The sequence below is a fragment of the Streptomyces triticirhizae genome, from assembly GCF_003696235.1.
In the GTDB taxonomy this organism is placed as follows: Bacteria; Actinomycetota; Actinomycetes; order Streptomycetales; family Streptomycetaceae; genus Streptomyces; species Streptomyces triticirhizae.
Genome location: NZ_RFFJ01000021.1, coordinates 1 through 47363, shown reverse-complemented (window position 1 = coordinate 47363; position 47363 = coordinate 1). Strand labels below are relative to the sequence as shown.

At 73.9% G+C, this 47363-nt stretch carries 41 protein-coding genes and 1 pseudogene; 9 read left to right on the top strand and 33 right to left on the bottom strand.

The window, feature by feature from the left end; all coding sequences use genetic code 11:
- The 12 genes and pseudogenes from EBN88_RS06685 to EBN88_RS06630 all read right to left on the bottom strand — a co-directional run.
- A pseudogene (locus EBN88_RS06685) lies at window positions 1-540 on the bottom strand (hypothetical protein); the annotation flags it as partial.
- A 3-nt stretch (window positions 541-543) separates the two neighbouring features.
- A complete protein-coding gene (locus EBN88_RS06680) occupies window positions 544-924 on the bottom strand; it encodes a hypothetical protein (protein ID WP_122182877.1) in 381 nt (126 codons plus the stop codon).
- A 250-nt stretch (window positions 925-1174) separates the two neighbouring features.
- Complete coding sequence (locus EBN88_RS06675; RefSeq protein WP_122182876.1) at window positions 1175-1489, bottom strand: hypothetical protein; 315 nt, start codon at window positions 1487-1489, stop codon at window positions 1175-1177.
- Window positions 1490-1679: 190 nt separating this feature from the next.
- Complete coding sequence (locus tag EBN88_RS06670) at window positions 1680-2021, bottom strand: WXG100 family type VII secretion target (RefSeq protein ID WP_122182875.1); 342 nt, start codon at window positions 2019-2021, stop codon at window positions 1680-1682.
- Between the two features lie 182 nt (window positions 2022-2203).
- A complete protein-coding gene (locus EBN88_RS06665; protein ID WP_122182874.1) occupies window positions 2204-4969 on the bottom strand; it encodes an AfsR/SARP family transcriptional regulator in 2766 nt (921 codons plus the stop codon).
- Window positions 4970-5092: 123 nt separating this feature from the next.
- Window positions 5093-6415, bottom strand: coding sequence for a TIGR02679 family protein (locus tag EBN88_RS06660; RefSeq protein WP_233580501.1), 1323 nt, complete (start codon window positions 6413-6415; stop codon window positions 5093-5095).
- A gap of 32 nt (window positions 6416-6447) precedes the next feature.
- Window positions 6448-10593, bottom strand: coding sequence for a TIGR02680 family protein (locus EBN88_RS06655; protein ID WP_122182872.1), 4146 nt, complete (start codon window positions 10591-10593; stop codon window positions 6448-6450).
- The gene (locus EBN88_RS06650; protein WP_122182871.1) at window positions 10590-11906 is read right to left on the bottom strand and encodes a TIGR02678 family protein; all 1317 of its coding nucleotides are present in this window, start codon (window positions 11904-11906) and stop codon (window positions 10590-10592) included. The genes EBN88_RS06655 and EBN88_RS06650 overlap by 4 nt, the downstream gene beginning before the upstream one ends.
- Entirely contained in the window at window positions 11903-13435 is a 1533-nt protein-coding gene (locus EBN88_RS06645) for a TIGR02677 family protein (RefSeq protein ID WP_199742282.1), read from the bottom strand. Before EBN88_RS06645 ends, EBN88_RS06650 begins: the two co-directional genes overlap by 4 nt.
- Before the next feature lie 157 nt (window positions 13436-13592).
- Window positions 13593-14036: a PIN domain-containing protein gene (locus EBN88_RS06640; RefSeq protein ID WP_122182869.1), complete on the bottom strand. Its 444-nt coding sequence runs from the start codon at window positions 14034-14036 to the stop codon at window positions 13593-13595.
- Window positions 14033-14287 carry a ribbon-helix-helix domain-containing protein gene (locus tag EBN88_RS06635; RefSeq protein WP_122182868.1) on the bottom strand — a complete coding sequence of 85 codons (255 nt, stop codon included), beginning with the start codon at window positions 14285-14287 and terminating at the stop codon, window positions 14033-14035. Before EBN88_RS06635 ends, EBN88_RS06640 begins: the two co-directional genes overlap by 4 nt.
- Window positions 14288-14350: 63 nt before the next feature.
- The gene (locus EBN88_RS06630) at window positions 14351-15724 is read right to left on the bottom strand and encodes a class I SAM-dependent RNA methyltransferase (RefSeq protein ID WP_122182867.1); all 1374 of its coding nucleotides are present in this window, start codon (window positions 15722-15724) and stop codon (window positions 14351-14353) included.
- Window positions 15725-15920: 196 nt separating this feature from the next.
- Between EBN88_RS06630 and EBN88_RS06625 the strand changes: the two genes are divergently transcribed.
- Together EBN88_RS06625 and EBN88_RS06620 are read left to right on the top strand one after the other, a co-directional pair.
- On the top strand, window positions 15921-16583 hold the full coding sequence (locus tag EBN88_RS06625) for a potassium channel family protein (protein WP_122182866.1): 663 nt from the start codon (window positions 15921-15923) through the stop codon (window positions 16581-16583).
- 46 nt (window positions 16584-16629) lie between these two features.
- Window positions 16630-17304 (top strand): potassium channel family protein, encoded by a 675-nt coding sequence (locus tag EBN88_RS06620; protein ID WP_122182865.1) that lies wholly within the window; start codon window positions 16630-16632, stop codon window positions 17302-17304.
- Window positions 17305-17354: 50 nt separating this feature from the next.
- On the opposite strand, the gene EBN88_RS06615 is transcribed toward EBN88_RS06620, so the two are convergent.
- The 7 genes from EBN88_RS06615 to dut form a co-directional block, all read right to left on the bottom strand.
- Window positions 17355-18170 carry a DUF3159 domain-containing protein gene (locus EBN88_RS06615; RefSeq protein ID WP_233580500.1) on the bottom strand — a complete coding sequence of 272 codons (816 nt, stop codon included), beginning with the start codon at window positions 18168-18170 and terminating at the stop codon, window positions 17355-17357.
- Between the two features lie 4 nt (window positions 18171-18174).
- Window positions 18175-18576: an OB-fold nucleic acid binding domain-containing protein gene (locus tag EBN88_RS06610; RefSeq protein WP_122182864.1), complete on the bottom strand. Its 402-nt coding sequence runs from the start codon at window positions 18574-18576 to the stop codon at window positions 18175-18177.
- Window positions 18577-18605: 29 nt separating this feature from the next.
- Window positions 18606-19286 carry a response regulator gene (locus EBN88_RS06605; RefSeq protein WP_122182863.1) on the bottom strand — a complete coding sequence of 227 codons (681 nt, stop codon included), beginning with the start codon at window positions 19284-19286 and terminating at the stop codon, window positions 18606-18608.
- On the bottom strand, window positions 19264-21837 hold the full coding sequence (locus EBN88_RS06600; RefSeq protein ID WP_122182862.1) for an ATP-binding protein: 2574 nt from the start codon (window positions 21835-21837) through the stop codon (window positions 19264-19266). Before EBN88_RS06600 ends, EBN88_RS06605 begins: the two co-directional genes overlap by 23 nt.
- A 57-nt stretch (window positions 21838-21894) precedes the next feature.
- Entirely contained in the window at window positions 21895-22179 is a 285-nt protein-coding gene (locus tag EBN88_RS06595; protein ID WP_122182861.1) for a DUF6343 family protein, read from the bottom strand.
- A gap of 117 nt (window positions 22180-22296) precedes the next feature.
- Window positions 22297-23061: a DUF3710 domain-containing protein gene (locus EBN88_RS06590; protein ID WP_122182860.1), complete on the bottom strand. Its 765-nt coding sequence runs from the start codon at window positions 23059-23061 to the stop codon at window positions 22297-22299.
- A gap of 1 nt (window position 23062) precedes the next feature.
- Complete coding sequence (gene dut, locus EBN88_RS06585; RefSeq protein ID WP_122182859.1) at window positions 23063-23572, bottom strand: dUTP diphosphatase; 510 nt, start codon at window positions 23570-23572, stop codon at window positions 23063-23065.
- 210 nt (window positions 23573-23782) lie between these two features.
- On the opposite strand from dut, the gene EBN88_RS06580 reads away from it, so the two are divergent.
- Window positions 23783-24235: a DUF3093 domain-containing protein gene (locus EBN88_RS06580; RefSeq protein WP_122182879.1), complete on the top strand. Its 453-nt coding sequence runs from the start codon at window positions 23783-23785 to the stop codon at window positions 24233-24235.
- A gap of 20 nt (window positions 24236-24255) precedes the next feature.
- On the opposite strand, the gene EBN88_RS06575 is transcribed toward EBN88_RS06580, so the two are convergent.
- From EBN88_RS06575 to EBN88_RS06565, 3 genes are all read right to left on the bottom strand, one after another.
- A complete protein-coding gene (locus EBN88_RS06575; RefSeq protein ID WP_062214304.1) occupies window positions 24256-24555 on the bottom strand; it encodes a DUF4193 domain-containing protein in 300 nt (99 codons plus the stop codon).
- Between the two features lie 319 nt (window positions 24556-24874).
- Complete coding sequence (locus EBN88_RS06570) at window positions 24875-26182, bottom strand: sensor histidine kinase (protein ID WP_122182858.1); 1308 nt, start codon at window positions 26180-26182, stop codon at window positions 24875-24877.
- 6 nt (window positions 26183-26188) lie between these two features.
- Window positions 26189-26842, bottom strand: coding sequence for a response regulator transcription factor (locus EBN88_RS06565; protein ID WP_122182857.1), 654 nt, complete (start codon window positions 26840-26842; stop codon window positions 26189-26191).
- A gap of 321 nt (window positions 26843-27163) precedes the next feature.
- Between EBN88_RS06565 and EBN88_RS31150 the strand changes: the two genes are divergently transcribed.
- A complete protein-coding gene (locus tag EBN88_RS31150; protein ID WP_193317833.1) occupies window positions 27164-27325 on the top strand; it encodes a hypothetical protein in 162 nt (53 codons plus the stop codon).
- A 338-nt stretch (window positions 27326-27663) separates the two neighbouring features.
- Here the strand turns inward: EBN88_RS31150 and EBN88_RS06560 are convergent, their stop codons facing one another.
- Together EBN88_RS06560 and EBN88_RS06555 are read right to left on the bottom strand one after the other, a co-directional pair.
- Window positions 27664-28512 carry an inositol monophosphatase family protein gene (locus EBN88_RS06560; protein ID WP_122182856.1) on the bottom strand — a complete coding sequence of 283 codons (849 nt, stop codon included), beginning with the start codon at window positions 28510-28512 and terminating at the stop codon, window positions 27664-27666.
- Window positions 28513-28556: 44 nt separating this feature from the next.
- A complete protein-coding gene (locus EBN88_RS06555) occupies window positions 28557-29684 on the bottom strand; it encodes a ferrochelatase (protein WP_122182855.1) in 1128 nt (375 codons plus the stop codon).
- A gap of 547 nt (window positions 29685-30231) precedes the next feature.
- Between EBN88_RS06555 and sepH the strand changes: the two genes are divergently transcribed.
- Window positions 30232-31290 carry a septation protein SepH gene (gene sepH / locus EBN88_RS06550; RefSeq protein ID WP_122182854.1) on the top strand — a complete coding sequence of 353 codons (1059 nt, stop codon included), beginning with the start codon at window positions 30232-30234 and terminating at the stop codon, window positions 31288-31290.
- A 31-nt stretch (window positions 31291-31321) separates the two neighbouring features.
- On the opposite strand, the gene EBN88_RS06545 is transcribed toward sepH, so the two are convergent.
- A complete protein-coding gene (locus EBN88_RS06545) occupies window positions 31322-32161 on the bottom strand; it encodes a sulfurtransferase (protein WP_199742279.1) in 840 nt (279 codons plus the stop codon).
- Between the two features lie 142 nt (window positions 32162-32303).
- On the opposite strand from EBN88_RS06545, the gene EBN88_RS06540 reads away from it, so the two are divergent.
- Window positions 32304-33038, top strand: coding sequence for a VOC family protein (locus EBN88_RS06540; RefSeq protein WP_407703381.1), 735 nt, complete (start codon window positions 32304-32306; stop codon window positions 33036-33038).
- A gap of 18 nt (window positions 33039-33056) precedes the next feature.
- Here EBN88_RS06540 and EBN88_RS06535 read toward each other — a convergent pair whose 3' ends face one another.
- The 4 genes from EBN88_RS06535 to EBN88_RS06525 form a co-directional block, all read right to left on the bottom strand.
- The gene (locus EBN88_RS06535) at window positions 33057-33734 is read right to left on the bottom strand and encodes a thymidine kinase (RefSeq protein ID WP_122182851.1); all 678 of its coding nucleotides are present in this window, start codon (window positions 33732-33734) and stop codon (window positions 33057-33059) included.
- Window positions 33735-33749: 15 nt separating this feature from the next.
- Window positions 33750-34979 carry an alkaline phosphatase family protein gene (locus EBN88_RS06530; protein WP_233580502.1) on the bottom strand — a complete coding sequence of 410 codons (1230 nt, stop codon included), beginning with the start codon at window positions 34977-34979 and terminating at the stop codon, window positions 33750-33752.
- Window positions 34979-35566, bottom strand: a complete 588-nt coding sequence (locus tag EBN88_RS31635) for a DUF5998 family protein (protein ID WP_233580499.1) — start codon at window positions 35564-35566, stop codon at window positions 34979-34981. The genes EBN88_RS06530 and EBN88_RS31635 overlap by 1 nt, the downstream gene beginning before the upstream one ends.
- 135 nt (window positions 35567-35701) lie before the next feature.
- Window positions 35702-38392: a bifunctional acetate--CoA ligase family protein/GNAT family N-acetyltransferase gene (locus EBN88_RS06525; protein ID WP_122182850.1), complete on the bottom strand. Its 2691-nt coding sequence runs from the start codon at window positions 38390-38392 to the stop codon at window positions 35702-35704.
- Between the two features lie 91 nt (window positions 38393-38483).
- On the opposite strand from EBN88_RS06525, the gene EBN88_RS06520 reads away from it, so the two are divergent.
- The gene (locus EBN88_RS06520) at window positions 38484-38783 is read left to right on the top strand and encodes an HPr family phosphocarrier protein (protein WP_122182849.1); all 300 of its coding nucleotides are present in this window, start codon (window positions 38484-38486) and stop codon (window positions 38781-38783) included.
- A gap of 181 nt (window positions 38784-38964) precedes the next feature.
- On the opposite strand, the gene EBN88_RS06515 is transcribed toward EBN88_RS06520, so the two are convergent.
- The 3 genes from EBN88_RS06515 to EBN88_RS06505 all read right to left on the bottom strand — a co-directional run bounded on the left by EBN88_RS06515 (window position 38965) and on the right by EBN88_RS06505 (window position 42633).
- Complete coding sequence (locus EBN88_RS06515; RefSeq protein ID WP_122182848.1) at window positions 38965-39651, bottom strand: GntR family transcriptional regulator; 687 nt, start codon at window positions 39649-39651, stop codon at window positions 38965-38967.
- Window positions 39652-39880: 229 nt separating this feature from the next.
- Entirely contained in the window at window positions 39881-41248 is a 1368-nt protein-coding gene (locus EBN88_RS06510; protein ID WP_122182847.1) for a M16 family metallopeptidase, read from the bottom strand.
- A 38-nt stretch (window positions 41249-41286) separates the two neighbouring features.
- Window positions 41287-42633, bottom strand: a complete 1347-nt coding sequence (locus EBN88_RS06505; RefSeq protein WP_199742281.1) for a M16 family metallopeptidase — start codon at window positions 42631-42633, stop codon at window positions 41287-41289.
- 145 nt (window positions 42634-42778) lie between these two features.
- Here EBN88_RS06505 and EBN88_RS06500 point away from each other — a divergent pair, with 145 nt between their 5' ends.
- Window positions 42779-45229 (top strand): DNA gyrase/topoisomerase IV subunit A, encoded by a 2451-nt coding sequence (locus tag EBN88_RS06500; protein WP_122182845.1) that lies wholly within the window; start codon window positions 42779-42781, stop codon window positions 45227-45229.
- 394 nt (window positions 45230-45623) lie between these two features.
- Here EBN88_RS06500 and EBN88_RS06495 read toward each other — a convergent pair whose 3' ends face one another.
- On the bottom strand, window positions 45624-46493 hold the full coding sequence (locus EBN88_RS06495) for a hypothetical protein (RefSeq protein ID WP_199742278.1): 870 nt from the start codon (window positions 46491-46493) through the stop codon (window positions 45624-45626).
- 132 nt (window positions 46494-46625) lie between these two features.
- Here EBN88_RS06495 and EBN88_RS06490 point away from each other — a divergent pair, with 132 nt between their 5' ends.
- The gene (locus EBN88_RS06490; RefSeq protein WP_122182844.1) at window positions 46626-47234 is read left to right on the top strand and encodes a TetR/AcrR family transcriptional regulator; all 609 of its coding nucleotides are present in this window, start codon (window positions 46626-46628) and stop codon (window positions 47232-47234) included.
- Window positions 47235-47363 lie beyond the last annotated feature (129 nt).

Sequence of the window (47363 nt, the reverse complement as noted above, 5' to 3'; positions counted from 1 at the left end):
GCCGCCCGCCAGCTGGGGCGCGCCGCCCCCGCCGCCGGCGCCGCCGCCCGGGGCGGCCGGGGCGTTGCCGCCGGTCACCTGCGCGAAGCTGGCGGCCAGCCGGTCCAACACCCCCTGCGCCTCGGCGACCAGCCGTTGTTTCTCCTCGCTCTGCCGCCCGGCCGCGCCGACGGCGGCCATCCCGACGTCCTGGCCGGCCGGCGCCTGGGACGCCTCGGCGTACTGCTCCTCCAGCAGCAGCGCCTCCTCGGTGGCGCCGGCGGCGGCGTCACCCGCCGTCTGGAGCTGGTTGGCGATGGACATCGCCACCGCGCTGGCGCCCGAGGCCCAACTGGCCGTCTCCGCCATCCGGTCGGACAGCTCGATCAGGCCGACGCCCGGCTCGGCCGCCGCGCTCTCGGCGGCGCCGGCCAGCCGGTCGTTCTCCCCGGTGCCGGCGCCCGCCAGCGCGATCCACGCGCCGGCCGCCGCGTACATCCGGATGTGCCGGGCGCTGTAGATGTCGTCGACTATGCCGTGGAACGCGTCGTCGCTGCTCACGCTTCAGTACACCTCCTGGCGCTGACCGCCGCCGCCCGAGCCGCTGTTCATCAGGCCGTTGAAGTAGTCGACCGCCCCCGAGGCGTCGTTCAGCCGCTGCCCGGCCGACGCGTCCGTCTCGTCGGCGATCGCGGCGGCCTCCCCCGCGCTGGCCTGGATGTCCGCCACGGTCACCCCGGCGGCCTCCACCTCGGTCAGCATCGCGCGGGCCGCGCTCTCCAGCGCGGCCTCCGCCTCCGAGCCGCCCGGCACGGTGCCGAACAGCCCCCTGGCGGCGGCGATGTCGATGAACTTCTCGCGCATCGCCGCGAGTTCGCCGCTGCCCCCGGCGGCGGACTCGGCGTCCCGCATCGCGTCCGGGTTGAGTTCGACGTCGCCTGACATGCTCCGGCCCGCCTTCCTGCTCTTCGGATTCGTGTGCTTCCCCGGGCGGCCGGACCCGCCCGGCCCCCGTGGAACGGAACGGGACCAGGCCGTGTCCGTGACGTCTCGCCGGGCCCGCGACGCCATACGCGGCACCTCGCCGCGTTACCGCATCGCGCGAACACGGCCAGGTATGAGCTGCGATCCGGCGCCTTGCGACGCACCGCGTCCAACGCCGCGGTCTGATCCGACGAGACTTTACGGACCCGACCTAACGCCCGCCGCCGGCGGCCCTGACCATCGCCGCGCCGCCCTCGTTGCCGATCGTCTGCACGTCCCGCATCGCGCGGTTCTGGCCGCTGACGCTCTCGTCGAAGCCGCCGGCCTCGCGGCGGAACTGCTCGTCCCGCTCGCTGAGCACCGAGGCGATGGACGCGTCCACCTGCCCCTGCTCGATCAGGGACGTCAGCTGGGTGTGCACGTCGTCCCAGATCTCCTGGTACCGCTCCTGCTGGCCGGTGGTCGCCGACTGGATGGCCTCAAGGCCCTCGTTGCCGAACCGGATCATGCCCTCGCCGTAGCCCATGGGTGCTGTCCTCTTCCTCGCTGCCTCGTCGCTGCCTGCTGGTGTCACCGCCGCCGAACGGCCGTGCGCCGCACCGCCGTTCGTGGAAACCGCCGCCGTTCACGGAAACCGCGTGGCGCCGTCGCCGACCGGCCGGCCCCCGTGGACGGCCGGTCGGCGGGTCGGTCGGCCGGTTCCGCCCGGCCGTGCGTCAGACGGCCTGGGCGATGCCCGCGTCGGGGGTGATCCCCGGCGTCTGCACGCTGTTGAGCACGCCCTGCGCGTCCGCGTCCGTCTCCCGACCGGTGGTCGCGGTCAGGCCCAGGTCCTGCGAGAGCCCGTCGAGCGCGGCGGCCAGGGCCTGGCCGGCGCGCCCGAGGTCGTCGTAGGTCTCCATGGCGCGGCTGGTGCCCGAGCCGTTGTAGGCGGTGGACACGTTGGCGCTGTGCCCGCCGATGCCCGTGGCGACCTCCTCCATGTCGGTGTAGGCCTGGTTGATGATCGCCATCACCCGGTCGACCTCCTCGGGTGAGAGCTTGATCTCGTCGCCCATGGCGTTCCTCCCCGTCACTGGTGTTCGCCGCTGATGTTCACCGTCGCAATGCGCGACCGCGCGGAACATGCCGCGCCCGGTCGTCGCACCATGGTGGAACACCCGGCGCAAAATTGCACCCGCATCTGTGTATCAGAACTGTAGCAACGGCAAGAACCGCAGGTGTCCATGATGTTGGCCGGTCAGCCGGCGAGATACCGATCCGTTATTCGCACTCGCAAGTGGCTGTTCTCGCGGCTGTTGAGGTCCTCGATCACGGCCTTCGCGTGCATCTCCTCGACGTGTGCACTCGCTTCCTCACCGAGGCCGCGCAACGCCTCGGCACGCCAGGTCCGCTGCTGGGCCACCACGAACGGGTCGAAGGGCTGCTCGGCCGCGTGGGCCATCCCCCGCTCGCTCCAGCGGACCGCCTCCTCGTACTCGGCGACTTCCAGGTGGTACTCCGTCAACACCCCCGCCGCCATGGTCCGGTCCCAGGCCAGCCGGGCCGCCGCGTAGTTCGCCAACAGCAGCTCCCTGGCCCGGTCGTGGTCGCCGAGATACAGGTGGCAGCGGGCCAGGTTGTTGGTCAACGGGATGCGGAAGTCGTCGTAGCCCTCGGCGTCGACCTCGGCCAGCGTCTCCTCCGCCAGGCCGATCGCGTCCGCCAGGTGCCCGGCCGAGCCCAGGCAGGGCACCAGGTTGAGGGTGGAGCCCAGCGCCTCCTCGGTCCGGCCCAGCGAGCGGAGCACCGTGATCGCGTAGCGCAGCAGCGCCGCGCCGCGCAGCCCCTGCCCACGCTGCCCCCACAACTTGCCCAGCTGGCCGAGCGTCACGGCCTCGGCGAACCGGTCCCCGCGCCGCCGCGCCACCGTCAACGCCAGCTCGCACAGCCGCGCCTGCGCGCTCCAGGCCAGCCGGGTGCCGAAGTAGGTCTCCAACGCCCGCGCGCTCTCCAGCGCGAAGTGGGACAGCGGCGCGCCGGCCAACGCCCCACCCCGGTCGAAGTCGGGCACCGAGAGCTGCTCGGCCAGCGCCAGCACGTCGTCCAACACCTCGTCGGCCCAGGGCAGCGCCTCGTCGACCGAGGTGAACGGGCGGCCGGCGGGGAACCGGGCCGCGCCGTCCTGGTAGCGGTTCCGGTAGGTCGTGCTCAGCGCCATCGGCAGGTTCAGCCGGTAGAGCGAGCCGGCGTACCAGTTGGCCAGCGCCGCCAGGCGCGCCCGGTGCCACTCCCCCGGCATCCGCGCCGCCGCCCAGCCGGCCGCCGAACGCAGCAGGTCGTGCAGGGTGTAGACGCCCGGCCGTGGGCAGTCCACGATCCGCGCGTCCGCCAGCCGGTCCAGCGCGGCGCCCGCCTCCCTGGCGGTGACGTCCATCAGCGCCGCCACCGAGCCGGGCGTGTAGGAACGCACCGCCGCCGCGCCCAGCGCCGGGAACAGCGCGGCGGCCAGCCGCTCGTCCTCGCCCCGGCCTGCGGCGAGTTGGTCGATGCTCACCATCAGGCTGGCCCGCAGGTCCAGGTCGTCGCCGGTCAACTCGTCCATCCGGCGCCGCTCGTCGCGCAGCGGGCCGAGGAAGTCGGCCACCCGCCAGCCGGGCCTGGCCGCCATCCGGGTGCCGATGATGCGCAGCGCCAGCGGCAACCGACCGCAGAGTTCGACCAGTTCGGTCCACTCGTCGGCGGTGCCCCGCTCCTCCTCGTGGCCGCCGGCGGCCGCGATCGAGCGGACCAGCGCGACCGCCTCGTCGGAGGCGAGCGTGCCCAGGCACAGGCGCAGCGCGCCGGGCACCCCGGCGAGCAGGGCGCGGCTGGTGACCAGCGCGGCCGAGCCGCCCTCCGTCGGCAGCAGCGGGGTGACCTGGGCGCCGTCCACCGCGTTGTCCAGCAGCAACAGCACGCGGCGCTGGCCCAGTTCGGCGTGGTACGTCGCGGCCGCGCCGGCCTCGTCCGGCATCTCCTTGCCGGGCGTGCCCATCGCGGCCAGCAGCAGCCGGCGCGCCTCGGACACGGTCAACGGCGGGTTGCGCGGGTCGGCGCCGCGCAGGTCCACATAGAGCAGCCCGTCGGGAAACCGGTCGGCCAGCTCACGGGCCGCCCTGACCGCCAGTGTCGACTTGCCGACCCCGCCGGGGCCGTCGATCAGGCAGACGGCCGGCGCGCCCGAGGCGTCGGTCAACCGGCGGCGCAGCCGGCCGAGTTCGACGGCGCGGGCGACGAACGTGCCGATCCCGGCGGGCAGTCCGGTCGGCGCGGGCGGCGGGTCGCCGGCGGTGGCGCGTTCGACGATCCCGGCGAAGGCGGCCGCCTCGCCGCCGGCCTCCCCGTCCCCGTCCCCGGGGAACGGTCCGGCGGCCCCGGGGAACGGTCCGGCGGCCCCGGGCGTGGCCTCCTCGGCCCAGGGCTCGGGTTCGGCCGCCGGGGAGTCGCCCCGCGCCCACTCGGAGGCCGGGGCCTCCTCCTCCAGGCGCAGCTCCACCTCGGCGCGCAGCCGCAGGGCGCGCGACCACAGCAGGCGCAGTCGGCCGCGCTCGACCTCCCGCAACGGGCAGTCGGGCAGGCCCATCAGCGGGTTGCCGGTCCACAGCGGAAGGACCTCGTTCAGCGCGGCCAGCGCCGCCTCCGGACGCGTGGGCGCCAGCGCGTCGGCGCGGCGCAGCGCCCCGGCGAACCGGCCCACGTCCGTGGTCTCCGGCGGCACGTCCAACACATAGCCGCCGGGCAGCGTGCGGACCGTGCCCCGGGGCAACACCGCGCGCAGCCGCGCCACCTGGCGGCGCAGCCGCCCGGCCGCGCCCTCCGGCGGCGTCGGCCCCCACAGCTGCCGCGCCAGCTCGGCCGTGCGCACCAGTTCCCCCGGATACAGCGCGAGCGCCGCCAGGGTGGCGCAGGTCAACGGCGCGGTCAACGGCAGCGCCCGACCGCCGTCGCCGAGCACCCGCACCAGACCGAGCAGGCGGATGTCCACGGGTACCCCCAACGAGCCATGCCGTCGACCAGATCGGCCGACGTCGCCATCCCCCGTCATTCCGTCGCTGTTCGAGGTGTGATCGTCGCACGACGGCTCAGCCGGTGAAAAGGCTCGTCCGACTTATCTCACCACCGACGACCGGCCGCCGGCCGGTGGCCCGCCCCCCGTCGGCCCCTCGCCCGCCTCCGACCCACGCGAGTCGGGGGCGTTCTCGGGAGCGCGGCCACCGCCACGTGCCGTGACGGCGAGATCCTCCAACAGGAGGTCCACCACGAGTTCCTCGACGACGGAGATGCCGTGCTCGGCGATGGCAACCGTCAGTTCGGGGTCCCACGGCGCTTCGGTGAGACGGCCGGGCGGAGGACCGTGCGGGGCGCGAGCGGCCGCCGCGCGGTAGTCGGCGGCCGACATGCGCCAGGGGCGGGCCGGTGTCCGGGCCAGGAGGTGGGCCGCGATGCGAATGCCCTCCCCGTCGAAGTCGCCGTGATAACGGAGGACGGCGGCGCCGTCGGCGAGCAGCCGAAGCAGCAGCAGCACCGCGCTGTTCGGCCAGCCGGACGTACAGACGAGCGGTGGACAGCGGGTGCCGAAGCGCCGGACGGCGAGGGCCAGGACGCTCGGATTCTCCACGATGGACACGACGGGTCTCGCCTCGGCGTCGAGGGCGAACCCACCCGGAGTCCGCAGCTGGGCCAGGGTCAGGCTGGCGGCCTGCCCCGCCTCCGCGCACAACCGGGCCAGGCGAGCGAGCGGGCCGTCGCCGAGCGGGCGCAGCCCCGCGACGAGGACGGTGGTGGACAGTTCGTCGTCCGCGATGCCCACGCGGGCCCACTGGGCGCGCCGGTCCGCCGCCGACCGAGGTGGGTCGGTGTCGTGGAGGGCGGCCAGGGCGCGCAGGACCAGGGAGGAGAGGCGGGTGCCGTCGTCGAGTGCGTGGGAGTCTCCCCGCAGCACGCGCGCGGCGAAGGCGGGCAGGGGCTCGGCGGGGGCGGGGAGGGCGTCGAGAACGCTGAGCGCGTCGGTGAGCAGGGACCGGGTGGCTGTCGGTGAACCGTCGACCAGGCCACCCGCCCGGCACGACGCGGCCCAGGCGGCGAGCGCGGGTTGTGCGCGCACGGTGGGATGGTCGTCGAGCCACGCCCACAGCTCGGCTCGCTCGGCCTCTCGGCGGCGCCTGGTCTCGGCACGGTCGTCCAGGGGCCCGAGGAGCGCGCTGACGGTCTCGCGCACCGTGTGCCCGGAGAGTTCGGTGACCGCCTCCTCCAGGCGGGCCAACGGAACGGAGGGCCGCACGGCCGGGAGACGGTCCATGCCGAGCAGATCGGCCAGGGCCTCGCGCTGGGCTTCATCGAGCGGCCCCAGGCGCACCCGGGTGACGGGGCGGCCCGAGGAGAGACGGTCGTGGACGGCCCGCCACACCGGTGCCAACTCCGGGCGCCGCACGCCTTCCTGACCCCGCCCCGAGCCCGGGGGCGTCACTCTGCCTCCCAGTCGCTGCCGCTCCAGACGAAGCGAGCGCTGGTGACCGCGTCGTCACCGGCGCCGGTCAGCAGCTGGTGCACCGCGATCCCCGGCAGTTCCCGATAGGTGCACCACTCGTGGTCGGAGGTGAGCACGAGGTCCAGATCGAGCGCCGTGAGCAGCGCGAAGATCTGTCCACGGTTGACGGTGTCCACCCCGACGAAGACCTCGTCCAGCAGGATCGGGCGAGGTGCCAGCGGAACCGCCTCGTAGTGGGCGGCGACGGCGGCGAACAGCGGCAGGTGCAGCGCGATGGCCTTCTCCCCGCCGGACAGCGCGCCGTGCAGCTTCTTCGTCAGCGGCTGCCAGCCGGCCCCGTTCGCCCGGTCCAGGCGAACCGTGAACCGGTGCCAGGCCGTGTAGTCGAGCACCTCGCCCAGCTGCTCCTCCCAACTCGCCGCCGTGTTGGCGGCCTTGGCCTCCTCGATACGAGCGCGGAAGAAGGCGTGCAGGGCCTCCCGGTCGGCCTCGGTCGCCCTGCTGGGGTCCTTCAGCAACAGCTCACGGGCCGTGCGCGTTCCGTCGGGCAGATCCGGACGAACGTCCCAGACGAGCCGCACCGCGACCCTGGACGCGGTCCGGACACGCTCCAGATGCCCGTTCATCCGGTCGACCAGCTCATGGGCTCGACGGATACGGGCCGCGAGGTGGCGGCGGATGTCGCCCGTGAGGATCTGGTCGAAAAGACCGCGCTCGGCGGCCGTGATGTCGTCGCGGCCACGGTCACGTTCCTGGGCGAGCGCGCCGAGCAGACCCGACGCGCCGACGCGCGCCCCGTCCAGGGAGGCGGTCAGGAGTTGGATGTCGTCGTCGGGCTCCAGTTCCAGGTCAACGCGGGCGCCCAGGCGTTGGCGGGCCGCGTGGACCGCCTCGGAGAGGCGGGTCGCGGCATCGCTGAGGTGACGCGGGGCATGAGGCAGATCGGCCCACCGCGCGGCGAGGGCGCGAGCCGCCTCCAGGGTGGCCCTGGCACCGCCCTCGTCCCCGGGGCGCTCCGCGAACCCGGCGTCCTCGGCCAGCCCCGTCGCGCACAGATGGCGGAACCGTCGCACCGCCTCGTCCCGGGTGGCGACCGCCGACTCCCGCCGTTCGGCGTCCTGCCTGCTGGTGGCCGTCAACTCCCCGATGCGGTGCTGGAGGCGGAGAAGGAGGCTCTCCGCGTCGGCGGCCTCCTCGCGGCAGCGGCGCAGTTCCTCGCGCGCCTCGCCGACCCGGGCAACGACCTGTCGATAGTCCTCTCCGACCGTCGCGGCCACGGCCTCCAGGCGCGCGCGAAGCCCCGCGGCCGTGCTCTCGGCGTCCGCCGCGTCCCGACCCCGTTCTTCGGCCTCGCCCCGTGCTCGATCCGCGTGCTCCGCCAGTTGGCGGGCCGTGTCGGCGGCGGCGCGCGCGGCCAGGCGGGCATCCACCCAGGCGTCGGTGGCGTCCCGGAACTGGTCGATCGCGCCGGACAGTTGACGCAGCCGGCCCCGGTCCGTGGGCAGCCCGTGCTCCACGGCCCGGTGGGTGAGCGCCCGCAGGGCGGCCTCGACCTCGTCCTCGGCCCGGGCCAGACGCGTGGCCGCGTCCCGCACCGCGTCGTCCCTGGCCGCCACGCGTTCCTCGGCGCGCGCCAACGCGTCGCCTCGGGCCCGAAGCTCCCGGTGGTCGGGACGCGCGGCACGATCGGCGTCCAGACGGGCCCTGCGGGTGGCCAGGTCGCGCGACTGGTCGTCGAGGGCGGCGATGAGGGAGTTCATCTCATCAATGCGGCCCGCCACTTCACCGATCCGGCGCTGCCGAGCCCGTTGGCGGGCCAGGGCACCGATGTGGGCGGGCTCCGGCTTGGCCCATGTGCCGGTGGCGAGCGCCAGGCGCCAGGCGCCGTCGGCGGACACCGCGACCGGGTGGTCGCCGCCGCGCGGCGTGCCATAGGCGATGCCCGCCAGGAGACGTGTCACGGTCTCGGCCGGCACGGGAAGGTCTTCCGCCGGGCGCAGCACGTCCAACAGGCTCGGGCCCGGCGCGGGCCGGGCCAGGGCCGCGTCGACCCGGGTGTCGTGGCCGGGTAGCGCGCCCCCCTCGTCGGGAGAGACCCAGGCGTCCAGCAGCCCCGACGCCTCCAACGCCGCCTCGACGCCGGCCCGCGCGGAAGGGGGGACATCGTCGCGGAAGGCGACCAGCCGCCACAGAGGGGCGCCCGGCAACGTCGTCCGGTCGGTGGTGCGGGTGAACGGAGGCGCGGGTGGCAGATCCGTTTCCTGGCGCAGCCCAAGCAGCTCCGCCTCCGCACGGCGCAACTCGTCTGCTCGTGCCTGCCGTTCGGCCCGCACGGTGGCCTCGGCGGTGGCGATCTCCCGTTCCACCGCGCGGGCGGCGGCCTCCGTCAGAGCCAGCACCTCGGGCTCCGCATCGGCCAGGTCGGCCAGGTGGTCCGGGTCGGCGACCCGCAACTCGGCACAGGACGTGGCCCAGGCGCGCAGCCGTTCCGCCTGCGCGGACAGGGCCTCGTCCCGGGCGCGGACCGCCTCGTCGCGACGGCCCATCGCCTCCGTGAGCCGGCTGCGACAGCCCTCCAGCGCGTCCTCGGCGGCCTCGCGGTCCCGCACGGCCGTTTCGTGGCCGTCCAGCACCTCGCTGACCTCCGCGATCTGCTGCCGTCGTGCCTCCGCCGCGCCACGCGCCAACTGGCGTGCCCGGCCGGCCCGTCGCTCGCCCGTGGCGCCGCCGCCCGCTTCGGCGCCGGTCGGTGACAGCGCCTCCTCCTCGGCCCCGGCCGGGGCGCCCGGCTCCCCCAGGAGCGTCCTGACCTCGTGGTGGACGGACTCCAGACCGGCCGCCCTGGCGGCGGCACGGGCCTCGTCGGTGGCCTGCTGGGCGTTGGCGTCGAGGGTGCGCGCGCGGAGCGCGGCCCGCTCGGCGCTTCGCTGGCCGTCCAGGGCGCGGCTCTCGGCTTCCCGCGCGCTGGCGCGCCGCGCGAGGGCGGCGGTCGTCGCCTCCTCGACGCGGCTCCGCAGGCGGTCCAGTTCCGCGCCGCGTTGGTAGGCGTCGCTCTCCCGCAGGCCCTCGATGGTCTCTTCCAGGGTGTGCGCGCGCTCCGCCAGCTCCCGGCGGCGCTCTGCGGTCGACGTGTTCTCCGCCTCCGCGCGTTCCAGTTCCTCCGCACTGAGGCGGGCGACACGGGTGAGGTTGTCCATTTCGGTGGTCGCGGAGATCAACGCGGCAGCGCCGGCACGCAGCACCCGCCGCGCGTAGTCACGCTGACGGGACGCCACGGAGCCAGCCGCCTTCACCTCGTCGTCGAGACGCGTGAGGTACTCACGCTGGCGATCCAACCTCTCGAAGCCTTCCGCGAGTTCAGCGATCTCGCCCTCCCCCAGCGGCGGCAGTGCACGCGAGAGCAGCGTGGAGAGGAGGGAGGGATCAAGCCGTTCCGAGAGTTTTGGCTGACGTAGCTGAAGCAGGGCGGACAGGAGCGAGTCGTAGCGCTGCTCCCCCATGCCGGCGAAGAGCGTCCGGCGAACCGCCGTGCGGTGTTCGGCGGGCGACGGGTGAACCTCCCCCCGGTCGCCCAGCGCCGCCACGAGCGCCGCGCGGGTCAGGGGCTGCCCGGCCTCGTTGACCAGGAACACGCCCCCGGGCCGGCCGATGCGGGCGACGGTGGTGAAGTAATCCGCGTGCGCGCCGCTGGTGTGCGTGCTCGCCTGGAGGCGCGCCCCGCAGCTGAACCACCGCTCGGCGCCGTCCTCGTCCACGCGACCGAACTCGATCCAGACATAGCCGACGCGGGTCTTGCCGGTGGCGCCCTCGCCCATCAGGTTCCAGTGCATGGTGCGCTCGGAGCCGCCGAACGTGGACAGCCGATGCGGGCGCAGACTCGCGTCGAACAGGAACGGCAGCAGAAGCTCCAACGCCTTCGACTTCCCCGAACCGTTCTGGCCACGCAGCAGCAGCCGCCCCCGGTGAAAGGTTAAGACCTCGTCGTAGTAGCGCCAGACGTTGAGGATGCCCGCGCGGTGCGGACGCCAGCGGCCCCCGTCGACGCCCCCAGGTCCGGCCGGAGTCGACTGTGGCCCGGTCACCCCCTGCCGGCGCGGCAGCGGAAGCTCCGTCACGCTCATGCCGTGTCTCCCCTCTCGTCCGGGCGGCCGGGTTCCCCGCCGCCGCGTTCGCCCTCCGCGGCCCCGCCGGACGTCTCGGCCAGCCGGTAGCGAAAGGCCGCCGGACGCGCGACGACCCGATCACCCGCCTCCCGGAGCAGCCCGGCGTCACGCAGTACGCGCACCGCGTCCCGTACGAGCCGCTCCGGGCCCTCCTCGGACCGGTACGCCTTCGCCCACCCGGGAAAGCGGCGCAGCAACTCCACCCCGAACGCGTCGAGTTGCTCGGGCAGCATCCCGGCGGGCGCCGCGCACAGCGGCTCCAGCAGAAGGAGCGCGGCGACCCGTGCCGTCGAGGAGTCATCGGGGAAGCGCTGGTCGGTGGCCAGCGCCTCCGGGTCGACCAGCAGGAACCCCTCCGCGCGCTCCTCCAGCACGAAGCCCGCCTGCCCGACCGTCCGAAGCAGGAGCTGGCGCCCCGCCAGGGAGGTGACATACGCCAGCTCCTCCTCGGAGAGGTCGTCCCGGTACAGCACCGGTTCGTCGAAGAGTCGACGAAGCACCGAGTGGCGCAGCCGCAGATTCCGCTGGGCGGCCGAGACGGGTGACTCGGGGCCCTCCTCGTCACCGGAGTCACGGGCCGCGTCGGGGACAGGGCCGTAGCGCGGCTCCCAGACGAGTCCGGCGAGGAGTTCACCGAACCGCGCGGGCACCTCCTCCGGGTCAACGGCCAGCCGGGAGGCGCCGACCGGCGCCGTGGGCAGTCGCAGCAGCAGGGTGGTGTCGACCCGATAGAGAACCTTGGCCTCCGCCGACTCGACATAGGCGTCGGTCGCCCCGTCCACGGCCCGCACCACGCCATAGGACTCCAGCAGCTTCAGAACGTCGACGAAGGCCATCCGCTCCCGCCGTTCCACCGGCGCGAAGGACGGCAGCGCCCGATCGGTCGCCGTGGCCCGCACAACACGGTCAGCGAGCAGACCGATGGTCGTCACCGGCATCGACAGCAGCTCGGCCGCGACCACACACAGCAGCACATAGCGCCTCCGGTCGAAGGGCGCCCGGCCGGAGCGGGTCCTGCGGGCCGGCCGCGAACCGTCCGCGCCCGTACGGACCTTGGCGAGGCGGGCGTATCCGCGCCGGGGCTCGACCACCAGGCTCCAGCCGCAGGCGTAGTCGAACCACCGGGCGAGCGTGGGATGACGCCGGCGCACCAGCTCGAACCCGGCGGGGTCGGCCTCGGCGGTGAGCAGGGGGTGCGCCAGCAGCAGCCGAACGCCGCGCGCGATCTCGGCCGCCTCGGCGGCGGCGAGTTGGTTGGTGAGCTTGCTCATCCCAGCGCCCCCCGCCGCCCCGCCCCCGGAGACGGGAAGGCGTCCGCTCCGCCCGCCACGCTGATCCGGACCACATAGTCGGGGCCGGCCAGCGAACCCTCCGCGGTGTGCAGCACGGCGGTGCGGTCGTCCGGCGGGGGAGACAGAAGGACCTCCACCTCGCCGTCGCTCGTCACGCCGCGACGCAGCCCCCCGGAGTCCGGCCGCGCCGACAGGGCCCGGCCCAACAGGTCGAGCAGCAGCTGGAGCACCCCCGGGTCCAGCGCGCCGAAGGACGACAGGCGGACGGCGCCGTCCGTCACCAACTCCCGCCAGGCCCGGGCGAGGGCCGCGCGCTCCGCGCGGGCGCGCTCGGCCCGTTCGGCCCTGACCGCCGCCACATCCCGAACCCGGCCCGTGCGGGTGAACCGCTCCGTTCTGCCCCTGGTCCGCAGCAGCGCCGACACCTCCACCGGTTGCGCCTGCGCCCAGGGCAGCGACGGCGATATCAACTCAGGGTCCGGATGGGCCAGATGTGCGTGCCGCGCCGCGCCGAGTCCGAACGCGGCCGACCACAGCCGGTGGAGATCCTCCTCGCTGGGCGCGGCGGCGAACCAGCGGGCCAGCTCCCGAAAGTCCCGCACGGCGCTTGAGGAACGGCGGCGAGACTCGTTGATCCGCTCCAGCACCCGCATCAGCGAGACGATGGCTCGTCGAGCGATGTCGTGGAGCTGGTCGATCCGGGGCCGTGTCCCGTCCTCCGGTAGGAACCACGCCCGCAGGCCGGCCCAGCGCGCCCGTCGGCTCTCCAGCCAGCCGGGGACGGGGTCGGCGCCGGCTGACGGCGGCAGCTCGGCTCCGCGCAGAGCGCGCTCGCGCAGGTCGGCGACCCCGCGCCGCTCCACCCGGGCCACGGCGTCCGCGACGGTCTCCGCCCGGCGGTCGAGGTTGACCAGGAACTCCCTCAGATAGGCGACGGTGGCGGCCTTGACCTCACGGAACACGTCCAGGTCCGCGCCTTCGGCCCGCAGCAGCCGCTGCAACTCACCGTTGAAGGCCTTGGTGTTCTCCACCAGGGCCTCCAGGTGCCCCTCCAACTCCCGTAAGGTGCTGAAGATCCGGCGATCGGCCGTGGCCGGCTCGTCGCACAGGAGGCACAGCTCGTCGAGACGGTCGGCGATCGCCTCCAGCACCGCCGTCTGTAGGGCCCCCGTGGAAGCCAGGACCTCCAGGGCGTGCCGGACCCCGGCGAGAGCGGCCTCGCCACGTCGAGTCAGCGAGTACTGGAGATTGCGTCGCTCGTACTCCTCGGCCGTCCGATAGTTCTCCGCGTGGTTGTGGACGACGTCCAGCAGCTCCCACGCCACCAACTGCCGCAGCGCCTCGTACAGCTCCTCGTCCTCGACCGCCGCCAACCAGCCAACGACACGCAGTCGTTCGCGCACGGCGTCGAACCCGAGTGCCGTCTCCAGATGCTCGCCGGCCACCCCGAACGCCTCAAGCAACGCGCCATACAGGTCGGTTCGCTCCACCGTGGTGAACCGGAACATCTCCGGCGGAACCCTACGCACCCCCCGGTCGGCCTCCTCCCCAACGGCCTCGACGTCATCTGGCAGACCACGGTAGACGACAGCGCTGACAGTCGCGGGCGAAACCAGGACATCGGAACATGCCAGCCGAGCGGTCGACAGCCACCCACCGTCGACATCACACCGGAAGGTCGTCGGGCAACAGGCGAAACGCCTTGTGACGGCTCAGGGGGCGCACGGTCCTGAAGTCACGCCGGTCGAGGGTGAGCACGGCATCCGTGTCGTAGTCCGTGGCGAGAGCGACATTCACGGCGTCCGCGAGGTCCAGGTCAAGATCGCGGTAGCGAGCCCGCGCGGACCGCGCGACGCCCAGGTGTTCGTCCGTGATCTGGGGCACCGTGACGCGCCCCGCACGCAGCCAGCGTCGGATGTCGTCGACCGCGCTGAGGGCGGCCTCACGGCCGAGTTCGCGGGTGGCGACGTGATCGAGTTCGGAGAGCGACAGGGGGGACATCACCAGGAGCCCGGCGACCATGATCGCTTCGTTGACCGCCCGGTGTTCGGGATGAGCGCTGTCGAGCGCCGCGAGAAGGCCCGAGGCGTCCGCGACAACGATGATCACGCGGCGGGCTCGCCTCCGGCCTCGCGGCGCACGGCGTCGGCGACGCGCACGTCGCTCCTGGTGGGCGTGCGCCCGGTCCCCTCGAAGGTGCGGGAGAAGAGGGGCTCGTCCCAGGTCCGGTTGGCCATGGCCGCCAGATGGATGCCCTCGCGGATGATCTCGGCCTCGCTGACGCCCCGCCGCCGGGCCGCCTCCTTGATGATGGCGAGGTCCTCCAGGTCCGCGTAGACGTTGGTGCGCTTCATGGACATGTACCGAAGCTCGTACATGTACCAGGACCGACACAGCTTCGAGCGGGCCGGGGCCCCTCCCCCTCAGTCCCGCCGCACCCTCAGTCCCGCCGCGCCCGCCGGCTGGAGGATCGCCACGCACTCCAGGTGGTGGGTCACCGGGAACAGGTCGAACGCCCGCATGAAGCGCGGCACATACCCGGCCCCGGCGAAGTGGCGCAGGTCGCGGGCGAGCGCCGCCGGGTCGCAGGCGACATACGCGATCCGGCGCGGCCCCAGCGCCGCGACCTGGCGGACCACCCCGCCGCCGGCGCCCGCCCTGGGCGGGTCCAGGACGACCAGGTCGGCCTCCGTGATGCCGGTCGCCGGCAGCACCCGGGCCACCGGCCCCCGCTCGACCCGCACCCGGGGATACTCAGCGAGGTTGTGCCGCGCGTCGCGCACCGCCCGGCCCGAGGCCTCGATGCCCAGCACCGCGCCCTTCTCGCCCAGCCGTCGCGCCAGCGCGCCGGCGAACAGGCCGACCCCGCAGTAGAGGTCGAGCGCCGTCTCGCCGCGCCGGGGGATCAGCCCGCGCATCACCGCGTCCACCAACAGCTCGGCGGCCTTGGTGTGCCCCTGCCAGAAGCCGCCGCCGCTCACCCGCCAGGTGTGCTCGTCGGCCCGCTCCCGCACGAACGCCCGCCCGTGCACCCGGTGCAGCGGCGGCTCCCCGCCGCGCCCCTTCGTCGGCTCGGCCCGCATCACCGACACCGGCCGGTCCAACTCGACCAACGGCAGCCGCCGTTCGGGCCGGGGCGTGAGCACCACCAGCCGGTCGTGGGAGCCGGTCGCGGCCGCCACGTCGATCGTCGCCATCCCCGGCCACTGGCGGCGCTCCACGCCCAGCTCCGAGACGCCCTCGGCGGCGATCAGACAGCGGTCGACCGGCTCCACCTCGTGGGAACGGTGCCGGCGCAGCCCCGCGCGCCCCTCCTCGTCCACCGCGTACTGCACCCGGGTCCGCCAGGCCGGCACCTCGCCCGGCGCCACCTTGTCGCCGGGCGCCGGCTCGACCGTGCCGTCCCAGCCGGCCTCCTCGGGGGTCAGCCCGGCCAGCTGCGCCAGCTGCTCGGTCAGCACCTCGGCCTTCAACCGCCGCTGGGCGCCCGGCTTCACATGCTGCCAGTCGCAGCCGCCACAGCGCCCGGGCCCCGAGAACGGGCAGGGCGCGGGCACCCGGTCCCGGCTCGCGCTCAGCACCCGCACCGCGTCGGCCCGCAGGTAGCGCGCGTCCTGGCTGCCCTCGGTCACCCGGGCGACGACCCGCTCCCCCGGCAGGGTGTGCCGGACGAAGAGCACCCGCCCCTCGTCGGTCCTGGCCACGCAGTGCCCCCCGTGCGCGACGGGGCCGACCTCGACCTCGTACTCCTGGCCGACCAGGGAGGCCGCCTTGCTGGACGCTGGTTCGGTGGCCATGGTGGTGCGGCTCCAGGGGTCTGGCACAACGGGTGCCGGGATGGCGGGAAACGGGGTTCGCGGCCGGCGAGAGTCGGAAACGCGACAGCGGCCGTCAAGTCTACGGCCGCCCATGGCAGGCTTACGCCCACCGGGCCCGGCCGCTCGCGGCGAGGGATGCCGCCAGCCGGTAGCGTGGCCAGCGCGAAGGAGACCTATGCACATCGTGATCTTGGGCTGTGGCCGGGTCGGGGCGACCCTGGCGCACGAGCTGGAGGAGCGCGGGCACTCGGTCGCCGTCATCGACAAGGACCCGACGGCCTTCCGCCGGCTCGGCTCCCAGTTCGCCGGCCGCCGCGTGACCGGTCTCGGCTTCGACCGGGACACCCTGGTCGAGGCCGGCCTGCCGGAGGCGGGGGCCTTCGCCGCCGTCAGCAGCGGCGACAACTCCAACATCATCGCGGCCCGGGTGGCCCGCGAGGTGTTCGGCGTGCGCCATGTCACGGCCCGCATCTACGACTCGCGCCGGGCCGAGGTCTACGAACGGTTCGGCATCCCGACCGTGGCCAGCGTCCGGTGGACCGCCGACCAGATGGTGCGCCGCCTGCTGCCCTCCGGCGCCGAGCCGCTGTGGCGCGACCCGACCGGCGAGGTGCTGCTGTCGGAGGTGACCCTCGCGCCGTCCTGGATGGGCCACAGGGTCAGCCGCTTCCAGGAGGTGACGGGCGTGCGGGTGGCGTTCCTGACCCGGCTGGGCGAGGCCACCCTGCCGACGGCCGGCATGGTGCTCCAGGAGGGCGACCTGGTGCAGGTGTTGATGTACCGGGACCAGGTCGCCGAGGTGGAGGCGGCCTGCGTGCGCGGGCCCGAGCCCCGGTGAACGCGACGAGGCCCGGGACGCCGGGCACCACGAGGGAGGCGGCCCGATGCGCGTCGTGATCGCGGGAGCGGGAGCGGTGGGCCGCTCGGTCGCGGCCGAGCTGCTGGAGAACGGCCACGAGGTCCTGCTGATCGACAGGGACCCGACCAAGGTCTCCGTCGAGCGGGTCCCGGAGGCGGAGTGGCTGCTGGCCGACGCCTGCGAGATCACCAGCCTCGACGAGGCCGCGCTGGAGCGCTGCCAGGTGGTGATCGCCGCCAGCGGCGACGACAAGGTCAACCTGGTGGTCTCGCTCCTCGCCAAGACGGAGTACGGCGTCCCCCGGGTGGTCGCCCGGGTCAACCACCCCGCCAACGAGTGGCTCTTCAACGACTCCTGGGGCGTCGACGTCGCCGTCTCCACGCCCCGGCTGATGTCCGCCCTGGTGGAGGAGGCCGTCAGCGTCGGGGACCTGGTGCGGCTGATGCGGTTCAGCCAGGGCGAGGCCAACCTGGTGGAGCTGACCCTCCCCGAGGGCGCCGCCCTGGCCGGCACCAGGGTCGGCGAGGTGGCCTGGCCGCAGGACACCGCGCTGGTCACCATCATCCGGGGCAGCCGGGTGATGGTCCCCGACCCGGACGACGCGCTGGCCGCCGGGGACGAGCTGCTCTTTGTCGCCGCCGGCAGCCAGGAGGCCGAGCTGGAACGGCTGTTGACCGTCCGGCCGCAGGAGCAGCCGTAGGAAGCCGCAGGGAGCCCGCAGGGAGCCGTGGGGAGAGGGCCGGCGAGCGCTCAGCCCTCGGTGCCGGCGCTGGGCAGCGGGTCCTGCCCCGAGCGCCGGGCCGCCGGCTCGCGGCGTTCCCCCGCCCCGCCCTCGCCCCCGGGGGCCGGCGCGGCCCCCTCGGCCGCGTCCTTCGCGGCCTCCTTCGCCGCCTCGCGGGCCTCCCACTCGGCGATCACATCGATCGGCGCCGGCGCCTTCACCAGGATGATCCAGGTGAAGTACACCGCGACCAGGAACGGCGGGATGCCCAACGCGACGCGCAACCAGCCCAGTTGGGTGGCGTCGCCCCAGAAGTAGATCGGGAAGGTGATCGCCGACTTGGCCAGCAGGATGCCGCCCCAGACATAGCTGGACTTCACATAGGCCCGCTTGCGGCCCGGGTTCCTGGTGCGCCAGGAGAGGTTCTCCCGGAAGATCGGGCCGAGCAGCAGCCCCAGCAGCGGCCAGCCGACCGCCGCGCTCAGCAGGTAGGCGACGCTCAGGCAGAGCGTGTAGACCATGCCCGGCAGGTAGAAGTTCTTCGCGTCGCCCGAGATCATCGCGAAGGCCGCGCCGAAGGCGACGCCGAAGACCCCGCTGAGCGCGTGCTTGACGCTGTCCCGCCGCACCAGCCGGGCGACGGCCATCGCGGCGGAGAGGCTGACCGCGCCGATCGCCGACGGGTTGATCTCCCGGGTGACGGTGAAGATCAACACGAAGACCAGCCCCGGCACGGTGGTCTCCACCATGCCGCGCACCCCACCGAAGGCTTCGAAGAACGCCTCCCTGGTGGCGGCCTCGTCCGGCGTCTGGTCGGCGGTCCGACGGTTGTCAGGTGAGGTCACCCGGCTACTCCTGTCCACGGGCCTGAAGTTGGTATCGGGGATTGAACAGCACCGCCTTGCCGTCTGTCACGGCGATCCGCCCGGAGGCGACCATCTCGCGGCCCGGTTCCACCCCCGCTATCGCCCGCCTGCCCAGCCACACCACGCGCAACGAGGCGCTGCCGTCGTCCAGCCGGGCCTCCAGCGCCGGCATCCCCGCCACGCTCCGCTCCCGCACCTCCCGCAGGGTGCCGGTGACCCGCACCACCGGACGGCCGGCGGCGGTCCTGGCGCAGTCGCCGATCCTGGTGCAGGGCGCGGCGGCGGGGTCAGCCGCCAGGTCCTCGCCGGGCTCGCCCGCCCCGGGGCGACCCAGCAGGCGCCACAGGCGCCCGCCGCGCCTTGCCGCGCGGCCATCCGCAGTCATGCCTTCAGCGTAACGTGGCCCCCCGACACTCACGGCTCGAAGCGGTAACCCATCCCCGCCTCGGTGACCAGATGGCGCGGGTGCGCCGGGTCGGCCTCCAGCTTGCGGCGCAGCTGCGCCATGTAGACCCGCAGGTAGTTGGTCTCCGTCAGATGGGTGGGGCCCCAGACCTCCAACAGCAGCTGCTTGTGGCTGACCAGCTTCCCGCTGTTGCGGATGAGGACCTCCAGCAGGTGCCACTCGGTGGGCGTCAGCCGCACGTCGTGCCCCTCGCGCTGCACCTTCCGCGCGGCCAGGTCCACGGTGAAGCCGCCCGTCTCCACCACCGGCTCCGCCTCGACCGCCACCGGGTCGAGCCGGCGCACGGCCGCCCGCAGCCTGGCCAGCAGCTCGTCCATCCCGAACGGCTTGGTGACGTAGTCGTCGGCGCCCGCGTCCAGCGCCTTCACCTTCTCGTCGGACGTCTGCCGCGCGGAGAGCACGATGATCGGCGTCCTGGTCCAGCCCCGCACGCGGGTGATGACCTGCACCCCGTCCATGTCGGGCAGGCCCAGGTCGAGGATGATCACGTCCGGGTGGCTGGCGGCCGCCACCCGCAGCGCGGTCGAACCGTCGGCCGCCGTGTCCACCTGGTAGCCGCGCGCCTTGAGGTTGATCACCAACGCGCGGAGAATCTGCGGCTCGTCATCAACCACGAGCACCCGGTGCATGGGCTGTCGTTCCTTCCGGTTCGGCCGCCGCGACCCTCGCGGTCGGCAGGGTGAGCACCATCGTCAGCCCGCCGCCGGGGGTGTCCTCGGCGTCCAGCGTGCCGTGCATGGCCTCGGTGAATCCACGGGCGACGGCCAGGCCCAGGCCGACCCCGTTGCCCCTGGGGGTGTCGCCGTGGCGCTGGAACGGCTCGAAGATCCGCCCCCGGTGGCTGGCCGGAACGCCGGGCCCCCGGTCCACCACGCGCAGTTCGACCCGGTTGCCCAGGGTGCTGGCCCGCACCAGCACCCGCTGGTCCTCGGGGCTGTACTTGACGGCGTTCTCCACCACGTTGGCCACCGCGCGCTCCAGCAGCCCGGGGTCGGCGGCGACGAACGGCAGCGACTCCGGTATGTCCAGCACCACGCTGTCCTCGGCGATCCCGCCCAGGGCGCCCGGCACCACCTCGTCCAGGTCGATCTCCCGGATCAGCGGCTCGACGGTGCCAGTCTGGAGGCGCGACATGTCCAGCAGGTTCCCCACCAGCTGGTCGAGGCGGTCGGCGCCCTCCTCGATGCTCTCCAGCAGGTCGGCCTCGTCCTCGGGCGACCAGGCCACGTCGTCGGAGCGGAGCGAGGAGACGCTGGCCTTGATCGCGGCCAGCGGGGTGCGCAGGTCGTGCGAGACGGCGGCCAGCAGCGCGGTGCGGATGCGGTTGCCCTCGGCCAGCTTGTGGGCGCGCACCGCCTCCTCCTTGAGCCGCTGCCGGTCGAGGATCGCGGCCGCCTGCGCGGCGAACGCGGCCAGCATCCGCCGGTCCTCGGCGGGCAGCACGCGCCCGGTCAGCGCCAGCATGGTGTGGTCGCCGACCGGCACGTCCACGTCGGCGTCCGTGGGCACCTGCGGCGGGCACACGTCCTCCCGGGCGGCGACGCTGCCGACGCAGGACCAGCGGCGGTCCTCGCCGCCGCGCTGGAGGAGCGCGGCGGCGTCCATGCCGAAGGTCTCCCTGGCCCGCTCCAGCAGCGCCGCGAGGGTGTCCTCGCCCCGCAGCACGCTGCCGGCCAGCAGCGTCAACGTCTCCGACTCGGCGCGCAGCCGCGCGGCCTGCTGGGTGCGCCGGGCCGAGCGGTCCACGACGGTGGCGACGGAGGTCGCTATGGCGAAGAAGACCACGATGGCGACGATGCTGTGCCCCTCGGCGATGGTCCACTGACCCACCGGGCTGGCGAAGTAGTAGTTCAACAGCAGCGAGCCGACGGCCGCCGAGACCAGGCCCGGCAGGAAGCCGCCCGTCAGCGCCGCCAGCACCGTGAACGACAGGCACAGCAGCACGTCGCTGGAGAACTCGGCGCCGGGCTCGGGGGCGTCCAGCAGCGCGGCCAGCAGCACGGGCCCGCCCAGGCCGAGCAGCCAGCCGGTGAGCACCCTGGCCCGCCCAAGCCGGGCGCCGTGCGCGGCCGGCAGCCCCCGGCCCTTGGCGACCTCGTCGTGGGTCACCAGGTGCACGTCCAGGTCGGGCCCCGCCTCCCTGGCGACCGTCGCGCCGACGCCCGGGCCGAAGACGTACTGCCAGGGCTTGCGGCGGCTGGAGCCCAGCACGATCTGGTTGGCGTTGGCGGCCCTGGCGAAGTCCAGCAGCGCGGTGGGCACGTCCTCGCCGATCACATGGTGGAACGTGCCGCCCAGCTCCTCCACCAGGGTCCGCTGGTCGGCCAGCTCCCTGGGCGAGGCCGAACTGAGCCGTCCGGAACGGGAGATGTAGACGGCGAGGATCTCGGCGCCCGAACTCTTGGCCGCCATCCGGGCCGCCCGCCGCAGCAGGGTGCTGCCCTCGGGTCCGCCGGTGAGCCCGACGACGATCCGCTCCCGCGCGTGCCAGGTGGACCGTATGCCGTGCTCGGTGCGGTAGCGCCGCAGGTAGTCGTCCACCCGGTCGGCCGTCCACAGCAGCGCCAGCTCGCGGAGCGCGGTGAGGTTGCCCGGCCTGAAGTAGTGGGAGAGCGCCGCGTCGATCGTGCCGGGGGCGTAGATGTTGCCGTGCGCCAGCCGGCGCCGCAGCGCCTCGGGGGTGATGTCGACCAGCTCGATCTGCTCGGCGCTGCGCACCACCTCGTCGGGCACGGTCTCGCGCTGTTCCACGCCGGTGATCGACTCCACCACGTCGCCGAGCGAGGCGAGGTCCTGGATGTTGACCGTGGAGATGACGTCGATACCGGCGGCCAGCAGCTCCTCGATGTCCTCCCAGCGCTTCTCGTGCCGGGCGCCCGGCGCGTTGGTGTGGGCCAGCTCGTCCACCAGCGCCACGGCCGGGCGGCGGCGCAGCACGGCCTCGGTGTCCATCTCGGTCGCCGCGGCCGACCCGTCCGCGCCGGCCAGCCGCAGCCGGGGCACCTGCTCAAGTCCCTCCAGCAGGGCGGCCGTTCGGGGCCGGCCGTGGTGCTCGACCAGGCCGATCACCAGGTCGGTGCCGCGTTCGACTCTTCGGTGCGCCTCCGAGAGCATGGCGTAGGTCTTGCCGACCCCGGGGGCCGCCCCGAGATAGATCCGTAGTTCACCACGGCGTGACATGGACCCATTGTCGTCGCTTTCCCGGGCCCGCCGTCCCCCGGCCGTCCTCCGCCCCGGTCAGCGGGCTGTGGGGCGCCGGGCCGCCCGCCGGCGGCGACGCACCACGACCACCAGGTCGACCAGCGCCAGAACGGCGGCGATCGCGCAGATCAGGGTGATCACCCGCAGGGCGTCGGGGCCGACGGCGTCGCCCGGCTCGGCCCGCGCCCACCAGACGCCGAACACGATGGCGCCGGCGACGAAGAGCGGGGTGAAGATGACCGACAGCAGCAGCCGCAGCCGCAGCGCGCTGAGCGCCGTGATCGGCTCGGTGCCGGTGCGGGCGTGCCGTGCTCTGCTCATGGCGGCCTTCCGGGACGACGGACCGCGCCCGGGTACCCGCGCGGCCCGGCCCTCACACCGGCGCACGAGGACGGCGCGGGCCCCCGGAACGCCGGGGACCCGCGCCGTCGCGGAGGTTCAGCGGACCTCGGAGATCTCCGGGCCGCGCCGCAGCTTGTCCAGGCCGCCGGCGAACCGGGAGACCTGCGCCTCGTCGCCCGAGCCGGCCTGCTCCTTCTTGACGCCGTCCGGCACCATCTGGGCGTCGTCGGGGAGCTTGAGGACGATCGGGTCCCTGGGCGCCATCGGTCCTTCGCCGCGCACCACGACCGTGTCCTGGAAGATCTGCTCGAGCAGCCCGGCGGTCTTCGGCTGCACCGCGCCCTGCCCGGAGATCACCCCGCGCAGGAACCAGCGGGGGCCGTCCACGCCGACGAAGCGCACCACCTGGGTGCCCTGCTTGCCGTCGGGCAGCTTGACGGGCACCCGGGCCCGCAGCTCCCAGCCGAGCGGGCCCTCGATCTCCTCGACCGCGCCGCCCTGCCCGGTGATGCCGCTGGCGATCTCCTCGCGCACCTCGGCCCAGATGCCCTCGCGCCGGGGCGCGGCGAAGGCCTGGAGCTGCACCGCGCTGTCCTTGAGCACCACGGTGGCGGCGACGATCGCGTCGCCGGCCACCTCGACGCGCAGCTCCATGCCCTGGACGCCGGGAACGAAGAGCCCGCCGAGGTCCACCCGGCCCTCGGCCGGCTTGGACACCTCGCTCACGTCCCAGGGACCGTCGGGGCGCGGTGCCGGCTCCAGCCTGACCCGGCGCACCTCGTCCTCGTCCGGAGTCTCGTCGGCGGTCGCCTCGACCGCGTCCTCGGGCTTTGCGTCTCGCTTGCGACGACGTCCGAACACGTCACTGTCCTTTCCGGTCGGCGGCCCCGCCGGGACCGACCGCAGCATAGGAGTTCCCGGCGTCGGCGTGCCCCCCGGTGGAGCCGAAGCCCCCGGTGGACCGCGCCGATCCCGGCAGCTCCGCGACCTCGTGGAACCGCACCGTCTCGACCCGCTGGACGACAAGCTGGGCGATGCGGTCAAATCGCTGGAACCGCACGCTCTGACGTGGGTCCAGATTGATCAGAATGACCTTGATCTCTCCACGGTACCCGGCGTCGATCGTGCCGGGAGCGTTCACCATCGAAACCCCGCAGCGGGCCGCGAGCCCGGAGCGGGGGTGTGCGAAGGCCGCGTACCCGTCGGGCAGGGCGATGGAAACCCCGGTCGGCAACACGATCCGCTCCCCCGGCGCCAGTTCGGCCGGCTCGGTGGTGACCAGATCGACCCCGGCGTCCCCCGGGTGGGCCCGGGAGGGCAGGGGCACCTCGGGATCGATCCTGCGCAGCAGCACGTCCAGCGGGCGGCTCATCGCGCCACCTCCCGCAGGGTGCGCGCCAACCGCCGCGCGGGGAACGGGGAACGGGGGCAGAAACCCGAGAGGACGCCGGCGCCGGAACCGGCGAGGGACGTAGGCCTCGGGCCGGGCCCGCTGGGCCTCGGAAGGGTCAGGACCGCACTCACGATGCAGACCCTACCGCCGCCGGGCGGGCCGGGAGGCGAGCCTGCGATGCTTGGGCCCATGAAGGCGTATGACGAGCGACTGACGGTACCGGCGACCTGGTGGTTGATGGCCCTGATGAGCGTGCTGCTGCTCGGCGTCGCGCTGGTGCCGCTGGGCCCGGTCCCGCTGCTGTCGGGGATGGCCGCCGGTGGCGCCCTCGCCGGCATGGCGTTGAGCGCGTACGGCGGCGCCCGGATTCGGGTGACGGCCGGCTCCCTGGTGGCGGGGGACGCCCGCATCCCCCTCGAAGCGCTGGGCGAGGCCCGGGCGCTCAACGCCGATGAGGCGCGCGCCTGGCGCACCCATCGTGCGGATGCCCGGGCTCATATGGTGCTGCGGGCCTACATTCCCACGGCGGTAAGGGTCGAGGTGACCGATCCCCAGGACCCCACGCCCTATCTCTACCTCTCGACCCGTCGACCGGAGCGGCTCGCCGCCGCGCTGGCCGCCGCCCGCCCGGACGCGGTGTAGCCGCCGGTCCGGGCGGGGACTCAGGCCGCGCAGTCCCGGCAGATCGGCTGGCCGTCCTTCTCGTCGGCCAGCTGGGACCTGTGGTGGACCAGGAAGCAGCTCATGCAGGTGAACTCGTCCGCCTGCCGCGGCAGCACCCGGACCGACAGCTCCTCGTTGGACAGGTCGGCGCCGGGCAGCTCCAGGCCCTCCGCCTGCTCGAACTCGTCGACGTCGACCGTCGAGGCGGACTTGTCGTTCCGCCGGGCCTTCAGCTCCTCGATGCTGTCCTCGTTGACATCGTCGTCGGTCTTGCGTGGAGTGTCGTAGTCGGTTGCCATTTCGTTCTCCCCCTCCGGGTGTCTGTGATGTCTCAGCGCACGTAACGCGCGAGGGGTCGGGATTTGTGCCCGACCCGAGGCGGAGATTTTGCCTCACATCAAGTGCTGTTACTCAATCGACACCCAACCGAACGCCTGAAGAGGTGATCATTACGGCTGCCGATCGGGCCGTGGACCGGTCACAATGCCCGTCCCGGCCAGTGCCCGCGCCGCTAGCGCGGCGTGCGTATGCGATTGATCACATTCCCTTCTTTCCCGTCCCAGGGCCCTGTCAGACCGCTGTGCGGACCACACATCGGCCCGGAACGCGGGCCGGACCTCACACCGGAACGGTCACCCGCATCACCAGTCCGCCGCCCTCGCGCGGAACGGCCTGAACATAGCCGCCGTGAGCGCGCGCCACGGACCGCACGATGGAGAGGCCGAGCCCGACGCCCTTGTCGCTTCCGGTGCGCTCGGTGCGTAGCCGCCGAAAAGGCTCAAACATGTTGTCGATCTCGTAGGCGGGTACCACCGGCCCCGTATTCTCCACCACGAGGAGGGCCTGTCCCGACCTGGCCTCCGTATCGACGCGCACCCAGCCGTCCGAGGGCAGGTTGTACCGGATCGCGTTCTGCACGAGGTTGAGGGCGATCCGCTCCAGGAGTACCCCGTTCCCCTGGACCCAGACCTGCTGGCGGGTGCCGGACAGGGCGACGCCCCGGGAGGCCGCCTCGCCCCGGCTCTGCTCGACGGCTTGGCCGGCGACCTCCGCCAGGTCGACGGGCTTGTGGTCGATGATCTCGTTCTCGCTGCGGGCCAGCAGCAGCAGGCCCTCGACGAGCTGCTCGCTGCGCTCGTTGGTGGCCAGCAGGGTCTTGCCCAGCTGGGTCAGCTCGGGCGAGGCCTCCGGGTCGGAGAGCTGCACCTCCAGCAGGGTGCGGTTGATGGCCAACGGGGTGCGCAGCTCGTGGGAGGCGTTGGCGACGAAGCGCTGCTGTGCGGTGAAGGCGCGGTCCAACCGGTCCAGCATCTCGTCGAAGGTGTCGGCCAGCTCCTTGAACTCGTCGTCGGGGCCGTCGAGTTCGATCCTGCGGTGCAGGTCGGAGCCGGCGACCTGGCGGGCGGTGCGGGTGATCCGGCCCAGCGGCGAGAGCACCCGGCCGGCCATCACATAGCCGAAGGCGAACGCCGCCACGGCCAGCCCCAGCAGCGCCAGCAGCGAGTTGCTCAGCAGCTGGTCCAGGGCCATGGAGCGCTGCACCCCGTAGCACTCCGAGAGCCAGCTCTCGAACGCGGCGGCGCTGACCCGCCCGGTGATCCCCGGGCAGATGTCCGAGTTGATCGTGACCTCGGTGCTGCTGGTGAACTCGAACGGCGGCCGGCTGCCCCGGTCCAGGGCGCGGGCGGCCAGCAGATAGATGATCGTCAGCAGCACCACGCCGGCGATCAGGAACATCCCGCCGTAGAGCAGGGTCAGCCTGATCCGGATGGTGGGCCGGAACCAGCTGCGGTGCTGGTCGGCGTCGCCCGGGTCCCACTGGGGCTTGGGCGGGGCGGCCACCCGGGACGCCGGGCGCGCGCCCGGCGGGGCCGGCGTCCCGGCGGGCTTCGGGGGCCTGGGGGGCTTGGGCGGGAAGGAGACCATGGCGCCTCAGATCCGGTATCCGGCGCCCGGCACGGTGGTGATCACCGGCGGCTCGCCCAGCTTGCGGCGGAGCGTCATCACCGTGACCCGCACGACGTTGGTGAACGGGTCGGTGTTCTCGTCCCAGGCCTTCTCCAGCAGCTGTTCGGCGGAGACCACGGCGCCGTCCCCCCGCATCAGCACCTCCAGGACAGCGAACTCCTTGGGCGCCAGCTGGATCGGGCGCCCGGCGCGGAAGACCTCGCGGCGGTTGGGGTCCAGCGTGATGCCGGCCCGCTCCAGCACGGGCGGCAGCGGCGCGGTGGCGCGGCGGCCCAGGGCCCGGACGCGGGCGATCAGCTCGGTGAAGGCGAACGGCTTGGGCAGGTAGTCGTCCGCGCCGATCTCCAACCCCTCGACCCGGTCGCTCACGTCGCCCGAGGCCGTCAACATCAGCACCCGCGTCGGCAGTCCGGCCGCCACGATGTGCCGGCAGACGTCGTCCCCGTGGACCAGGGGCAGGTCGCGGTCGAGTACGACGACGTCGTACTCGTTGATGTCGACGCGCTCCAGCGCCGCCTCGCCGTCGTACACCACGTCCACGGCCATGGCCTGCCGCCGCAGCCCGGTGGCCACCGCGTCCGCGAGCAACCGCTCGTCCTCGACGACGAGTACGCGCACGTCCGTCCCTCTCTGTGGGTCGCTGTGGGGTCACCCGATCACCCTGGGTCGGCTGACCGCGTGCCACCATCCTGCCCGCAACCCGCGTAAGCCGGTGGTAAACGGAACGGCCGCGCCCCCCGGGCTGGCCGCCGGCGAGATTGGGCCGGTGAGGAAGGTTTTGCGGTCGGGCCAGCCGGGGAGTAGCCCTCCACACCCCGTGACCATCCCGCGAAGGCGGCAAGCCATCCCCCCGCGCTGCCGACCCGCTGCGGGACCGCTGTGGTCGCACCCACCCGCGGCACTTCCCCGGTGCCGCCATGAGAGCCGAGGGGGCGCACCTTGGACGCGTTCACCGCTGACATCCTTCAGCGCATCGAGAACACCCAGTCCGATCTGCACCGCGCTCGTGAAGCGGGAGACCTGTTCACCATGGACGTGGAGCAGGCCGAGCTGGACGACCTGCGACGACTGGCCGAGGAGCACGGCGTCCAGGTCTGTTGACCGACCAACGACCACGGCGGGGCGTCGGGAGGAGAGCCTCCCGACGCCCCCCACGTGTGTCCGAGCGGTGACGGGACGCGCCCGGAACCGTCTCGCCATCCGCGTGATCGCCGCCGCCGGTGCCACCGTGCCCTTCGAAGCGAATCCCGGAGTGGTCGTCCCGGGGCCGCCGGAGTCGCAAGCGGCGCCACGCCGGGCCCGCCCGTCGGCGACCGGCACGACTCATGGCACCGCCCGCGCGGGCGAACCCGCCCAGCGGGGCGTGCGACCACACCGGCCGACCCGTCAGGCGCTCCCCGACCGCCTACGAGCACTCACCGCCGCGCCCTCAACCCCGCTCAACCCTCGGCGTCAGCCATCTCGTCGTGCCAGGCGCCCCACTCGTCGAGAAGCGGCTGGAGGGCGGCGAAGACGCCGGGGCTGGCGGCCACCGTGAGGTCGCCGTCGGGCCGCTGCCCGAGCCGGCCGCCGGTCAGCGCGCCGGCCTCGCGGGCGATCAGGTCGCCGGCTGCCAGGTCCCAGGGCATCAGGCCGCGTTCGTAGTAGCCGTCCAGCCGGCCGCCGGCCACGTCGGCGAGGTCGATGGCGGCCGAGCCCGAGCGGCGGATGTCCCGCACCCGGGGGATCAGCCGCGTCGCGAGCGCCGCCTGGGCCGTGCGCACGGTGGCCACGTAGTTGAAGCCGGTGGCGATCAGCGCCTGGTCCAGCGGCGGGCTGGGGCGCGTCGTCATGGGCTGGGGCAGGCCGGTCGCGGTGACGCGCCGGGCGCCGCCGCCCAGCGTGGCCTGGTAGCTCTCGCCGCGCATCGGCGCCTCGACGACGGCGGCCACCACCCGGCCCTCGACCTCGGCGGCGATGGAGACGGCCCACTGGGGCAGCCCGTAGAGGTAGTTGACGGTGCCGTCCAGCGGGTCGATGACCCAGCGCACCCCGCTGGTGCCGGTCCGTTCGCCGCCCTCCTCGCCGAGTACCCCGTCCTCGGGGCGGCGCTCGGTGAGGAAGTCGGTGATCAGCCGCTCGGCCGCCACGTCCATCTCGGTGACGACATCGATCGGGCTGGACTTGGTCGCGGCCACGCCCAGGTCGGCCGGCCGGCCGTCGCGCAGCAGGGTGCCGGCCCGGCGGGCGGCCTCGGCGGCCAGCTCCAACAGCGCGGCCGCCGACGCGGGTTCGGGGTGCTCGGACACGGGGTCTCCTCGGAGGGTCGTACTCAACGGCTGGTCGGCTTGGGTCACGCGAAGGGGCTGTCGGCGCCGGCCGCCGCCGGCTTGACCACCCGGCCCGCGCAGCAGCCCACGGGGCAGACGTCGTGGCTGGGGCCGCGTTCGCCCAGCGCGCCGCGCTCGGGCCGCTCGCCGCGTTCGGTGGCGGCGCGCTCCAGGACCAGTTCGCGCAGCGCGGCGACGAAGCGCGGGTGGGCGCCCACGGTGGGCGACCTGACGGCCAGCAGGCCCAGTTCATCGGCGGTGGCCAGCGCCTCGGTGTCCAGGTCGAAGCGGACCTCCATGTGGTCGGAGACGAAGCCGACGGGAACGAGCACCACGGCCCGTTCGCCCTTGGCGCGCAGCTCCCGCAGCCGGTCGTTGACGTCGGGCTCCAGCCAGGGGATGCGGGGCGATCCGCTGCGGGACTGGTAGACCAGCTCCCACTCGCGCGTCACGCCGGTGGCCTCGGCGACGCGCTCGGCCACCACCCGGGCGGCGTCGAGGTGTTGGGCGACATAGGCGCCGCCGGGGCCGTGCCCTTCGGGCGGGCCGGAGACGTCGGCGGCCGAGTCGGGGATCGAGTGGGTGGTGAACACCAGCCGCGCGCCGGCGCGTTCCTCCGACGGGAGGCGCTGGAGCGACTCCAGCACGCCCTCGGCGACCGTCTCCAGGAAGCCGGGGTGGTTGTAGTACAGCCGCAGCTTGTCCACCCGGGGCGGCTCCAGGCCCTCCTCGCGCAGCGTGGCGAGCGCGCCGGCCAGGTCCTCCCGGTACTGGCGGCAGCCGGAGTAGGAGGCGTAGGCGCTGGTCACCAGGGTCAGCACCCGGCGCCTGCCGTCGGCGACCAACTGGCGCAGGGTGTCCGTCAGATAGGGCGCCCAGTTGCGGTTGCCCCAGTAGAGCGGGAGGTCGACGCCGTGGGCGGCGAAGTCGTCGGCCAGGGCGGCCAGCAGGGTGCGGTTCTGTTCGTTGATCGGGCTGACCCCGCCGAAGAGGTGGTAGTGGGCGCCGACCTCGGCCAGCCGTTCGCGGGGGATGCCCCGACCACGCGTCACGTTCTCCAGGAACGGCAGGACGTCGTCGGGACCCTCGGGGCCGCCGAAGGAGAGCAGGAGCAGGGCGTCATAGGGCTGGGCAGCGAGCACACCTTCCATGGCAGCGATCCTGCCACTAGCCGCTCGGCGACCTCGCGGCACCGTCCCGGGTCGGCGGGCCGGGCCCGGGCGACTCCCGCGCCGATCCCCCACCGAACAGATCACCCCCGGCCCCCGGGGCCCGCTCCGCCCCGGCGACAGTCTTTACCTCAACTTCCACCATTCGCCCCAACCTGCACACTGTTCACACCGGACCTTCGGATGCCGCCGGCGAACGGGCGGGAACGTCCCGAATTGGGGAGTTCTGTGGCGCTTGTTGCCCGAACCTCCACCGGATGGTCGGGTCAACTCCCTTACCGGTGGAGAAGTTCGACCGCGTGGCAGCCCACCCCGTGGTCCCGATGGAGTAGTGTGACCACACCCGGCCTTGGCCCGGTTTGCCCCATGCGGAGAAGGTGCGCTCGCGCCGGTCACCGCACGTGGCAAAGTCGCGACTGTGCCATAACATCGGCGCCAGACCATGGCCCGACACGCCGGGCAAGTCGGCAAGGTTGTGGCAGGCTGCGCCCGGGCAAGTCACACTCGTCTGGCAGGAGCAGCGACGTACGTGACGTCGGCAGGCACCACCCGGGAGGTCCTCGTGCCCGAACTGCGTGTCGTGGCCGTGAGCAATGACGGCACACGCCTGGTGCTGAAGGCTGCCGACAACACGGAATACACCCTTCCGATCGACGAGCGGCTGCGCGCCGCCGTGCGCAACGACCGCGCGCGGCTCGGTCAGATCGAGATCGAGGTGGAGAACCACCTCCGCCCCCGCGACATCCAGGCGCGGATACGAGCCGGCGCGACGGCCGAGGAGGTCGCCCAGTTCGCCGGCATCCCCGTCGACCGGGTGCGCCGGTTCGAGGGGCCGGTCCTGGCCGAGCGCGCGTTCATGGCGGAGCGGGCCCGCAAGACGGCGGTGCGCCGGCCCGGCGAGACGGCCGGGCCGCAGCTGGGCGAGGCGGTCGCCGAGCGGCTGATGCTGCGCGGCGCCGACAAGGACGCGGTCCGCTGGGACTCCTGGCGGCGGGACGACGGCACCTGGGAGGTGCTGTTGGTCTACCGGGTCGCCGGCGAGACGCACTCGGCGAGTTGGATGTACGACCCGCCGCGCCGGCTGGTGCAGGCCGTCGACGACGAGGCCAGGTCGCTGCTGGGCGAGACGGACGACACGCCCGAGCCCTCCACCCCGTTCGTGCCGAGGATCGCGCGGCTGCCCCGGGAGAACGAGCGGCCCGCGCCCCGGGTCGCCTCCGACCCGGCGCCCCGCGCGGACAACGACACGGACTCGCTGACCAGCCTGCTGGAGGCGGTGCCGAGCTTCCGTGGCGACCTGGTCGTTCCCGAGTCGCCGGCCCCGGCTGCCGGCGCGGCAGACGAGCCCGAGGTCGCAGAGGAGGCCGAGGAGGCGCCGCCGGCCAGGGGCCCGGCGGCCGCCGCCGGCAGCGCCGGCTCGACGTACGCGGACGTGCTGATGCCGCGTTCGGTGGGCGGGCACCGGGACCGGCTGACGGGGAACACCGACCGCCAGGCCGAGGCCGACGGGGTGCGCCCCGGCCGCCGTGCGGCGGTGCCGAGTTGGGACGAGATCGTCTTCGGCACCCGCCGCAAGAAGAAGGACTGACGGCTCCTCCGGGCTGGGCGGGCCGGCCCGCTCAGCCCGGCTCGGGGCCCCTGGCGACGGGGCGCCCCGGCCGGGCGGTCCACTCGCTCCACGAGCCCGGGTAGAGCGCGGCGGTCACGCCCGCCACGTCCAGCGCCCACACCTGGTGCGCCGCCGAGACCCCCGAGCCGCAGTAGACGCCGACCTCCGTGCCGGGGGTCACGCCCAACGCGGCGAAGCGGTCGCCCAGTTCGGCCGGCGAGCGGAGCAGCCCGTCGGGGCCGACGTTGTCGGTGGTCGGCGCTGAGCGCGCGCCGGGGATGTGGCCCGCCACCGGGTCGATCGGCTCCACCTCGCCCCGGTAGCGCTCCCCCGCCCGAGCGTCCAGCAGCACCCCGCGCCGGGCCAGCGCGGCCGCGCCGTCGGCGTCCAGCACCGGCAGCCCGCCGTGCGCCGGCACGAAGTCGCCCTCGGCCGGCGCCGGTTCCTCCGTGGTCAACGGCCCCGACCAGCCGGCCAGCCCGCCGTCCAGCACCCGCACGTCCCCGTGGCCGGCCCAGCGCAGCAGCCACCAGGCGCGAGCGGCGGCCCAGCCGTCGCCGGCGTCGTAGACCACCACGGGGCGGCCCAGCGACACGCCGGCGCGGCGCATCGCGGCGCCGAAGACGTCGGGGTCGGGCAGCGGGTGCCGGCCGGCGTCCCCGGGCGGGCCGGCCAACTCGCGGTCGAGGTCCACATAGACGGCGCCCGGCAGATGGCCCGTCAGATACTCGGGGTGTCCCGGTGGGCCGCCGAGGCGCCAGCGCACGTCGAGCAGCACGGGCCGTTCGGTCGGTGAAGTTCCGGGGGCGGTGAGGGCGGCGAGGTCCGCGGCCGGGATGATCGCTGTCATGGCGCCCATTGTCCCCGCGTGCGGGGGAGACTTTTTCGGTGCGCGAAGGGGCAGGGGTGTGGATGGGTATCGAGGAGGGAGCAGGATGACCGAGGCAGCAGCGAGTCCCCCGACATCAGGGACGCACCGCTGGGTGAGTCTGATGGTCCACGACGTGTCGGTCGCTCAACGGTTCTACGGTGAGCTGTTCGGCTGGGAGTTCGACGCCGGGCCGGCTCAGCTGGGCCCCTACGTCAGGGCGCTGCGCGACGGCCACCCGGTGGCCGGTCTTGGGGAGTTGGCGTCCGGGGTGCGGAGCACGGCGGTCGCCTGGCTGCCGTACATCGCCACCGAGGACGTGGACGTGACCGCCGGCACGATCCGCGAGTGTGGCGGGACGGTGGCGGTGGGTCCGATCGAGGTGGACCAGGTGGGACGCCTGGCCATCGCCTCGGACGTCAACGGGGCGGTGTTCGGCCTCTGGCAGGGCGGGCCCCGCCGGAGCCGGCCGTTCTACGGGCCGACCGGCACCCCGGAGTGGAACGAGCTGATCACCGCCGACACCTCGATGGTGAGCAAGTTCTACAGCAATGTCCTCGGGTACGAGGCGGCCCCCGAGCCGGCGCTGCCCGAGGGGATGGACTATCTGACGCTCAGGCTGAACGGGCGTCCGGTGGCCAGCATCAGGGGCGTCGGCGCGCGGGCGCTGCCGCCCGACCGTGGTCCGCACTGGCAGACGTACTTCTCCGTGCCGGACGTGGACCAGGCGCTGCGCGACGTCGAGCGGCTGGGCGGGCGGGCGTTGAGCGCGCCCGAGGTCTCGCCGTTCGGCCGGTGGGCCAAGGCGGCCGACCCCGAGGGCGGGATCTTCGCGGTCGTCCGCCCGCCGGGGCGCTGACCGTCGGCCGGTGCGGGCTCAGCGCTGCTGCCGGGGTACTCCTTCCGTGGGAAGCACCTCGGGCGAGAGTTGACCCGCGCCGGCCGTGGCGGCCGTGAGGCGTCTGCGGTGGTGGCGGCGGCACAGCACCTCGTAGCCGACCTCGCCCCGCGCCCCGTCGGGGCCGGTGGCGACGTCGCCGACCACCACCTGGGCGCCCTCGACGACCATCCGGCCGCCGACCGTGCGGGCGTTGTGGGTGGCGCGCGCCCCGCACCAGCAGAGCGCCTCGACCTGGAGGACCTCGACCCGGTCGGCCAGCTCGATCAGCCGCTGGGAGCCGGGGAAGAGCCGGGTGCGGAAGTCGGTGGTGATGCCGAAGGCGTAGACGTCGATGCCCAGGTCGTCGACGACGCGGGCGAGTTGGTCGACCTGCGTGGGCGAGAGGAACTGCGCCTCGTCGGCGATCACGTAGTCCACCCGGCCGCCGGCGGTCAGATGGCGCACCAGATGGGCGTGGAAGTCGAAGTCCTCGTCCGTCTCCGTGGCCTCGGCGACCAGGCCGAGCCGCGAGGAGATCCGGCCGGCGCCGGCGCGGTCGTCGCGGGTGAAGATCATGCCCAGCAGGCCGCGCGCGGAGCGGTTGTGCTGGATCTGTAGGGCGAGGGTGCTCTTCCCACAGTCCATCGTGCCGGAGAAGAAGGCGAGTTCAGCCAAGGGAACGGCTCCAGGTCAGGTGCGGACTTCCAGCAGCGGTACCAGCTGCTCTGCGGGGGTCAGGGAGCCGTGCATCCCGATCAGGGCCGACTCCCTGGGCTCGGACTCGCTGGCGATCACCGCCGCGACACCCGTCATCGCCACCACCACGTCCCCGATCCTGGGACGGACGCGGGCGGCGACCTCGTCGCCCGGCGGGCCGAACCAGCCCAGCTCCACGGCCTCGTCCCGGGTGGCGACCCAGGCGTCCTCGGCGAGGACCTCGCGCCAGACGGCGTGCACGTCGGCGGCGGCGCCCGGCACCGCGTAGAGGTGGCGGGCCCGGCCCTCGCCGCCGAGCTGGGCGACGCCGGCGCGCAACTCCCAGTCGTGGTCGAAGTCGAACCTGGCCTCCTCGGTGACCGGGACGTCGATCATGCCGTGATCGCCGGTGACGTAGAGGACGGCGCGCGGCGGGAGTCGCTCGGCCAGCCGCCGGGCCAGGCCGTCCACGAGGACCAGCTGCTCGCGCCAGGCGTCGGAGTCCACGCCGAACCTGTGCCCGGCGCCGTCCAGCTCGGCGTAGTACGTGTAGACCAGGGTGCGGCCGGCCTCGCCCAGCCGGCGCGCGGCCACGTCGATCCGCTCCTCGACGGCGGAGCGGCCCAGGAAGGCGCCGCCGGAGAGGGCGACCCGGGTGAGCGGGGTCCGCTCGAAGTGCGGCGCCGAGACCTGGCAGGTGGCGACGCCGGCCGCGTCGGCGCGGCGGAAGAGCGTGGGGTGCGGCTGCCAACGGCCCGGGTCCGTCCAGGGCTCCCAGCGCAGCTGGTTCATCAGGGCGCCGCTGCCCGGGTCCAGCACCCGGTATCCGGCCAGGCCGTGCGCGCCGGGCGGCAGCCCGGTGCCGAGCGAGGCGAGCGAGGTGGCGGTGGTGGAGGGGAAGCCCACCGTGATGGGCGCGCCGGCGCCGGCGCGGGAGGTGGGCAGCAGCGAACTCAGGAACGGGGCCAGCTCGGCGTGGGCGCGCAGCTGCTCCCAGCCGAGGCCGTCGACCAGGAAGACGCAGACCCGGTCGGCCGGCGGGAGGGCGAAGTCGGGCCGGCCGCCCGGGACATCGAGGCCGGCGAGGACGGCGGGCAGCACGTCGGCCAGCGATCCGGTGCCGTAGCGGGGGGCCGGGGCCTGCCGTGGGTCGAGGGGGCTCGGCGGCTCGGGCCAGTCGCCGGAAGGGGAGCTTGACGCCTGGCCGCCGTCGGGCCTGGGGATCACCTGCCGGACACCGCGGTCGCCTCGGAGAGCGCCTGGGCGAACTCCAGTGCCTGACGCACCGTCTCCGGGCCGTCGCCGGCCTCGCTCACCCGCAGCGACAGGTCGTCGGCGGTGGTGGAGCCCGTGTAGCCGTGGTCGGCCTCGCAGTTGGGGTCGCCGCAGTTGGCCGGCTCCATGTCGATCCGGGAAACGGCGCCCCAGCCGATGGTGAGCACCACCTCGCGCGGCAGGGTGCCGGGGACGTAGGACTGTGGGTCGGCGACCACCCGGCTGAGCACGACCGAGGAGATCCTGCTGAGCTTGACCGACTCGGTGGAGGTGGTGGCGTAGGGCGTCGGGGCGTTGCCGTCGGCGGGCTGCTCGTCGGTGTGGCTGACGATGAAGCGGGTGCCCGTGAGCACCAGCACCGTGGCGTGCCGGCGGACCTCGTTGCTGTCGAAGGTCGTCTCCTGATGGACCAGGAAGGAGCCGACGGGCTCCCGCCCCACGGCGGCCTCCACCGCCTCGGCGACGAGCGCTGGGTAGTAACCGCTGCGCTCGATCGCCTCCCGCAGCCCCTGGGACGTGGTACCGGTCTTCGCCATGGGCCCATCCTAAGGGGCGAGTCCGACAGCACAGGGGGCGCTCGGCGGGGAAATCCGCACGCTGGGTGGGTTCTTCCCGGCCACGCCGGCGGCGCCTCGCGGGACGGCGCGTCCCTGCCGTGGGCGGGCGGCCGGTCAGTAGGCGGGCAGCCGGCGCGGGCCCAGGTCGGGTCGGGGTGGCGGCGGGGCGACGCGGACCGTCGCGGAGAGCACGGCGACGCCGCGCTCGGCGACGACCACCGGGTCGAGTTCGACGGCGCCGATCTGGGGGTGGTCGTCGACGAGCCGGCCGAGGCGGCCCAGCAGCGCCTCCAGCGCGCCGGTGTCCACCGGCGGGGAGCCGCGCCAGCCGAAGAGGATGGGTGCGGCGCGGATGGCGCGGACCAGGCCGGCGACGTCCCGGTCGGTGACCGGAATCAGCCGGTGGGCGACGTCGCCGAGCAGCTCGGAGGCCGGCCCGGCGAGGCCGAAGGAGAGCACGGCGCCGATCGCCGGGTCGACCGTGGCGCGGACGACGGTGTCCACGCCCCGGGCCGCCATCCGCTGGACGGTCGGGCGTGAGCGGGAGGGCTCGCCGAGGCGTTCGGTCAACTCGCGGTAGGCGCGGCGCAGTTCGGCCTCGGTGGCCAGGTCGAGCCGGACGGAGCCCGGCGTCGCGCGGTGCCGGGCCCTGGGGGCGGTGGCCTTGAGAGCCACCGGGTAGCCGAGCGCCTCGGCGGCGGCGACGGCCTCGGCTGCGGTGGGCGCGGGGCGGCTGGGCAGCAGCTCGACGCCGTAGCTGGCGAGGAGTTGGGCGGTGGCCTCGGGCGGCAGCGGGGTGTCCCTGGCCGTCGTCTGACCGGCCACCTCGGCGAGCAGCCGGGCGGCGGCCGGCTTGTCGAGGTCGGGGAACTCGAAGGCGCGGCCCCGGCTCTCGGCCCCGGCCAGCCACTCGGCGTGCCGCACGGCCTGGGCCAGGGCGCGGGCGGCGCGCTCGGCGGACGGGTAGGTGGGGATGGACCGGGCGCCGATCTCGCGGGCCAGCTCGTCGAGCGCGAGTTGGGCGACCACCACCGGCTTGTCGCCGCGCGCGCCGGCGCTGGCGGCGCGCAGCGCGGCGGCCAGCTCGTCGGGGCCGAGGACGCCGGCGACGGTGGGGGCGAGGGCGACCAGCACGGCGTCGGCGCCGGGGTCGGCGAGGGCGGCGGCGACGGCGGCGCCGAACTCGGCGGCGTCGGCGGCGTCCCGGACGTCGCCGAGCGGCAGCGGGCGCAGGCGCTGGGCGCGGCAGGCGTCGTGCGCGCTGAGGGCGACGGCCTGGGCGTTGCCGAGGACGGCGACCCGGGGGCCGCCGGGGAGCGGCTGCTGGGCCAACAGCAGCCCGATGTCGACCAGTTCGACGGCGGTGTCGGCCTGGATGACGCCGGCCTGGCCGAGCAGCGCGGCGACCGTCTCCTCGGGCGCCTGGCTGGCGGGCACGATGTGGCCCAGCGGCGGGGCGCCACCGCTGTGCCGGCCGCCGCGCACCACGACCACGGGCTTGCCGGCCTGGGCGGTGCGGCGGGCGAGCCGGGTGAACTTGCGCGGGTTGCCCACCGACTCCAGGTAGAGGAGGGCGACGCGGGTGCGTTCGTCGTCGTGCCAGTACTGGAGCACGTCGTTGCCGGAGACGTCGGCCCGGTTGCCGGCGGAGACGAACGTGGAGAGGCCGCCGCCGCGCGACTCCAGCTCGTCGAGGACGGCGATGCCCATGGGCGCTGACTGGGTGAAGAGGCCGATGCGGCCGGCAGCCGGCAGCCGGGGCGCGGGGCTGGCGTTGAGCCGGGTGTCGGGCGCGGTGTTGATGACGCCGAAGGCGTTGGGGCCGACGATCCGCATCCCGCGCGCCCTGGCCCGGCGGACCAGTGCGCGCTGCTGGCTCGGGGAGTGCCCCGAAGCCATCACGACCAGGCCCTGGACGCCGCGCTCCGCGCAGTCGTCGAGCAGCCCGGCCACCTCGGCCGCGGGCACGGCCAGCACCGCGAGATCGACGGGCGCGGGGATCTCCCGCACCGAGCGGAACGCCGGCACGCCGCCCAACACCTTGGTCTCGGGCGGCAGTTCGCGGTTGACGGCGGCCAGGCGGCCGGTGAAGCCGCCGGCCAGCAGCCCGGCCAGCACGGTGCGCCCGGCGCCGCCCGCGCGGCGTCCGGCGCCGACCACGGCGACGCTGCCGGGCGTCAGCAGCCGGTGGACGGAGCGGGCCTCGGCCCGCTGCTCGCGGGCCCGCATCACGGCCAACGACTCGGCGGTCGGCGCCAGGTCGAGCGTCAGGTGGACGGCGCCGTCGGCGTAGGAACGCCGCTGGGAGTAGCCGGCGTCGGTGAAGACCTTGATCATCTTGCGGTTGGCCGGCAGCACCTCCGCCTCGAAGCGTCGCACCCCCCGCTCCCTGGCGACGGCGGCGATGTGCTCCAGCAGCGTGGAGGCCAGGCCCCGCCCCTGGTGGGCGTCCTCGACGAGGAACGCGACCTCGGCCCGGTCGGCCGGCAGCGAGGCGGCCCGGCCCTGCCGGTCGATCCGGTCGTAGCGGACGGTGGCCAGGAACGCGTCGCCCACGGTGGCCGCCAGGCCCACCCGGTCCACGTAGTCGTGGTGGGTGAAGCGGTGCACGTCCCGGTCGGAGAGCCGGGGGTAGGGGGCGAAGAAGCGGTAGAACTTCGACTCGTCGGAGACCCGTTCGTAGAAGCTGACCAGGCGCTCGGCGTCGTCCGGGGTGATCGGCCTGATGTGCGCCGTGCCGCCGTCCCGCAGCACGACGTCGGCCTCCCAGTGCGCGGGGTAGGCGGGTTGGGCGGATGCCTCCATGTGCTCAGCGTACGGTTGGCATGGTCGCAACGGGCGGCCCGGGACCCGCCCGCGTCCGTCCGTCCACCCCGTCCCAAGGAAGGACACTCACATGGTCGAGCGCCGCGTCACCATCGGCTGGTCCGAGGGGCTGCACGCCCGTCCCGCCTCGATCTTCGTGCGGGCCGCCACGGCCACCGGGGTGCCGGTGACGGTCGCCCGGGCCGGGGGCACCCCGGTGAACGCGGCGTCCATGCTGGCGGTGCTCAGCCTCGGCGCGCAGGGCGGCGAGGAGATCGTGCTGGCCTCGCCGGCCGAGGGGCCCGAGGCGACCGGGGCGGCCGAGGCCGCGCTGGAACGGCTGGCGAGGCTCGTCTCCGACGGCCTCGACGAACTTCCCGAAACGGTCTGAACGGTCTGAGGAATTCCGTCGCACGACCCGTTTCGCGGAGCGTTTCACGGGTTTGTTCGCCGACCCTTCAGCACCGCCCGGAAATTGGGCAGCAAAGAAAAACACCGACGCGTTGACGCGCGTGTTTCGGCCGCCTTCTCCGGCGGTCCGGGTGTTCTGCGTCAGGTGTATACGGTTCCTGTTAAATCTGGCCGCGCACCGTGTTGACGGCAGGTTTCCTGGTACTCACGGCGCCCACGGCCGCGGCGTGGAACTGCCGCCTGGCCGGGGTGGCCCGGGCCAGCTGCGCGGCGGACAGCGCCCTGGCGCGTTCGGCGTCCCCGCGCGCGATGGCGTCCACCAACGCGCCCCGCTCCTGCCACAGCGCGACCGCGCCGGCCAGCGGCTCGCCGGTGTAGAGCCAGGTGATCTTCCGCCTCAACTGCACCAGCAGATCGCTGAGTCCGGGGCTACAGGTGGCCTGCGCGACCGTCTCGTGGAACCAGTCCCCCAGCGACCGCAGGTCCGACTCCTGGCCCTGCCCCGCCCGCTGCCGCCCCAGCCTGACCAGGCCCCGAAGCACCTTCAGGTGCGCCTCGGTGCGCCGTTGGGCCGCCCTGGCCGCGCCCAGCGGCTCGACGAGGGCCCGCACGTCCAGCAGGTCGGCGGCCTCCCGGTCCCCCAACTGGGCCACGCAGGCGCCGGCATGACGCCGCGACACCACGAAGCCCTCGGACTCCAGGGTGCGCAGCGCCTCGCGCACCGGGACCCGGGAGACCCCATAGCGCTGTGCCAGCTGCTCCTCCGCGAGCCGGGAGCCCGGCAGCAGCACCCCGGCCACGATGTCGTCCCGGATCGCGGTGCATACCGTGTGCGCGGAGATACGCATAAACAACCCCCACAGACATAGCCGGCACTGCCCTGTCGCATTACTACCGGGTCACTCACCCGAACTGTATGGCAAAACCACGGGAATGCCGATAGCACCCCGGGCGAACCGGCCCCCTTTCGGTCAGTCGTCCGGAAGAATCCTCCGGGCGCGCGACGCGTCGGCACGGCGTAAAACGACGGAGAGCGCGCCCGGCGCGGGCGCGCTCTCCCCGGTCGCACGGACGGCGCTACGCGCCGACCACCTCGACCTCGCCGATGCCCAGCTCCCGCACCGGGTCGGCGATCTGCTTGGCGTCGCCCACCAGCACCGTCACCAGCCCGTCCGGCGGGAAGGCGCGGACCACCGCCGCCGTGGCCTCGACCGTGCCGACCTCGGCCAGGCGGGCGTAGAGCGTGGCCTGGTAGTCGTCCGGCAGCTCCTCCTCCACCTGGTCGGCCAGCGCGCCGGCGACCGCCGAGGCGGTCTCGAAGCTCAACGGCGCGACGCCGACCAGGAACTGGACGGCGGCGTCCCGTTCCTCGTCGGTCAGCCCCTCGGCGGCCAGGGTGCGCAGCACCTGCCACAGGTCGGCCAGCGCGGGCCCGGTGACGTCGGTGGCCACCGAGCCCCTGATGCCCAGCAGCGAGAAGCCGTCGCCGGCGGCGCTGGAGCGCAGCACCTGGCTGGAGGCGCGGATGCCGTAGGTGTAGCCCTTCTCCTCCCGCAGCACCTTGTCCAGCCGCGAGGTGAGCGTGCCGCCCAGGCAGTACACGCCAAGACGGTGCGCCGGCCACACCGGGTCGTGGCGGTCGGGGCCGACACGGGCGATCAACAGCTGGGTCTGCACGGCGTCCGGGCGGTGCACGATCACCACGCGCGGGGTGTCCCGCACCTCGACGGGCGAGACGCGGACCGGCTCGGCGGCCGGGCCGCTCCAGGCGCCCAGGGTCTCCTTGAGCACCGCGTCCAGGTCGATCCCGGTCAGGTCGCCCACGATCACCGCGGTGGCCGAGGCCGGCCGCAGATGCGCGGTGTAGAAGTCGCGCACCGCCGCCGCGTCGATGCCGCGCACGCTCTCGGCGGTCCCCTGGCGCGGCCGGGAGAGCCGGGAGTCCTCGGGGAAGAGCGTGGCGTAGAGCGTCATCGCCGCGCGCCGCCCCGGGTTGGCCAGCTCGTGCGGGATCTCGTCCAGCCGGTTGGCGACCAGCCGTTCGATCTCGTGCTCGGGGAACGCGGGGGCGCGCAGCGCGTCGGCGACCAGCCGTAGCGCGCCCTCAAGCCGGGAGGCCGGCACCTCCAGCGAGACCCGGACCCCGACGTGGTCGGCGAACGTGTCCAACGTCGCGCCGCAGCGCTCCAGTTCGGCCGCGAACTCCTCGGCCGTGTGCCGGTCGGTGCCCTCCGAGAGGCCGCGCGCCATGATCGTCGCCACGCCCTCCAGGCCACGGGGCTCGGCGTCCAGCGGCGCGGTCAGGTTGATCTCCACCGCGATCACCCGCTGGCCGGGGCGGTGGGCGCGCAGCACGGTCAGCCCGTTGGGCAGCGCGCCGCGCTCCGGCGCGGGGAACGCCCACGGCTTGGGCGCACCGCCCGTGGGGCGCGGGTGGAGCGTCATCTCCGCTCCGGCGCCCGCCGCGTTTCCACTCGCCTCGCTCACTGCTGGCCCCCCTCGTTCTCGTCCGCCGGCTCCTGCTCGGAGGTGCTCGGCGTGGGCTCGTAGACCAACACCCCACGGTTGTCCGGGCGGAGCCGAGCGGCGGCCACCGCCTGGACCTCCTCGGGCGTGATGGTCAGGATGCGCTGGACGGCGCTGAGCGCCAGCGTCGCGTCGCCGAACAGCACGGCGTACTTGCACAGTTCGTCGGCCCGGCCGCCGACCGTGGCCAGCCGGTCCAGCCACTCGCGCTCCAACTGGGCCTGGGCGCGCTCCATCTCCTCGGGCGTGGGACCCTCGGCGGCGAACCTGGCCAGCTCCTCGTCGACGGCCGCCTCGATCTCGGCGATCTCGGCCTCGCCCGAGGCCTTGACGTCCAGCCAGCCCATCGAGGGCGCGCCGGCCAGCCGCAGCAGCCCGAACCCGGCCGAGACGGCCGTGCGGTCGTGGCGCACCAGCCGGTTGTAGAGCCGGGAGGACTCGCCGCCGCCCAGCGCGGTCAGCGCCAGGTCGGCCGCGTCGGCCTCCCTGGTGCCGTCCTGCGGCAGCCGGTAGACGGCCATCAGCGCGCGCGCCGGCACGTCCTCCCGCACCACCTCGCGCACCTCCTCGCCGATCACGTCGGGCAGCGTGCCGTCGCGCGGCGGGCGCTTCCCGTCGTGGCCGGGGATGGTGCCGAAGTACTTCTCCACCCAGGCCAGCGTCTGCTCCGGGTCGATGTCGCCGACCACGGCCAACACCGCGTTGTTGGGCGCGTAGTAGGTGCGGAAGAACTCCCTGGCGTCCTCCAGCGAGGCCGCGTCCAGGTCGGCCATGGAGCCGATGGGGGTGTGGTGGTACGGGTGGTCCTCGGGGAAGACCATCGAGGTGAGCTTCTCGAACGCGGTGCCGTAGGGCACGTTGTCGTACCGCTGCCGGCGCTCGTTCTTGACGACGTCGCGCTGGTTCTCCATGGACTCCTCGTCCAGCGCGCTCAGCAGGGTGCCCATCCGGTCGGCTTCCAGCCACAGCGCCAGCTCCAACTGGTGGGCCGGCATGGTCTCGAAGTAGTTGGTGCGCTCGAAGCTCGTCGTGCCGTTGAGGGAGCCCCCGGCCGACTGGACCAGCTCGAAGTGCCCGTTGCCCGTGACTTGTCGCGAGCCCTGGAACATGAGGTGCTCGAAGAGGTGGGCCAGGCCGGTTCGGCCCCTGACCTCGTGCCGGGAGCCGACGTCGTACCAGATGCAGACGGCGGCCACCGGGGTCAGATGGTCCTCCGAGAGCACCACCCGCAGGCCGTTGGCGAGTCTGTGCTCCGTCGCGGTGAGCCCACCGACGGTATCCTCCGTGCTGGCCGTGTGGCCCATGGACATGAGGTCCCTTCGCTCGGTCGGTGCAGATGCCTGTCACCTTATGCAAGGTGAGCCGGGGTGTGCGAAGTTCCCGGTTGTCAGCGGGGCGGTCCACAATGGTCGCCAGCAACCGCCCGCCGTACGAAGGAGCCCTGCCGCGATGGCCCGCCGCAGCAAGCAGTCCCCGCCTCCTGAGGAGTTCGAGGAACGCATCCTCGACATCGATGTCGTCGATGAGATGCGGGGCTCCTTCCTGGAGTACGCGTACTCCGTCATCTACTCGCGCGCCCTGCCCGACGCGCGGGACGGCCTGAAGCCGGTGCAGCGCCGCATCCTCTACCAGATGCACGACATGGGGCTGCGGCCCGACCGCTCCTACGTCAAGTGCGCCCGCGTCGTGGGCGAGGTGATGGGCAAGCTCCACCCGCACGGCGACTCGGCGATCTACGACGCGCTGGTGCGGATGGCGCAGCCGTTCTCGATGCGGCTGCCGCTGGTCGACGGCCATGGGAACTTCGGTTCCCTGGGGAACGACGACCCGCCCGCCGCCATGCGATACACCGAGTGCCGCTCGGCCTCGGCCGCCGGGCTGATGGTCGCGTCCATCGACGAGGACACGGTCGACTTCGCGCCGAACTACGACGGCAGCGAGCAGGAGCCGGCCGCGCTGCCGGCCGCCTACCCGAACCTGCTGGTCAACGGCTCCAGCGGCATCGCCGTCGGCATGGCGACCAACATGCCGCCGCACAACCTGGGCGAGGTCATCGCCGCCGCCCGCCACCTGATCCGGCACCCGAACGCGGACCTGGAGACGCTGCTGCGCTTCGTCCCCGGGCCCGACCTGCCCACCGGCGGCAGGATCGTCGGCCTGGACGGCGTCAGGGACGCCTACCGCACCGGCCGGGGCACGTTCCGGATGCGGGCCACGGTCACGGTGGAGAAGGTCTCCGCCCGTCGCAGGGGCCTGGTCGTCACCGAACTCCCCTTCGCCGTGGGCCCGGAGAAGGTCATCGGCAAGATCAAGGACCTGGTCAACGCCAAGCGCCTCCAAGGCATCGCCGACGTCAAGGACCTCACCGACCGGGAGAACGGGCTGCGCCTGGTCATCGAGGTGAAGAACGGCTTCAACCCGGAGGCGGTGCTGGCCCAGCTCTACAAGCTGACGCCGATGGAGGAGACCTTCGGCATCAACAACGTGGCCCTGGTGGACGGTCAGCCGCTCACCATGGGGCTGCGGGAGCTGCTCCAGGTCTATGTCGACCACCGCTTCGAGGTGGTGCGCCGGCGCAGCGAGTTCCGGCGGACCAGGCGCAGGGACCGACTGCACCTGGTCGAGGGCCTGTTGGTGGCGCTGCTGGACATCGACGAGGTGATCCGGCTGATCAGGTCCAGCGAGAACGCGGCGGCCGCGAAGGAGGCTCTGATGGGCCGGTTCGCGCTGTCGGAGATCCAGACGCAGTACATCCTGGACACCCCGCTGCGGCGGCTGACCCGCTTCGACCGGCTGGAGCTTGAGTCCGAACGGGACCGGCTGCGGGAGGAGATCGAGCAGCTCACCACGATCCTGGAGTCGGACGCCGAGCTGCGGAAGCTGGTCTCGTCCGAACTGGCCGACGTGGCCAAGAAGTTCGCCACGCCCCGGCGCACCGAGCTGGTGGAGGCCGAGGGCGCGCCGGTGGACGTGGTGCCGCTGGAGGTCTCGGACGACCCGTGCCGGGTGCTGCTCTCCTCCACGGGCCTGCTGGCCAGGACCGCCGACGGCGAGGGCTCGTTGGGCGAGGGCGCCAAGCGCGGGAAGCACGACGTGATCGTCTCGGCGGTGGCGTCCACGATCAGGGGCGAGGTGGGCGCGGTCACCTCGACCGGGCGGCTGCTGCGGATCTCGGTGGTGGACCTGCCGGCGCTGCCGCCGGCGGCCTCGGCGCCCAGCCTGGCGGGCGGGGCGCAGCTGTCCGAGTTCGTCTCGCTGGGCGCGGACGAGCGGGTGGTCTGCCTGACCACGCTGGACGAGTCCTCGCCCGGTCTTGCCATCGGCACCGAGCACGGGGTGGTCAAGCGGGTGGTCCCCGACTACCCGGCCAACAAGGAGGAGTTGGAGGTCATCTCGCTTCGCGAGGGCGACCGGATCGTGGGCGCCGCCGAGTTGCAGACCGGCGAGGAGGACCTGGTCTTCGTCACGGACGAGGCGCAGCTGCTGCGCTATCCGGCCTCGCAGGTCAGACCGCAGGGCCGGCAGGCCGGCGGGATGACCGGGGTCAAGCTGGGCGCGGGCGCGCGGGTCATCTCGTTCACGGTGGTGGACCCGGCGCGGGACGCGGTGGTCCTCACGGTGGCCGGCGGCTCGGGCACGTTGGACGACTCGCTGGGGACGGCGAAGATGACGCCGTTCGACCAGTTCCCCCGGAAGGGGCGGGCCACGGGCGGGGTGCGCTGTCAGCGGTTCCTCAAGGGCGAGGAGCGGCTGGTCTTCGCGTGGGCCGGCGCGGCGCCGGCGCGGGCGGCCGGCGCGAACGGCGCGCCGGTGGAGCTGCCGGAGCTGGACCCGCGCCGCGACGGCTCCGGCACGCCGCTGGCCAAGCCGGTGAGGGCGGTGGCGGGGCCGGTGGGCTGACCCGGTCCCCCCTGGCGGGGAGACCGGGCACGGCCCGGGAGGGCCGGGGCCGGGGGCCGCTGGCGGCGGATGCGGACCTGGCGGGGCTGCCGCAACGTGCGCCGCCCGGTGACCGGTTGGGGCGGCTGCCGCCGCGGGCCCCGGGCCCCGGGGCCGGGAGCCGCCTGCGGCGGGGCGGGGATTGCCCGCGGCACGGCGAGGGATGCCTCCGCCAAGGGCGAAAGGTGCCGGTGCCCGGGCCGGAGGCCCCCTGCAACGGCAGCGGGGGGGTACCTGCGGCCAGGCCGGAGGCCCCCTGCGGCCGAGGCCGTTGTCGCCATCGGGACCGTCCGGCGACGGGCCGGGCGCCGAGCCGCGCCGGCGTTGTGCCGCCGCTCGGGCCGGAGAAGACGGTTCAGTCGGCTACCGGCTGGCTCAGGCTTCCGCGTACGGCGGTGTCCGCGCGGCAGTCGAGACCGTCCCGCTCGGGACCGGTCTCGGACAGACGCCGCCGCGCCCACAGCAGCAGCGCCAGTACGCCCAGCATGAGCACCGCGTTGGCGGCGTACTTGGCCGTGTAGGAGACCTCTCCGAGCGGCTCGACCATGAAGGACAGTGCCGCGTTGGCCACCAGCGCGGCGCCTCCGACCGCCAGCACGTGCCCGCGCCCCCACCCCGCCCGCCGGGACCACCGCACCACGAGTCCCCCGAGCAGCACGAGCGTCAGCAGATCCAGCACGGTCCCCGGTCGGCTCGGGGGCAGCAGGTGGTGCACCGTCATCAGCGCCATCGCGACGCCCCCGGCCAGCCACGGCGCCGGCACCCACCCGGCACGCCTCGGGGCGCGCCGACGCGGGACCAGGAAGGCCGCCGTCGCCAGGGCGACGGCCACCGCCGCAGCGGCGCCGAGCTGTGCGGGCGAGGCCATGAAGTCCCGGGTGTGCTCGTGGAAGATCACCAGCACGGCCAGCCCGTAGTCGGGGTTGAACAGGCTCTGGTCGACCAGCCCGGCCTGGATCACGCCGAACGCGGCGCTCAGCAGGAGGATCGACAGCCAACCGCGCCCGGTCCCGCGTATCACCTCACGGATCATCACGGCAGCCGTGCCGTAGAGCGGGGCCAGGATCAGCAGCCCGCCGAGCAGTTCCACCGGATCGCCCATGACCTCCAGGTAGCCGATGAGGTACTCGGCGCAGATCGGGGAGAGCAGCAGCAGCCCGAGGATCGGCCCGATCCTGCGCCGCAGCGGAGGCATCGGGGTGCGAGTGGTGCGGGCTGAGGCCATGAGCGTTCCTTCGGCAGGGGATCGGCGGTCGGCTCGCAATAACAGACCGATCACTCGGTCTATTATTGGCGCACGGGGTCGCTAAGGTGGAACCGCCCCCGGAGGACTCAGGTAGTAGGCGGGAACAGCGCGATGAGAACGGTCGACCCGGCCAAGCACCAGGCACGCCGGCGGCACATCCTGAACGCCGCGACCGGCCTGTTCGCGGCCAAGGGCTACGAACGCACCACAACCGCCGAGATCTGCAAGGCCGCCGGGATCAGCGCGGGCAACCTGTTCCACTACTTCCCCAACAAGCGGGCCATCTTCGTCGCGGTGCTCGACGAGGAGGGCCACGACAAGGCCGAACGGCTGGCCCAGGCCCGGGAAGCCGACGACCCCCTGCTGGCGCTGATGGATCTCGTGGACTACCTCGCCGCCCCCGCGGTCGAGCCGGTGGTGCCCGCACTGGTCATGGAGGCGATGGTCCAGGCCCACCGCGACCCCGAACTCGAAACGCTGCTGAGTCGCGGCAACGCCGACGAGCACGCGGCGATCGCCACGCTGCTGACCCGAGCCGCCGCCGACGGCCGGATCGACCCCGGCCTGGACCCGGACAGCACGGCGACATGGATCATGGCCCTGATCGCCTCGGTCTTCACCAGCGCGGCCACCAGTCCGGGCTTCGATCCGGCCGAGCAGCTGCCCACCCTCCGCCTCATCCTGACCCGCTTCCTCGAGGCGAAGCCGCGCGGCTCCTAGGGCGTTTCGTTTGGATCATCGGATCGTTGGGCTGGGTGTGCCGTTAACTGATGCGCAGTGGGCGCGGATTGAGCCGTTGTTGCCGGACCGGACGCCGAAGCGGGGTGGCCGCTGGCGGGATCATCGGCA

Bases quoted from the DNA above. Each gene is read 5' to 3' on its own strand.
- EBN88_RS06680 (WP_122182877.1), bottom strand. From the start codon at position 924: ATGTCAGGCGACGTCGAACTCAACCCGGACGCGATGCGGGACGCCGAG.
- EBN88_RS06675 (WP_122182876.1), bottom strand. From the start codon at position 1,489: ATGGGCTACGGCGAGGGCATGATCCGGTTCGGCAACGAGGGCCTTGAG.
- EBN88_RS06670 (WP_122182875.1), bottom strand. From the start codon at position 2,021: ATGGGCGACGAGATCAAGCTCTCACCCGAGGAGGTCGACCGGGTGATG.
- EBN88_RS06655 (WP_122182872.1), bottom strand. From the start codon at position 10,593: ATGAGCGTGACGGAGCTTCCGCTGCCGCGCCGGCAGGGGGTGACCGGG.
- EBN88_RS06650 (WP_122182871.1), bottom strand. From the start codon at position 11,906: ATGAGCAAGCTCACCAACCAACTCGCCGCCGCCGAGGCGGCCGAGATC.
- EBN88_RS06645 (WP_199742282.1), bottom strand. From the start codon at position 13,435: ATGTTCCGGTTCACCACGGTGGAGCGAACCGACCTGTATGGCGCGTTG.
- EBN88_RS06635 (WP_122182868.1), bottom strand. From the start codon at position 14,287: ATGTCCATGAAGCGCACCAACGTCTACGCGGACCTGGAGGACCTCGCC.
- EBN88_RS06630 (WP_122182867.1), bottom strand. From the start codon at position 15,724: ATGGCCACCGAACCAGCGTCCAGCAAGGCGGCCTCCCTGGTCGGCCAG.
- EBN88_RS06625 (WP_122182866.1), top strand. From the start codon at position 15,921: ATGCACATCGTGATCTTGGGCTGTGGCCGGGTCGGGGCGACCCTGGCG.
- EBN88_RS06620 (WP_122182865.1), top strand. From the start codon at position 16,630: ATGCGCGTCGTGATCGCGGGAGCGGGAGCGGTGGGCCGCTCGGTCGCG.
- EBN88_RS06610 (WP_122182864.1), bottom strand. From the start codon at position 18,576: ATGACTGCGGATGGCCGCGCGGCAAGGCGCGGCGGGCGCCTGTGGCGC.
- EBN88_RS06605 (WP_122182863.1), bottom strand. From the start codon at position 19,286: ATGCACCGGGTGCTCGTGGTTGATGACGAGCCGCAGATTCTCCGCGCG.
- EBN88_RS06600 (WP_122182862.1), bottom strand. From the start codon at position 21,837: ATGTCACGCCGTGGTGAACTACGGATCTATCTCGGGGCGGCCCCCGGG.
- EBN88_RS06595 (WP_122182861.1), bottom strand. From the start codon at position 22,179: ATGAGCAGAGCACGGCACGCCCGCACCGGCACCGAGCCGATCACGGCG.
- dut (WP_122182859.1), bottom strand. From the start codon at position 23,572: ATGAGCCGCCCGCTGGACGTGCTGCTGCGCAGGATCGATCCCGAGGTG.
- EBN88_RS06580 (WP_122182879.1), top strand. From the start codon at position 23,783: ATGAAGGCGTATGACGAGCGACTGACGGTACCGGCGACCTGGTGGTTG.
- EBN88_RS06575 (WP_062214304.1), bottom strand. From the start codon at position 24,555: ATGGCAACCGACTACGACACTCCACGCAAGACCGACGACGATGTCAAC.
- EBN88_RS06570 (WP_122182858.1), bottom strand. From the start codon at position 26,182: ATGGTCTCCTTCCCGCCCAAGCCCCCCAGGCCCCCGAAGCCCGCCGGG.
- EBN88_RS06555 (WP_122182855.1), bottom strand. From the start codon at position 29,684: ATGGAAGGTGTGCTCGCTGCCCAGCCCTATGACGCCCTGCTCCTGCTC.
- EBN88_RS06545 (WP_199742279.1), bottom strand. From the start codon at position 32,161: ATGACAGCGATCATCCCGGCCGCGGACCTCGCCGCCCTCACCGCCCCC.
- EBN88_RS06540 (WP_407703381.1), top strand. From the start codon at position 32,304: ATGGTCCACGACGTGTCGGTCGCTCAACGGTTCTACGGTGAGCTGTTC.
- EBN88_RS31635 (WP_233580499.1), bottom strand. From the start codon at position 35,566: ATGGCGAAGACCGGTACCACGTCCCAGGGGCTGCGGGAGGCGATCGAG.
- EBN88_RS06525 (WP_122182850.1), bottom strand. From the start codon at position 38,392: ATGGAGGCATCCGCCCAACCCGCCTACCCCGCGCACTGGGAGGCCGAC.
- EBN88_RS06520 (WP_122182849.1), top strand. From the start codon at position 38,484: ATGGTCGAGCGCCGCGTCACCATCGGCTGGTCCGAGGGGCTGCACGCC.
- EBN88_RS06515 (WP_122182848.1), bottom strand. From the start codon at position 39,651: ATGCGTATCTCCGCGCACACGGTATGCACCGCGATCCGGGACGACATC.
- EBN88_RS06510 (WP_122182847.1), bottom strand. From the start codon at position 41,248: ATGACGCTCCACCCGCGCCCCACGGGCGGTGCGCCCAAGCCGTGGGCG.
- EBN88_RS06505 (WP_199742281.1), bottom strand. From the start codon at position 42,633: ATGGGCCACACGGCCAGCACGGAGGATACCGTCGGTGGGCTCACCGCG.
- EBN88_RS06500 (WP_122182845.1), top strand. From the start codon at position 42,779: ATGGCCCGCCGCAGCAAGCAGTCCCCGCCTCCTGAGGAGTTCGAGGAA.
- EBN88_RS06495 (WP_199742278.1), bottom strand. From the start codon at position 46,493: ATGGCCTCAGCCCGCACCACTCGCACCCCGATGCCTCCGCTGCGGCGC.
- EBN88_RS06490 (WP_122182844.1), top strand. From the start codon at position 46,626: ATGAGAACGGTCGACCCGGCCAAGCACCAGGCACGCCGGCGGCACATC.